General features: G+C 40.9%; 43 protein-coding genes, 3 tRNA genes and 1 riboswitch (2 of these 47 only partly in view). Of the genes, 15 read left to right on the forward strand and 31 right to left on the reverse strand.

Annotation, left to right across the window (positions count from 1 at the left end; all coding sequences use genetic code 11):
- On the reverse strand, positions 1-433 hold the 5' portion of the coding sequence (gene rsmI, locus OQX62_RS02365) for a 16S rRNA (cytidine(1402)-2'-O)-methyltransferase (protein WP_265830151.1). 278 nt of this gene lie to the left of the window's left edge; only the first 433 of its 711 coding nucleotides appear in the window; it begins with the start codon at positions 431-433; the stop codon falls past the left edge of the window.
- Positions 434-475: 42 nt separating this feature from the next.
- On the opposite strand from rsmI, the gene serS reads away from it, so the two are divergent.
- The gene (serS, locus tag OQX62_RS02370; protein WP_265829792.1) at positions 476-1747 is read left to right on the forward strand and encodes a serine--tRNA ligase; all 1272 of its coding nucleotides are present in this window, start codon (positions 476-478) and stop codon (positions 1745-1747) included.
- Between the two features lie 97 nt (positions 1748-1844).
- On the opposite strand, the gene OQX62_RS02375 is transcribed toward serS, so the two are convergent.
- The 5 genes from OQX62_RS02375 to ileS form a co-directional block, all read right to left on the reverse strand.
- Entirely contained in the window at positions 1845-2153 is a 309-nt protein-coding gene (locus tag OQX62_RS02375) for a hypothetical protein (RefSeq protein WP_265829793.1), read from the reverse strand.
- A 179-nt stretch (positions 2154-2332) separates the two neighbouring features.
- Entirely contained in the window at positions 2333-3031 is a 699-nt protein-coding gene (locus OQX62_RS02380; protein ID WP_265829794.1) for an SIMPL domain-containing protein, read from the reverse strand.
- Between the two features lie 135 nt (positions 3032-3166).
- Positions 3167-3769, reverse strand: a complete 603-nt coding sequence (locus tag OQX62_RS02385; RefSeq protein WP_265829795.1) for a lipoprotein signal peptidase — start codon at positions 3767-3769, stop codon at positions 3167-3169.
- Complete coding sequence (locus OQX62_RS02390) at positions 3769-4152, reverse strand: TraR/DksA family transcriptional regulator (RefSeq protein WP_265829796.1); 384 nt, start codon at positions 4150-4152, stop codon at positions 3769-3771. The genes OQX62_RS02385 and OQX62_RS02390 overlap by 1 nt, the downstream gene beginning before the upstream one ends.
- A 6-nt stretch (positions 4153-4158) precedes the next feature.
- A complete protein-coding gene (ileS, locus tag OQX62_RS02395) occupies positions 4159-7554 on the reverse strand; it encodes an isoleucine--tRNA ligase (RefSeq protein ID WP_265829797.1) in 3396 nt (1131 codons plus the stop codon).
- A gap of 201 nt (positions 7555-7755) precedes the next feature.
- Here ileS and OQX62_RS02400 point away from each other — a divergent pair, with 201 nt between their 5' ends.
- Positions 7756-8019: an isoleucyl-tRNA synthetase gene (locus tag OQX62_RS02400; protein ID WP_265829798.1), complete on the forward strand. Its 264-nt coding sequence runs from the start codon at positions 7756-7758 to the stop codon at positions 8017-8019.
- A gap of 79 nt (positions 8020-8098) precedes the next feature.
- Here the strand turns inward: OQX62_RS02400 and OQX62_RS02405 are convergent, their stop codons facing one another.
- The 5 genes from OQX62_RS02405 to OQX62_RS02425 all read right to left on the reverse strand — a co-directional run bounded on the left by OQX62_RS02405 (position 8099) and on the right by OQX62_RS02425 (position 14575).
- Positions 8099-9784 carry a sodium:solute symporter family transporter gene (locus OQX62_RS02405; RefSeq protein ID WP_265829799.1) on the reverse strand — a complete coding sequence of 562 codons (1686 nt, stop codon included), beginning with the start codon at positions 9782-9784 and terminating at the stop codon, positions 8099-8101.
- Between the two features lie 34 nt (positions 9785-9818).
- The gene (gene araA / locus OQX62_RS02410) at positions 9819-11324 is read right to left on the reverse strand and encodes an L-arabinose isomerase (RefSeq protein ID WP_265829800.1); all 1506 of its coding nucleotides are present in this window, start codon (positions 11322-11324) and stop codon (positions 9819-9821) included.
- A gap of 9 nt (positions 11325-11333) precedes the next feature.
- Positions 11334-12032: an L-ribulose-5-phosphate 4-epimerase gene (locus OQX62_RS02415; RefSeq protein WP_265829801.1), complete on the reverse strand. Its 699-nt coding sequence runs from the start codon at positions 12030-12032 to the stop codon at positions 11334-11336.
- Between the two features lie 45 nt (positions 12033-12077).
- Positions 12078-13760, reverse strand: a complete 1683-nt coding sequence (locus tag OQX62_RS02420) for a ribulokinase (protein WP_265829803.1) — start codon at positions 13758-13760, stop codon at positions 12078-12080.
- 107 nt (positions 13761-13867) lie between these two features.
- On the reverse strand, positions 13868-14575 hold the full coding sequence (locus OQX62_RS02425; protein WP_265829804.1) for an NUDIX hydrolase: 708 nt from the start codon (positions 14573-14575) through the stop codon (positions 13868-13870).
- Between the two features lie 152 nt (positions 14576-14727).
- Between OQX62_RS02425 and OQX62_RS02430 the strand changes: the two genes are divergently transcribed.
- Positions 14728-15894: an aldose epimerase family protein gene (locus tag OQX62_RS02430; RefSeq protein ID WP_265829805.1), complete on the forward strand. Its 1167-nt coding sequence runs from the start codon at positions 14728-14730 to the stop codon at positions 15892-15894.
- 61 nt (positions 15895-15955) lie between these two features.
- A complete protein-coding gene (gene tkt, locus OQX62_RS02435; RefSeq protein WP_265829806.1) occupies positions 15956-17965 on the forward strand; it encodes a transketolase in 2010 nt (669 codons plus the stop codon).
- A 108-nt stretch (positions 17966-18073) separates the two neighbouring features.
- Here tkt and OQX62_RS02440 read toward each other — a convergent pair whose 3' ends face one another.
- From OQX62_RS02440 to OQX62_RS02490, 11 genes are all read right to left on the reverse strand, one after another.
- On the reverse strand, positions 18074-19507 hold the full coding sequence (locus tag OQX62_RS02440; protein WP_265829807.1) for a SusD/RagB family nutrient-binding outer membrane lipoprotein: 1434 nt from the start codon (positions 19505-19507) through the stop codon (positions 18074-18076).
- A gap of 4 nt (positions 19508-19511) precedes the next feature.
- A complete protein-coding gene (locus OQX62_RS02445) occupies positions 19512-22700 on the reverse strand; it encodes a SusC/RagA family TonB-linked outer membrane protein (protein ID WP_265829809.1) in 3189 nt (1062 codons plus the stop codon).
- A gap of 304 nt (positions 22701-23004) precedes the next feature.
- Positions 23005-23107, reverse strand: a riboswitch (SAM riboswitch).
- Between the two features lie 218 nt (positions 23108-23325).
- Positions 23326-24501 (reverse strand): efflux RND transporter periplasmic adaptor subunit, encoded by a 1176-nt coding sequence (locus tag OQX62_RS02450; protein WP_265829811.1) that lies wholly within the window; start codon positions 24499-24501, stop codon positions 23326-23328.
- Position 24502: 1 nt separating this feature from the next.
- Positions 24503-28885, reverse strand: coding sequence for a CusA/CzcA family heavy metal efflux RND transporter (locus OQX62_RS02455; protein WP_265829812.1), 4383 nt, complete (start codon positions 28883-28885; stop codon positions 24503-24505).
- 86 nt (positions 28886-28971) lie between these two features.
- Entirely contained in the window at positions 28972-29286 is a 315-nt protein-coding gene (locus tag OQX62_RS02460) for a DUF6660 family protein (protein WP_265829814.1), read from the reverse strand.
- A 69-nt stretch (positions 29287-29355) separates the two neighbouring features.
- Positions 29356-30702 (reverse strand): DUF58 domain-containing protein, encoded by a 1347-nt coding sequence (locus tag OQX62_RS02465; RefSeq protein WP_265829815.1) that lies wholly within the window; start codon positions 30700-30702, stop codon positions 29356-29358.
- Between the two features lie 12 nt (positions 30703-30714).
- The gene (locus OQX62_RS02470) at positions 30715-31692 is read right to left on the reverse strand and encodes an AAA family ATPase (RefSeq protein ID WP_265829816.1); all 978 of its coding nucleotides are present in this window, start codon (positions 31690-31692) and stop codon (positions 30715-30717) included.
- Positions 31693-31695: 3 nt separating this feature from the next.
- A complete protein-coding gene (locus tag OQX62_RS02475; protein WP_265829818.1) occupies positions 31696-32880 on the reverse strand; it encodes a DUF4350 domain-containing protein in 1185 nt (394 codons plus the stop codon).
- The gene (locus OQX62_RS02480) at positions 32877-33611 is read right to left on the reverse strand and encodes a DUF4129 domain-containing protein (RefSeq protein WP_265829820.1); all 735 of its coding nucleotides are present in this window, start codon (positions 33609-33611) and stop codon (positions 32877-32879) included. Before OQX62_RS02480 ends, OQX62_RS02475 begins: the two co-directional genes overlap by 4 nt.
- Positions 33612-34493, reverse strand: coding sequence for a hypothetical protein (locus OQX62_RS02485; RefSeq protein ID WP_265829822.1), 882 nt, complete (start codon positions 34491-34493; stop codon positions 33612-33614).
- Positions 34465-35442, reverse strand: a complete 978-nt coding sequence (locus OQX62_RS02490) for a stage II sporulation protein M (protein WP_322973672.1) — start codon at positions 35440-35442, stop codon at positions 34465-34467. The genes OQX62_RS02485 and OQX62_RS02490 overlap by 29 nt, the downstream gene beginning before the upstream one ends.
- 88 nt (positions 35443-35530) lie before the next feature.
- On the opposite strand from OQX62_RS02490, the gene OQX62_RS02495 reads away from it, so the two are divergent.
- Positions 35531-36262, forward strand: coding sequence for an RDD family protein (locus OQX62_RS02495; RefSeq protein WP_265829824.1), 732 nt, complete (start codon positions 35531-35533; stop codon positions 36260-36262).
- A gap of 51 nt (positions 36263-36313) precedes the next feature.
- Here OQX62_RS02495 and OQX62_RS02500 read toward each other — a convergent pair.
- The 4 genes from OQX62_RS02500 to OQX62_RS02515 all read right to left on the reverse strand — a co-directional run bounded on the left by OQX62_RS02500 (position 36314) and on the right by OQX62_RS02515 (position 37729).
- Positions 36314-36391, reverse strand: a tRNA-Val gene (locus OQX62_RS02500).
- 77 nt (positions 36392-36468) lie between these two features.
- Positions 36469-36546 (reverse strand) — tRNA-Val (locus OQX62_RS02505).
- Positions 36547-36653: 107 nt separating this feature from the next.
- Positions 36654-37379: a DNA repair protein RecO gene (gene recO / locus OQX62_RS02510; protein ID WP_265829826.1), complete on the reverse strand. Its 726-nt coding sequence runs from the start codon at positions 37377-37379 to the stop codon at positions 36654-36656.
- A gap of 2 nt (positions 37380-37381) precedes the next feature.
- On the reverse strand, positions 37382-37729 hold the full coding sequence (locus OQX62_RS02515; RefSeq protein ID WP_265829827.1) for a diacylglycerol kinase family protein: 348 nt from the start codon (positions 37727-37729) through the stop codon (positions 37382-37384).
- A 166-nt stretch (positions 37730-37895) separates the two neighbouring features.
- On the opposite strand from OQX62_RS02515, the gene OQX62_RS02520 reads away from it, so the two are divergent.
- From OQX62_RS02520 to OQX62_RS02545, 6 genes are all read left to right on the forward strand, one after another.
- Positions 37896-39305 carry a sugar MFS transporter gene (locus tag OQX62_RS02520; protein WP_265829829.1) on the forward strand — a complete coding sequence of 470 codons (1410 nt, stop codon included), beginning with the start codon at positions 37896-37898 and terminating at the stop codon, positions 39303-39305.
- Positions 39306-39467: 162 nt separating this feature from the next.
- Positions 39468-40220, forward strand: coding sequence for an SDR family NAD(P)-dependent oxidoreductase (locus OQX62_RS02525; protein ID WP_265829831.1), 753 nt, complete (start codon positions 39468-39470; stop codon positions 40218-40220).
- A 75-nt stretch (positions 40221-40295) separates the two neighbouring features.
- Entirely contained in the window at positions 40296-41246 is a 951-nt protein-coding gene (rlmF, locus tag OQX62_RS02530; protein ID WP_265829832.1) for a 23S rRNA (adenine(1618)-N(6))-methyltransferase RlmF, read from the forward strand.
- Positions 41247-41275: 29 nt separating this feature from the next.
- A complete protein-coding gene (locus OQX62_RS02535; RefSeq protein WP_265829834.1) occupies positions 41276-42418 on the forward strand; it encodes a putative sensor domain DACNV-containing protein in 1143 nt (380 codons plus the stop codon).
- A gap of 684 nt (positions 42419-43102) precedes the next feature.
- The gene (locus tag OQX62_RS02540; protein ID WP_265830153.1) at positions 43103-43438 is read left to right on the forward strand and encodes a PadR family transcriptional regulator; all 336 of its coding nucleotides are present in this window, start codon (positions 43103-43105) and stop codon (positions 43436-43438) included.
- Between the two features lie 77 nt (positions 43439-43515).
- A complete protein-coding gene (locus tag OQX62_RS02545; RefSeq protein WP_265829836.1) occupies positions 43516-45099 on the forward strand; it encodes a PspC domain-containing protein in 1584 nt (527 codons plus the stop codon).
- A 51-nt stretch (positions 45100-45150) separates the two neighbouring features.
- Here the strand turns inward: OQX62_RS02545 and OQX62_RS02550 are convergent, their stop codons facing one another.
- Together OQX62_RS02550 and OQX62_RS02555 are read right to left on the reverse strand one after the other, a co-directional pair.
- Positions 45151-47880, reverse strand: coding sequence for a carboxypeptidase regulatory-like domain-containing protein (locus OQX62_RS02550; protein ID WP_265829838.1), 2730 nt, complete (start codon positions 47878-47880; stop codon positions 45151-45153).
- 177 nt (positions 47881-48057) lie between these two features.
- Positions 48058-48690 (reverse strand): NAD(P)H-dependent oxidoreductase, encoded by a 633-nt coding sequence (locus tag OQX62_RS02555; protein WP_265829840.1) that lies wholly within the window; start codon positions 48688-48690, stop codon positions 48058-48060.
- A 323-nt stretch (positions 48691-49013) separates the two neighbouring features.
- Between OQX62_RS02555 and OQX62_RS02560 the strand changes: the two genes are divergently transcribed.
- Together OQX62_RS02560 and OQX62_RS02565 are read left to right on the forward strand one after the other, a co-directional pair.
- Positions 49014-50228, forward strand: a complete 1215-nt coding sequence (locus tag OQX62_RS02560) for an OmpP1/FadL family transporter (protein WP_265829842.1) — start codon at positions 49014-49016, stop codon at positions 50226-50228.
- Between the two features lie 40 nt (positions 50229-50268).
- Positions 50269-51564 (forward strand): SGNH/GDSL hydrolase family protein, encoded by a 1296-nt coding sequence (locus tag OQX62_RS02565; protein ID WP_265829844.1) that lies wholly within the window; start codon positions 50269-50271, stop codon positions 51562-51564.
- Positions 51565-51976: 412 nt separating this feature from the next.
- On the opposite strand, the gene msrA is transcribed toward OQX62_RS02565, so the two are convergent.
- The gene (gene msrA, locus OQX62_RS02570) at positions 51977-52576 is read right to left on the reverse strand and encodes a peptide-methionine (S)-S-oxide reductase MsrA (RefSeq protein ID WP_265829845.1); all 600 of its coding nucleotides are present in this window, start codon (positions 52574-52576) and stop codon (positions 51977-51979) included.
- 231 nt (positions 52577-52807) lie between these two features.
- Between msrA and OQX62_RS02575 the strand changes: the two genes are divergently transcribed.
- Entirely contained in the window at positions 52808-53770 is a 963-nt protein-coding gene (locus OQX62_RS02575) for an isopenicillin N synthase family dioxygenase (RefSeq protein WP_265829846.1), read from the forward strand.
- 62 nt (positions 53771-53832) lie between these two features.
- On the opposite strand, the gene OQX62_RS02580 is transcribed toward OQX62_RS02575, so the two are convergent.
- Positions 53833-53905 (reverse strand) — tRNA-Thr (locus OQX62_RS02580).
- Between the two features lie 302 nt (positions 53906-54207).
- Complete coding sequence (locus tag OQX62_RS02585; RefSeq protein WP_265829847.1) at positions 54208-56037, reverse strand: serine hydrolase domain-containing protein; 1830 nt, start codon at positions 56035-56037, stop codon at positions 54208-54210.
- A 138-nt stretch (positions 56038-56175) separates the two neighbouring features.
- Here OQX62_RS02585 and mutL point away from each other — a divergent pair, with 138 nt between their 5' ends.
- Positions 56176-57671 carry the 5' portion of a DNA mismatch repair endonuclease MutL gene (mutL, locus tag OQX62_RS02590; protein WP_265829848.1) on the forward strand. Its footprint extends 376 nt past the window's final position, so only the first 1496 of its 1872 coding nucleotides appear in the window; it begins with the start codon at positions 56176-56178; its stop codon lies off the right edge, out of view.

Below are 57671 nucleotides of genomic sequence, written 5' to 3' on the forward strand. Positions count from 1 at the left end.
GCGTCTGTCTCCCTTTTTTTACCGGTAAAAATCCTTCGAATACAAATGCATCCGTTGGTAATCCGGAATTTACCAATGCAGGAACAAATGCCGTGGCACCAGGTAAACATTCCACCGGGAAGTCATGTTTTAATACTTCTCTCACCAGGAAAAAGCCCGGATCAGAAATTGCTGGCGTGCCTGCGTCAGAGATGAGTGCTACATTTTTCCCCTCACTTAAAAACTTAATGATCTCACTCGTTGCCTTGTGCTCATTATGCTGATGGTGTGAGTATGCTTTTTTATCTATTCCAAAATGCTTAAGCAAAGGAGCACTTGTACGGGTATCTTCAGCGAGGATGATATCTGCCTCTTTCAGGATACGCACAGCCCTGAAGGTCATATCTTCAAGGTTACCGATAGGTGTAGGAACCAGAAATAGTTTACCGCCCATATTATTCTCCAAACTCTTGTTATATTTGTTAAAAATTTAATAATGCTGCAAGTTAACTATATCCGCGAAAATAGAGAGAAAGTTTTAGAACGCTTAAGCGTCCGTAATTTCAAACAGCCAGAACTGGTGGATGAAATTATCAAATTTGATGAAGAACGCCGGCAAACTCAAACTTCGCTTGATAACTTATCAGCCATCGCTAATGCGAGTGCTAAACAGGTAGGTGAGCTGATGCGTAATGGCAAAAAAGAAGAAGCTGAACTGGTAAAAGCGGAAACTGCTTCAAATAAAGAAAGTATTAAAAAGCTTTCAGATGAGTTGGCTGTGGTTGAACTTCATCTGTATAATGCGCTGGTACAGTTACCTAATCTTCCCGGTGAGCAGGTGCCAACAGGATCAACCCCTGAAGAAAATGAAGTTGTTTCCTTACATGGTGAGCCGGCTCAGTTACATGAGAAAGCATTGCCACATTGGGAACTTACGGCTAAGTATGATATTATTGATTTTGAATTAGGGACTAAAATTACTGGTGCTGGTTTTCCTGTCTATAAAGGGAAAGGTGCCCGCCTGCAGCGCGCATTGATTAATTTCTTCCTTGACCGTGCTACTGAAGCAGGATATAAGGAGATGCAGGTTCCTTTGATGGTAAATGAGGCGTCTGGCTTTGGAACCGGACAATTGCCTGATAAAGAAGGCCAGATGTACCATTCGACGGTAGATAATCTATACCTGATTCCTACGGCGGAAGTTCCGGTGACGAATCTTTATCGTGATGTGATCTTAAAAGAAGATGATCTGCCGATTAAAAATACAGCTTATACGCCATGTTTTCGTCGTGAGGCTGGTTCTTATGGTGCACATGTACGCGGACTCAATAGATTACACCAATTTGATAAAGTGGAATTGGTGCAGGTTGTACATCCTGATAAATCATACGAGACATTGGAGCAAATGAGCGCTTATGTGCAGTCATTGCTGCAGGAACTTGGCTTACATTACCGTGTGCTTCGCCTTTGTGGTGGAGATATGGGCTTTGTAGCGGCGATGACTTATGATATGGAGGTCTGGAGTGCAGCACAACAACGCTGGCTGGAAGTATCTTCAGTTTCAAATTTTGAAGCTTACCAGACGAACAGGTTAAAACTAAGATATAAAGGCGCTACAGGAAAAACACAACTGGCACATACTTTAAATGGAAGTGCATTGGCTTTACCACGTATTGTAGCCGCCATATTAGAAAATTACCAAACCGAAGATGGTATCAAAATTCCGGAGGTATTAGTTAAGTATACTGGTTTCGATAAAATAGATTAGTTATTGTTGACGTAGCAGGTACACTTAATAGCGTGTCAAATGTTTAAAAACAAAAAAGGCGGCCAGATGGCCGCCTTTCTCATAAATATTATTTTGATTACAATATCAGAATCAATAACAAGATAATGATAATAATTGCACCTACTGAAAGGTAAACACCACCACCCGCAGCACGAGCTTGTTGTTTCATTTCTTTTAATTCTTTACGCAATGCTTTTTTCTCAGATCTAGACATATGAGATTTATCCATCGCCTTGATTTCTTCAACACGGTTAGTGATTTTTTCAACTAGTGCTTTTTGTTCTGCCGTTAATTCAACTTTGTCCTTAGTCGGAGCCGCAGATACGGTGTTTGCACTAACAGCTAACATAAAAATTAATGCGAAAGAGTAAATTAGTTTTTTCATGATTCTTTGATTTTGAGATTAAAGATTTGTGTTATATATAAGTCCAGAATATCAAAAAACCTACCAAAAGTATTGGTAGGTCTTTAAAAGGCTGTTTTTAATGAATTATATGCCTTTTGAACAATGTTTTTCGACTTACGATCAAAAAAATCATTAAAAAGTGTCTATTCTTTTGGGCATTACTTGATTTCAAAGACGGTGTTCATGATATAACTGAGCTTTATTTTCTTGAAATCTATCTCCGGAGCAGATGCAGAACTGTCTGCTGCTTCAGATCTCATCATCATGGTGCGATATACAGGCTGAGGGAAAGATTCATTATTCACTTCCTGAATATCTATTACGCTACCTAAATGATCACCCATTGCTTCGACCAGGTAAGTGGCCTTCGCTTTGGCAGCCTGTAATGCTTTGATCTTTAATTCTTTTTTCAGGACTTCAATTTTTGAATAATCATAGCTATCAATGTTGGTATAAGCTACACCCTTAGGATCAATGGCACCTACGATGGCATTCCATTTATTCAAATCCGTCACTTTCAGCCTGTATTGTTTACTCACTAGAAAATCGGGGTTTTTCTTTTTTTCTCCAACCGTATTATAACTTGATAAGTTATTTATCGTCAGATTTTCCCTGGCTATTCCTGCGCTTTGAATGGCAGTATATAATTGATTTTCAAGTTCAGTAATCTCCACTTTCTTTTTGCTGTTGCCATCTTTCAGGTATTCTTTTAATGAAATACTGATATAAATGATATCAGGTGTAACCTCGGTTTCTGCCGTCCCGCTAACAGTTATTTTTTTACGTAAATCTACTTGCTGGGCCATAGCGTTAATACTGAAGAACGCAACAAAGGCAAGGGCTAATAACTTTTTCATAATGTCTTTTTTATTTGTGTGTACTATCAAGATGTAAAAACCGTACCGTTTCCATATTATATTTTAATATATTTTTTATTCATGTAAATGCAAAAAGCCAGGCATGCCTGGCTTTTAATTTTTTTGAACGCTAGATTAGTCTTCTACAACCTCATTGTTAGGCCCTATCTCTTCTTTTACTTCTTCTTTGAAGTATGTTTTCTGAAAAATAAGTATAACGATCACGCCTACAGAGATAGCTGCGTCAGCGACGTTAAATACGGGTCTGAAGAAGATATAATCTTCACCTCCCCATATCGGTACCCATTTAGGAAATATTCCTTCCAGTATCGGGAAGTAGAACATATCTACTACTCTACCATGAAACAAAGTAGAATAACCATATATTTTCCCATACAATACAGAATCGATGATGTTTCCCAACGCTCCTGCAAAAATTAATGCCACATTGATTATCAGCCCTCTATGGTATTTATTTTTAATCAGATAGTACAATCCATAACCGATTCCCGCAACAGCAGCGATTCTGAATAGTGATAGCGCAAGTTTTCCAAACTCACCACCAAATTCCATCCCGAAAGCCATGCCGTTATTTTCGGTAAAATGTATAATGAACCAGTTACCAATAATTTTAAATTCCTGTCCAATGTACATATTGGTCTTAATCCAGGTCTTTAATATCTGGTCTGCCAGCAGTACCAGGAAAATAACCAGTAAAGGTTTAGTATAGCCTTTCATTATGCTTGTTTCAATTTAGCTTCCATACTTAGCGTAGCATGAGGTACCGCGCGCAAACGTTCTTTTTGAATCAGTTTGCCTGTTTCACGGCAAATGCCATAAGTTTTATTTTCAATACGAACCAGTGCAGCTTCCAGGTTATCAATGAATTTTTTCTGACGGGCAGCTAATTGATTCAATTGTTCTTTCTCCATTGTAGCAGATCCGTCTTCCAGGGTTTTGTATGCACCTGAAGTATCTTCTGTTCCATGAGAATTTGGGCTGCTCAAAGAACTGGTTAGTGAAAGAAATTCTTCTCTTGCCATACGAAGTTTATCCTGGATCAGCTCCTTAAATTCTTGAAGCTCATTGTCTGAGTAACGTGTTTTTGTAGGTTTTTCCATAATTAGTTATTGTTTTGCAATCGAAATTTGTAGTTCAACATCATCGATTGCTATTTTGTTTCCGTTAATAATCTCTACTGCCAGATCAAACTGGTCAGCCAAAATTTCTGCGCAAATGTAGGCTTTATTCTGCGCTACAGCAGAGGCAATCAAATTATGATTTTGTAAACTCACCGTAATGCGGTCAGTCACTTCAAAATTTAATTCCTTTCTTAAATTCTGTATTCTATTGATCAGTTCTCTTGACAGGCCTTCTTGTTTCAACTCATCAGTAATTGTAACATCCAGCGCCACTGTCAGATTTCCTAAATTGGTCACCTGCCAGCCTGGAATATCCTCAGCTATGATTTCTACATCTTCCAGCAGAATTACATAATCTGTATCAGGAACAAGATACCGGCCTTCTGCTTCAAAAGCAGTCAGCTCTTCCTGACTCATGTTACTTACTTTTTCTGCTACAGACTTCATGTCTTTGCCTACCTTAGGTCCTAAAGCCTTAAAATTAGGTTTTATTTTTTTCTTGATAAAGCCGGCAGCATCAGTAATATACTCAATGTCCCTGATATTCGTTTCGGACAAAATAATGTCTTTAACCAGTTCTATCCTTTCCTGGAAAGTTTTATCTAATACAGGGATCAATATCTTTGCAAGGGGCTGACGTACATTGATACCGGATTTTTTTCTCAATGACAGCACCATTGATGAAATGTGCTGTGCCATCTCCATGCGTTCGTTCAGTTCTGTGTCAATCAGCGAAACATCTCCTTCTTTCCATAGACTCAGATGTACGGATTGTTCTGCACCTTCGGTTTTTGTGGCGGTCAGATTCTGGTATAACCAGTCAGCAAAGAAAGGGGCGATTGGCGACATCAGTTGTGAAATGCTCATCAGACAAGTATACAGGGTTTCATATGCTGCTTTTTTATCTTCAGTCATTTCACCCTTCCAGAAACGGCGGCGTGATAAACGGATGTACCAGTTGCTTAGATGTTCATCAACAAAAGTCTGTATCGCTCTCGCTGCTTTAGTAGGCTCATAAGTATTCAGACTTTCATCAACCTCATTGATTAAGTTCTGCAATAAAGATAAGATCCATCTGTCCAGCTCACTGCGCTGCGACACCGGGGTCTCATTTTGCTCATCAATCTCAAACTGATCAATATTCGCATATAAGGCGAAGAATGCATAAGTATTGTAAAGTGTACCAAAAAATTTACGGCGTACTTCGTCCAGTCCCTCTGTATTAAATTTCAGGTTATCCCATGGAGAAGCATTACTGATCATATACCATCTGGTCGCATCAGCACTATAGGTATCTATCGTATGGAACGGATCAACACCATTACCTAAACGCTTAGACATTTTATTGCCGTTTTTATCCAGTACTAAACCGTTCGAGACTACGTTTTTATACGCAATGCCCTTATTCCCGATACGCTCATTGATCGCTTTAATTTCATCACTGGTTTCACTCAGCATGACTGCTATAGCATGTAATGTAAAAAACCATCCGCGGGTCTGGTCAACACCTTCTGCAATAAAATCTGCAGGATAAGCATTCTCAAACTCTTCTTTATTTTCGAATGGGAAATGCCATTGTGCATAAGGCATAGCGCCACTATCAAACCATACATCGATCAGGTCCAGCTCACGTACCATTTTTTCACCAGTTGCAGAAACCAGGATAACGTCATCCACAAATGGACGGTGCATATCTTTCAATTCGAAAGACGCTTCCATAAAGCCGGCTTCGACAGATTTTTTGATCTCTGCATTCAGTTCTGCGATAGAGCCGATACATTTTTCTTCTGTACCGTCTGCCGTTCTCCAGATCGGAAGAGGGGTGCCCCAGTAGCGTGACCGCGATAAGTTCCAGTCCACCAGGTTTTCCAGCCAGTTGCCAAAACGACCTGTTCCTGTAGCCTCAGGTTTCCAGTTAATGGTTTTGTTCAAAGCTACCATTTTCTCTTTTACAGCAGTGGTTTTGATAAACCAGCTATCAAGCGGGTAGTATAAAATAGGTTTGTCAGTTCTCCAGCAATGTGGATAACTGTGTTCATATTTTTTTACGTCGAATGCCTTATTGTCTTCCTTTAATTTAATAGCGATTAATACGTCAGTCGACTTAAAATCTGCCGCCTTACGTTCTTCGTCACTATAATATTCTTCTTTCACATAGTAACCTGCAAAGTCGGTTACTTCGTCAACAAATTTACCTTGTTTATTTACCAGTGGCAATTCATTACCCTGATCATCAGTAACCATTACTGCCGGTACGCCACTTTCTTTGGCTACACGAAAATCGTCCGCACCAAAAACTGACGCGATATGCACAATACCGGTACCATCTTCAGTCGTTACGTAGTCCGCAGGAATAACACGGAAGGCTTTCTCTTCCAGTTCTGCATTAGTTACATAACTCAATAACTGATGATATTTTAATCCTACAAGTGCTTTACCCGGGAATTCAGCAGCAATTGTCCATGGAATCAGTTTATCTCCACCTTTGTAATCTTCAAAAGAAAGATCCTGAGCATCACTTTTAAAGTGTTTTCCAACTAGATCTTTTGCCAATATCACACTTACAGGTAAGAACGTATACTGATTAAACGTCTTTATTTTCACATAGCTGATCTTTTCACCGACTGCCAGTGCTCCGTTAGAAGGCAATGTCCATGGCGTAGTTGTCCAGGCGATAAAAGCTGTCTGTTCTTCATCACGCTCAAAAACTGAAGATATCAGTGCATGCTGCTGATCCCTTTTAAGGAAAAACTGTGCAGTAATTGATGTGTCCTTTAACATTTTGTAGGTGCCGGGCTGATTTAATTCGTGAGAACTTAAACCGGTTCCGGCAGCCGGAGAATAAGGCTGAACAGTATATCCTTTATATAAAAGTCCTTTATCGTAGAATGTTTTTAAGATCCACCACAGGGACTCTATATATTCGTTTTCGTAAGTGATATACGGTTTTTCAAGATCTACCCAGTAACCCATTTTTTCCGTCAGGTCATTCCAGATGTCTGTGTAACGCATTACTTCTTCACGACAGGCAGCATTATATTCCTCAACGGTAATTTTTACACCGATGTCAATTTTAGTAATGCCGAGTTTTTTCTCTACAGCAAGCTCAATAGGTAAGCCGTGTGTATCCCATCCTCCTTTGCGTTTCACCTGGAAACCTTTTAGGGTTTTATAGCGACAGAAAATATCCTTAATTGCACGTGCCATCACATGGTGAATTCCAGGCATGCCATTAGCTGAAGGCGGTCCTTCATAAAAAGTAAACGGGTTGGCTTTTGAACGCGTAGAAATACTCTTTTCAAATATGTTTTCCGCTTTCCAAAATTCCAGTATCTCTTTACCTATTTTCGGTAGTTCTAATTGTTTAAATTCCCTATACATCAATCCAGTATCTTAAAAAAAATAAGGATGCAAAGTTACGGATTAAGAATGGAAAAAGATAAAAAGTGGTGAATTCATTAGCCATCAAAAAATAAAAATTTCGTGAATAGTCAAATATGACAATTCTGCCTGCATAGACTATTGGTTTGATTTTTGTTGTTCTTTCTTAAATTAAAGTTAAGAGCTAACAATCTCAAGATCATGATAAAAGTATTAAAACTTCAAAAGGCAGTAATAGCTATAATTCTGGGCGTTTTAGGCATAATTGCTTACGTGATCATGAGTGCCAATGATATACAATGGGGGAAGTACGTTCTTGAAGCGTCTGGTTTACTGTTTATGTTGGGCGCTTTACTATTTTTGTATCCTATCCTGTTTGCCAGGAAGGATAAGGATGGTTGTGTAGAACTTGATCCGGAAGCCGTTGTTGATGCTCCTGCAGAGAAATCAGAAAGTCAGGCCTAATCCATTGAGGATTCCTGAGGATTTATAGTTAACAAAAAAAGAGCGCCTGGCGCTCTTTTTTTGTTAACGGAATTATCATCTACCAGAATTTCACGTATAAAGCTGTGATAATTAGTAGGGTTAATACAATGAGTGCAAGTGTGGACGGGTTAACTTTAAACATCGTTTTATCCAGTTCAAAAGCTTTAGGATTTATTTTTGGTCCGGCTAAACTCATGGCAATCATGATCACCATTGTGAACCCAAAGGATAGACCCATGCAAATGTGGAATGGAATTTCATATCCTCCGGCACCATTTGGATAGGCAGTATACAATATTGTATTGTGTCCTAATACCGAAGGTGCGAATTCATTAAAGAAAACAGAGAAGATAAATCCTGCCAGTACACCCACAATAGCCGCTGCTCCGGTAGTTCTTTTCCAGAACATTCCTAAAAAGAACATCGCAAATACACCGGGACTAATAAAGCCGGTGTACTTTTGGATATAGGTAAACCCACCTACACCGCCTATGCCGAGCGTATCGTTCCAGGTGAATAAAACTGCCAGGATCATCCCTGCGAATACCGTAGCCTTTCCTACAAAGAGCAGGTTGGTCTCATTACCTCCCTTATTAAAATACTTAGAGTAGATATCCAGCGTAAAAATTGTGGAGATACTGTTCACTTTACCAGCAAGGGATGCTACAATTGCTGCCGTTAAGGCAGCTACTGATAATCCTTTCAATCCTGTTGGCAGGAAGGTCAGCATGGCAGAATAAGCACCATCTTTTCCACCTGTCAGCTGTGGTAAATGCCCGCCCTTATACAATACATAAGCAGCGATACCAGGTAACATTACAATCAGCGGCATCATTAATTTTAACAAACCAGCAAATAAAATTCCTGTTCTTGCTGTATGCAGGTCTGCTCCCAATGCTCTTTGTGTGATGTACTGATTACAGCCCCAGTAGTTAAGGTTAATGATCCATATACCTGCAACATAAGATGCCAGTCCCGGGAAAGTCAGATATTTGCTGATCTCATTTTGTGAGGAATTAGCATTAGGCTTAGGGATGATCATTTTGAAATGTTCCGGAGCCTGTTCCATCAGTACATTAAAGCCAGCGATCGCATTACTGCCTACGCCGAATTTTTGTCCTACCACTGTAAGGGCAATATAGGTAGTCATTAACCCTCCAAAGATCAGTACTGCAACCTGTATTACATCTGTATACGCTACCACTTTCATCCCGCCCAAAGAGATCAGTAAAGCGAAAACTGCGAGGCAGATCATGATGATATGCAGATACTCGCCACCCATTAAACCGTTGATGGCTACTGCACCCAGGTACAAGATAGAAGTAAGGTTCACGAATACATACAAGAAGAGCCAGAAAACGGCCATGATCATTGCTACCGTGTCATTATACCTGTTCTGCAGGAACTGGGGCATCGTGTATATCTTATTTTTGAGATATACAGGAATGAACCATACTGCTACAATAATCAGGGCAATTGCAGCAATCCACTCATAAGCAGCAACGGCAATACCGAGGAAAAAACCTTCGCCGCTCATCCCTATAAATTGTTCTGCAGAGATATTGGATGCAATTAATGAAGCACCGATTGCCCACCACGTTAAGGTGCCTTCTGCCAGAAAGAATGCTTTAGCATCCTGTTCATCTTTTTTTCGCTTGTGGTAGATGGAGTATCCATATCCGGCAACAACAAGGAAATAGATGATAAAAACTACATAGTCTGTAGTCGCTAAACTATTATTCATAATTTAAATATTTGGTTAGATTTGGAATGGTGTTTTAGTGATTATTGATTTGATAATAAACTTCGTTCCATTTCAGCTCATTGCGGAACTGGTTAATGTTGGTGTTATTGTCGATTCCAACATATTCTATTCCTGCAATATCTGCAAAATCTGTCAAATGTTCAGCTGTTAAATTCTGACTGTAGCAGGTGTGGTGTGCTCCACCGGCATAGATCCACGCTGCACATCCTGTTTTCATATCCGGCTGCGGTTTCCATAATACCCGTGCAACAGGTAATTTCGGTAAATCCTCATTAGATTCCACGCCATCCACTACATTGACCAGCATTCGGAACCTGTTTCCCATATCTACGATGGATGCATTTAAAGCCGGGCCATTTGCTGCATTAAAGATCAGCCTTACAGGATCTGCTTTTCCTCCTATCCCAAGGGGATGTATTTCGCATTTGATTGGTCCTTTGGCCAATGCTGCATCAACTTCCAGCATATGAGAACCTAAAACAAAAGAATTGTCTGGCGTGAAATTATAGGTGTAATCTTCCATAAATGCATTAGCTCCTTCCAGACCGCTGCCCATTACTTTCATAGTGCGTACCAAAGCTGCTGTTTTCCAGTCGCCTTCTCCTGCGAAACCGTATCCATCGCTCATTAAACGTTGCACGGCAATACCCGGTAGTTGTGCCATCCCATGCAGATCTTCAAATGTATCTGAGAAGCCTTTGAAGTTCCCGTTTTCCAGAAAATTACGGAGTCCGATTTCGATTTTTGCTGCTTCCCTTAATGAAGCATGTTGTGCACCACCCTTAATTAAAGTTTCTGCTAAAATATAGCTGTCGGCATATTCTTTAACCAGTTTGTCGATATCAGCATCTGCAGTCTGATTAATCACTGCTACCAGGTCGCCGATTCCGTAAGTATTGCAGGAGAATCCAAATTTAATTTCAGCCTCTACTTTATCACCTTCGGTTACCGCCACGTTACGCATATTGTCTCCAAAACGGGCAAATTTAGCACCTTGCATATCAAACCATCCAGCTGCTGCTCTTAACCAGGTATTTACGCCTTCGCGTACCTGCGGATCTTCCCAGTGGCCGGCAATTACCTTTCTGTTGATACGCATTCTTGACATAATGAAACCAAATTCACGGTCTCCATGAGCACTCTGGTTCAGGTTCATAAAATCCATATCCATTGTACTCCATGGGATATCACGATTAAACTGCGTATGTAAATGCAATAGTGGTTTTTGCAGAGTTTTTAAACCACCGATCCACATTTTTGCAGGTGAGAACGTATGCATCCAGGCAATAATACCAATACAGTTTTCTGCATTGTTTGCCTGCTGACAGATCGCATATATTTCCTCGTGAGTTTTCACAGTAGGCTTGAAGACGATCTTAACCGGAATCTGCGGTGAGTCGTCCAATGCTTTTGCGATCTGCTGGGAATGTTCGGCAACTTGTCTTAAAGTTTCTTCTCCGTATAAATGCTGGCTTCCGGTAATAAACCAGGCTTCGAATTGTTTGAGGTTGGTTGTCATAGTTTCTATTTATTGGCCGTAATAGGAATCAACACCGTGTTTCCTGTCATAATGTTTTTTAATTAATGCATCTTTCATTGGTCGTACTTCCCTGTTAATCTGTTCGGTCAGAAAAGCCATTTTAGCCAGTTCTTCTACAACAGCGCTGTTATAAACTGCTTTGTCTGCCGTTTTGCCCCAGGTAAAAGGCGCATGGTTTCCTACCAGTATCATTTCTACTTCAGTATAACTTAAACCTGATTCTTTTAAATGATCTATGATCTGAAAACCAGTTTCGTACTCATAATTCCCTTTTATCTTCTCATCGCTCATCGGTGGCGCACAAGGAATACTGGCAGTGGTATGGTCAGCATGTGTTGTCCCGTAAACAGGAATAGACTTTAGAGATTGCGCCCAGGCAGTTCCGTAAGTGGAATGTGTATGCACAATGCCCCCTATTTCTTCCCAATGTTTGTAAAGCACTGCATGCGTTTTTGTATCAGATGACGGTCTGAGGTCGCCCTCTACTGTATTGCCATCAAAATCTACAATCACCATATTTGCGGGCGACAGTTCTTCGTAAGGAACGCCGCTGGGTTTTATAGCAAATACTTTTTTCTCCCGGTCTGCTGCACTGGCATTGCCGAAAGTAAAAAGTACCAATCCGAGTTGAGGCAGCTTCATATTGGCGGCGTAAGCTTTCTCCCTGATATCCTGATAAGTATTCATGGTTTCTTATTGTTTTTAATTGAATTCATGAGCTTGCAGGCCCGGTTATTCATGACTTGTATTTTGTTCTATATAATTTCCCAAAGATTTGTAGCGCGGATACCGGTTTGCATAATAAGCAGCATCCTCTTCGTTAGGATAGTATTCTGCATCAAAGCCACTTCCCATACCTTTCATGGCTTTTTCTACTGTCGGATAAATTCCTGCTACTACCGCAGCGAACATTGCTGCACCTAATGCGCAGGTATGTTCAAATTGATGAATCCTGATAGGCATATTCAATACGTCAGCCATCATTTGCATGATATAAGGTGATTTTTTGGCAACTCCGCCTATGCCAATGATTCCTTTAACAGGGATTCCTTCTGCTATAAAACGGTCAACTATATTTTTTGCGCCAAAACAGGTGGCTTCTGCAAGTGCCCTGAACATTCCTGGCGCGTCAGTACCCAGGTCCATATTGATTAAGGCACCTTTTAATTCCTGATTTGCATCAGGAGTTCTGCGGCCATTAAACCAGTCAATCCCAAGCTCATCGTCTTCACTTTTTGGTAAAAGTGCAGCCTGCCTGCTTAACTCGGGGATGATCTTTGCCATTAATTCTTCTTCCAGTGCTTTTGCAGTGGTGCTGTCAATTAAAGAAGATTCCTGCAGTAAATTTTTTAAGGGCCAGCTGACTATGTTTTTAAACCAGGCATAGGTATCGCCAAAAGCTGATTGTCCGGCCTCGAGTCCAAGCATACCTGGAATGACTGAACCATTTACCTGACCACAGATACCTCTGATTAATTTGCCTGAAATATCAACAGTAGGTGCTACCAGTATATCGCAGGTAGAAGTACCCATCACCTTACTCAGGTGATAAGGTTCGATTTGGCCCCCTACAGCACCCATATGTGCATCGAAAGCACCCACACCCACAACTACTGAGGTATTAAGGCCAAGTATATCAGCCCATTCCTGGCTTAAATTGCCTGCAGCCTCATCAGATGTATAGGTATCTTTATATAAACGATCAGTAAAGCCGTCAAGCAAGGGATCCAGAGAAGTGAAAAATTCGTTAGGCGGTAAGCCATCAAATTCTTCTGCCCATAAAGCTTTATGGCCCGCGGCACAGCGACTCCTTTTCATTTCTTTTACATCATTACCACCGGTTAATAAGAAAGGGATCCAGTCGCAATGTTCCACCCATGAATAACAGGCAGCTCTTACCTGTTCATCCTTACGTAAGGTTCTCAGTAGTTTTGCCCAGAACCATTCAGAAGAATAAATTCCGCCGCAATAATCAAGATAGTTGATGTCAGATGTTAAGGCATGTGCATTGATCTGTGCCGCTTCTTTTACCGCGGTATGGTCTTTCCACAATACGAACATCGCATGCGGGTTTTCCTGAAATTCAGGAAGCAGGGCCAGAGGAGTTCCGGCTGCATTTACAGCAACGGGAGTAGAACCTGTAGTGTCAACAGCTATGGCCTTAACTGCTGCTGCAATACTTTCTCCACCTGCTTTGCGAATACATTCTTTGATTGTATGTGTCAGCCCCTCTGTATAATCCAGCGGATGTTGTCTGAACTGATTAACGGCAGGATCGCAATACAATCCTTTTTGCCATCTCGGATAATTGAATACTGAAGATGCAATCTCTTCGCCATTTGTCGCGTTTACCAGGACAGAGCGAACAGAATCTGACCCATAATCCACACCTATTACGTACATATTTGGTTCCATTAAATAATTAAATGTCTAATTAACGTTTAATTATTTAGTAAATGAAATATTAGCCAAAAATATTTGTAAAATTAATGGTGTGAAGCAATTGAGGTATAATCCGGATCTTAGCTGATCAGATTCTCCGGATTGGGAATGAAATTTAAAAACGCCTGGAATTTTGCTTTGTACTTTTTCTTATCCAGCTTAAAATAAAATGCCCCTTTTTTAGAATTCGATTTGTCTTTTTCTTCCAGTTTGATCAGCAGACCGGTTGAGGTGAGTTTCCTGATGAAATTCCTGTTGTCAATCTTTGTATTGTAAACCCCTTCATATAAACTTTGCAGTTGCGGGATAGTAAATTGTTTTGGCAGTAATTCGAATAGAAGGGGATGCAGCGCTGCTTTATATCTTATTTTCTTTTTCGCAATTTCTACCATCTCCTCATGATCAAAAATCAGCTTAGGCATTTCATTAACAGGAAACCATTCTGCGTGATAGCGGTCGTTCAACTGGGTTTCGTATTTATGAATATCAATTAAGGCGAAATAAGCTACAGATACCACGCGTTCTTTAGGATCCCTTCCCGGAGTGCCGAAAGCTTGCAGCTGTTCCAGGTATACACCATCAAGACCGGTTAATTGCAGCAGAATTTTATTGGCGGCTTCATCCAGACTTTCATTTTCTTCAATAAAGCCTCCCATCAGACTCCATTTGTCTTTTTCCGGTTCAAATCCTCTTTTGATGAGCAGGATCTTTAAGTTTTCTCCATCAAATCCAAAAATGATGCAATCTACTGCAAGCAGCATCCTGGTTTCTGTCGTATAGTCGATCATTAAACTTTAATTAGGTATAGCAGATTATGCAATATATTAGATAAAAGATTTATAAGTACAAAATAATCATAAATATATTAATCGTTGTTTTGACGGTTAATGTAAAATTATCTAATTTGCCGCTGACTATTTATAAACTGTAAAGAATAATTATGAAAACGAACCACAAGATTTTTATTGCGGCACTACTAGTGTCAGGCGCACTGGCCGGTTGCAATCCTTCGGAAAAAAAAGCTGCATCTGCAGATAGCTCAACAGTTAAAACGCTGCCGGATTCGGGTGCATTTGCAGGTACAACGGATCAGAAGAAAACACATTTATTTGTATTAAAGAATAAGGATGGGGCAGAGGCTGCGATTACAAATTTTGGCGGACGCTTGGTTTCATTGCTGGTAAAAGATAATAAAGGAGCACTGGTGGATGTGGTTTTAGGGCATGACAGTCTGAAATCTTATCAGCGAAAGGAAGAGTTTTTCTTTGGTGCCCTGATCGGACGATATGGAAACAGAATTGCGAAAGGTAAATTTACACTGGATGGTAAGTCTTATCAACTGGAAGTGAATGATGGTAAAAATACATTACATGGGGGTTTCAATGGCTTTTATAAAAAAGTGTGGGAAGGTAAACAGCTCGATGACCATACGCTTGAACTGAGTTATGTGTCTAAAGATGGAGAAGGCGGCTACCCGGGCACTTTAAACGTAAAGGTGACCTATTCCCTGGAAGATGATAATTCCCTGAAAATTGCCTATAGTGCTACTACCGATAAAGCTACAGTAGTTAATTTGACTAATCATGCCTACTTTAACCTTAACGGAGCCGGAAATGCAACGATCACTGATCATTTGCTTACGCTGGAAGCGGATGAATATACACCTGTAGATACCACTTTGATTCCAACGGGAAAATTGCAGAAAGTAGCTGGTACAGCATTCGATTTTACCAAACCAAAACTGATAGGTGCCGAAATTGATGCAAATGATCCCCAGTTAAAAAATGGAAAAGGTTATGATCATAACTGGGTGTTGAGAAAAGGTACAGGATTACGTAAAGCAGCTACGCTAGAAAGTACTAAAACAGGTATTGTTATGGAGGTACTGACAGAAGAGCCGGCTATCCAGTTTTACAGTGGCAATTTCCTGACTGATCAAATGAATTATGGTAAGGGAGGTGCAACTTATGGTTACCGCTCAGCCTTATGTCTGGAAACCCAGCATTTCCCTGATTCACCCAACCAGCCATCTTTTCCTTCAACAGTATTGAAGCCTGGTCAGGAATACAAGACGGTGTCTGTTTATAAATTTTCTGTAAAAAAATAAACTCTTTGAAACAGGATGACAGTTTATTCTATTAATAGAGTGTTACCAATAAAATCTAAACATGGATTCAAATCTTAAAATCGAAGAATTAGCAATAAATACCGTTCGTACTTTATCAATTGATGGCGTACAGAAAGCAAATTCGGGTCACCCTGGTATGCCTATGGGCGCTGCTCCTATGGGGCACGTATTGTATTCACATTATATGAACTTTAATCCTAAAAACCCTGACTGGGCAAATAGAGACAGGTTTATTTTGTCTGCAGGTCATGGTTGTATGTTACAGTACAGTCTGTTGCACCTTACCGGGTTTAATGTAACTATAGACGATCTGAAAAACTTTCGCCAGCTTAACAGTAAAACTGCTGGTCACCCTGAATACGGTTTGATTGATGGGGTTGACGTAACTACTGGTCCATTGGGACAGGGCTTTGCAAATGGAGTTGGCTTTGCTATCGGACAAAAGAATTTAGCGGCAAGATACAATAAACCGGGATTTGAGCTGTTCGACTATAATATTTATGCAATTTGCAGTGATGGTGATATGATGGAAGGGGTTACTTCCGAAGCAGCTTCGCTTGCTGGTCACCTTGAACTGGGCAATATGATTTATCTTTACGATGATAACCATATTTCTATTGAAGGCAGTACCGATATCGCATTCAATGAAGATGTAGCGAAACGTTTCGAAGCTTATAACTGGCATGTGCAGACAGTAGAGGATGGCAATGATATCACGGCTATCATTAATGCCGTTCGCAATGCGAAGGCAGAGAAACAAAAGCCGTCACTCATTAAAGTACGTACACAAATTGCTTACGGTAGTCCGAATAAAGTAAATACAGCTGGTTCACATGGATCGCCATTGGGTGCAGATGAGATCAGGCTCGTTAAAGAATTTTTCGGCTTTAACCCTGATGAGTCATTTGCAGTTCCCGCGGAAGCAGCGGCCTATTATGCAGCAGCCGGTGAAAAAGGAACAAAAGCTAACCAGAAATGGGACGAACTTTTCGAACAATACAGAGCGGAGTTTCCTGAACTTGCAGCAGAATATGAATTGGCTGCATCGGGCGAGCTTCCGGCAAACTGGAAAGAATCTCTTCCTGTATTCGCCCCTTCTAAAGATAAAATGGCTACGCGTCAGGCTTCAGGAAAGGTTTTGAATGCTATAGTTGACAGTCTGCCCGGATTAATCGGTGGAGCTGCGGATTTAGCGCCTTCAACTGAGACAAACCTGAAGAAACATAATTCCTTCACTTCAGAAGACAGAAGCGGACGTAATTTTCACTTTGGTATCCGCGAGCATGCCATGGGATCAGCGTTAGTTGGTCTGGCGCTGACTAAAGGTGTAATTCCTTTTGGTGCTACCTTTCTGATGTTCTCTGAATATATGCGTCCGCCGATCCGTCTGGCCGCAATTATGAAGATCCGTCCGATTTTCGTTTACACGCATGATAGTATTGGTTTAGGAGAGGATGGAACTACACATCAGCCAGTAGAGCAATTGATTTCACTGCGTTCTATTCCAAATATCACGGTGATCCGACCCGCAGATGCAAATGAAACTGCACATGCATGGCGTGTTGCATTAGAGCATAAAGACGGTCCGGTAGTACTGGTATTTACGCGACAAGGTTTGCCTGTGCTTGATCAGGATAAATATGGTAAAGCTGAAGGTTTGGAAAAAGGTGCTTATATCCTGTCAGAGCCAGAAGGTCGGCCAGAACTGATTCTTATAGCTACAGGATCTGAAGTTGCACTCATTATGGATGCCCAGGCGAAACTGAAAGAAGAAGGAATTGCAGCGCGTGTAGTGAGCATGCCATCATGGGAATTATTCGAAAAACAGGATGCTGCTTATAAAGAAGAAGTGTTTCCAAAAGCAATCAGAAAACGCCTTGCTGTGGAAACAGGTTCACCATTGGGCTGGCATAAATATGTTACCGATGAGGGTGATATTATTGCAATGAATACTTTCGGAGAATCTGCACCTGCAGAAGAGCTGTATAAAGTATTTGGCTTTACGATTGACAATGTAGTGGGCAAAGCCAAAGCATTATTAGGTAAATAGTCATCTGTTCTGAAATAAAAGAAGGGGTATCTGTTCATTTCAAATGACAGATACCCCTTTTATTTAGAGATCAATTTATACTGTATGTGCGATGATACGCAGCATATTTTAGTTTACATCAAACCACAATCTGGTAGTGAGCAAATCTGCTCCCTGATGTGCAACAGCAGCTTTGTATCCTTCGGGATTTAAAGATTGCTCCGTTCCGGGATAGATAAAACGAACCGGAATCTTTCCTCCAAGCGAACCTGCAACCGCAGGAGTAAGTACTGGATAGTCAAGCCTCCTCCATTCTGAGAAGGCTTCTAAACCCTGCCCGAATAGTGCAATCCATTTCTGCTCGCCAATTGATTTTTTATAATTTGCGGCATCATACTTTACAGCAGGCAAATCCTGGTATGCAGCAATCTGCGTGGTATTCGAAATTCCATACTGCAGAAAAGAAGCTTCAATAGCGAGGTTATATAAGGTAGCCGGGTTCTCGCTGGTAAATCCTCTTGCCGCAGCTTCTGCACGGTCAAATAATACTTCAGCATAACTGATAATTACAGCCGGAGCTTTTGGCGCTGTAAAATAAGCACCAGGCTTGGATGTACTTGTCAGCAGTTTAGAAGCATCACCTGCTAGTAAACCATTCTGTAAACCTGTATATAATTGGGTAGCTGATGCTTTGGCTGCATAGACAGGTAAGCGGGGATCATTCAGTGTAACCAGCTTATCCACAATCGTATTACTGATTCTGTAATCATCTCTTGTATCAAAAAGGTTGCTGATCGGATTCTGATTTGGAGAATCTGAATAAACCAATTGTGCATTTTCTGCAGTTGCATTGATGTAGCCGGTTCCTTCCGCTTGTATTTCTGCAATCGTCTGCCTGGCTGTTTCTGGTTCACGGTCTGCAATGCGTAAGGCAATCCTTAAGCGAAGTGAGTTAGCCAGTTTTTTCCATGATACAATTGTATTGTTATAAATAATATCTCCGGCAATTGCCTTTCCTGCAGGATCAAGTAAGGACTGTGCTGCTTTTAGATCTGCAAGCACACCCAGATAAACATCCTTTTGCGCATCATATTTTGGCGTAAGGTATTGATCAATATTTCCCGCTTGTGAATAGGGAATGTCACCATAGGCGTCGGTCAGTAGGCTGAAGACCCAGGAGCGAAGAACCAGTGCTACCCCTTTGTAGTTTGGATTTGATTGTGCGTCAGCAAGTTTAATCAGCTGATTCAGATTCACCACACCCTTACTGAAACCTTCCGTCCATAAGTCCTGAAAATCTGAATTCGCATAGATATACCGGTCCGGATCCGTGTACTGTACTTTTGCCCAATGCTGTACAAACAACAGGCTTGAATTCATATTATTGGTTGTTCCCCAATAGGTATCTGAAGAACTTTTAATCGCACCTGTTAACAGATAATCAGGTTGCGCTTTTTCAGCTGCATTTGGGTTGATATTCGTTTCGTCTAATGTTTTCTTGCATGAACTCAATGCCAGCAGAAAAATACCTGATAAGAAAAGGGATATATGTTTTGTCTTCATGATTTTAGAATTTGAAATTAAGGTTGAAACCAAGGGAGCGTACAGAAGGTAGACCCAGATCTTCCAGACCTTGTCCGTTACCAGTGTTAAACGCAGTTTCCGGATCAATATTAGGGACATCTTTATGTATAATAAAGAGGTTCCTGCCTACTAAGGATATGGCTGCACTTTGTATACCAAGCGATTTGATCCACTGTGCCGGCAGGGTATAACCCAGTTTTACTTCTCTTAGTTTCACATAAGTTGCACTGTATACAAAAGCCTCGTCTGCATTGGTAAAGCCTTTGTAATATTGTTGTGCAGGTAAAATAGTGGTGTTTGCTGTACCATCTGCCAGAACTCCCTGGAATACCATTCCGTCATCGTATACGGTAGCTCCTGCTGGTGCAGCAGTACCAGGAGAAAGTCCTATTGCTTTACCAGCTGTGTTATTTCCTGCATAGTAGTAATTCAATCCTCCATTTTCTGCACCGCGTCCCGGCAGGGTGGAGGCAAGTACACCGGTGTAAGTACCTGTCCGGTTCGTATTGGAATAAATTTTACCACCTACATGGGCATCTACCAGCACACTCAGATTAATTCCTTTATAAGCGAAGCTGTTTGTAATTCCACCAATCCAGTCAGGCGTATATTTTCCAAGAATCTGTTTACTTGCACTGATAGTTGGTGTTCCGTCTGCTTTTACAATAATCTCACCAGCAGCATCTCTCACAAATGCAGTTCCAAATAGGGTACCGTAAGGCTGGCCGACTGTTGCCAAAACTTGTACTGTTCTGTTAGTACCCAAAACAAAGCTTTGGACATTCTCATAGAGTGATTTTACTTCTGAACGGTTTCTTGAATAGTTAAGACTGATATCCCAGGTAAAATCCTTTGTTTTGATTGGTGATACGCCCAGTTGTGCTTCAAGACCTTTGTTATTAATTGTTCCGCCATTAACTAATTTTTGGCTATATCCTGTTGAGGGACTGACATCCAGGTTTAGAATCTGGTCCACACTGTTTGTATTGTACACACCAATATCCGCATGAACCCTATTGTTAAATAGGCCAACTTCTATACCTGCTTCTGCAGACTTGGTTGTTTCAGGTTTCAGGTTTGGATTGAGGTTTACCTTATTGAGTAACTGTTGCGGATTGCCATTAAATGGCGCTTTGAAATCATATGTATTGATCAATTGATAAGGGGTAGCATCTTTTCCTACTTTAGACCAGCCACCGCGGATTTTAGCGAAACTAAGGGTATTACTTTTGATGTCAAATGCTTCAGTAAGAATAAAACTTCCGTTTACCGAAGGATAAAAATAAGAGCGGTTTTTTGCCGGCAGGGTAGTGGACCAGTCATTTCTGGCAGTTAAATTCAGGTAAGCATAATTTCTGAAACCCAATTGTGCAGAACTGAATGCACTATATACTTTTTGTTTGGTATAAACATTAGAAGAGATCAGTGCATCGCGGGAATTACTTAAAGTATATAACCCGTTAACGGCAAGCTTGGAGGCCAGCTGATCATTATTTTCTAAAGTTGTGGTCCTGATATTTCCACCCGCAAGGATATCCAGATTGAAATCATCATTCAGTTTCCTGCTGAAATCCAGGCGGCCTTCTGTATTGTTTTCATTAAATGTATAGGCATCTTCTTCATAGGAGCCAAAAGGTGTACCATTGGTACCATAGGCTACCTTGATTTTTCTGCGGTCTGTATAGTAGTCATTCCCGGTTCTGAAATTAGCTGATAAACCATCAATGATCTTATAGTTTAATTCAGCACTTCCTATAAACCTGTTACGAACCTGCCCTACAGTGTTTTCATAAGCAATAAAATAAGGGTTGCTGTAATAACTGTTGTTCCAGTTGATGTTATTTCCATTCTCATCCTGATAGTTTTTCAACTGATCAATATCTACCTGACGACCAAACCAGGTAAACTGAAGCATGGTGCTACTTGCTCTTTTTCCTCCGGCACCAGGAAGATTGGCTGCATTGCTGCTGATATAGTTAGCTAATGCGTTGAAAGTAAGTTTAGGCGTAATCTTGTAAGAAGTATTCAGCATAAAAGAGTTTTTCGACTGCGAAGAGTTCGGAATTACACCTTTCTGATCTGTATTGTTATAAGAAAAACGCAGGTCGTACTTATCGCCGGAACCTGATATGGCAATGCCATTATTCAAAGTACGTCCCGTATCGAAAAAATCGCGCACATTATCCGGATGCGCTACAAACGGTACTGCTACACCATTCGAAAAGAATTGTGTAATCAGTCTTCCATCCAATCTTGGTCCCCAGCTTTCATCCACGCCATCGTTGATACTGCCAACTCCATCTTTACCATTAACGTATTTAAACTGACCATTCAGTCCCTGTCCGTATGAGTTCTGGTAATCTGGTAAAGTCAGTAAAGTAGAAAATGTAGCATTGGAATTTACGCTGATGCCTAAGCCTTTGGTATTTTTACCTTTCTTGGTAGTGATCAGAATTACCCCGGCAGCGGCTCTTGAACCATATAAGGCTGCTGCATTCGGCCCCTTTAAGACCGTCATGCTTTCTATATCTTCAGCGTTGACATCAGAAATTGTATTGGCAAAATCCCTTGATCCGGCGTTGCCCAGGTTCTGTGTATTGTCTACCGGAATACCATCAATCACAAACAAAGGCTGGTTATTTCCTGAAATGGAAGTTTCCCCACGAATGATAATTCTGGAAGAACCCATGTCACCCTGACTATTGGTGGTTTGCACTCCGGCGATCTTTCCTGATAAAGCATTCACCAGATTGGCTTCTTTAGCTTCAGAAATATCTTTTGATTTCAGTTCCTGAATGGTATATCCTAAAGATTTTTTCTCTTTAGAAATGTTTAATGCCGTAACGACTACTTCACTAAGTGCATTAGCTGCTTCAGCCAGCTGAACGTTAAGTGCAGTTTTTTCTGCAGTTACCCTGATCTCCTGAGTACCAAATCCAATTGAGATAATTCTCAGAATATCATTCGGATTTGCAGTAATACTGAATTTACCATTCACATCGGTTTGCGTACCCGTGGTGCTACCTTTAATATTGATACTTACCCCGGGCAGGGGAAGTCCGTTTGATTTCTCGGTTACCGTACCGGAAATTTTAACAGACTGCGCTACCGCCGTCTGAAAAATTAAAAAGGATAAGACAATCCCTAATAAGTATTTGTAAGTTTTGGACATAATTTTAATGAATTAAATTTTGGGTACATCAATTCCATGACTAACATCGCTATGTTTCCCTAGCGGCTAATCTTAAGATATAATGAAAGAATATTTGGGGTGTTTGTGTTTACTGGATTAACAGCAATATAGACGGCACATATGCATGAGATGGAGACTATTCGTATGTCTGCCAAAAGAGGGAGAGCTGTTGCTCAGTTTTAATTTCTTACTGTCTGTTTTCATTGCTTGTTTAATTGATACGTTATTGAATTGTATTTCATGTAATCAGTCATCAATGATTAATCTGCTTACTCAGAACTACTGCTTATCTTCTCTGCATTTTGCGGATAAGGTTAGCACCTTTTACTAATGTATAGGTTGCTAAGACTTCAAAGGGCCTTTCCCTCGGTCTTTCTGGATAAGTAAAAAATCAATGAACGTCTAATTCTTTGGCAAAGATATCAATTATCTACTAAATCTATAGTATTTATGTCTTTATTTGTTTTTCTGAGATTGGGGAGACAATTGATCACATAGCTCTAATTGAAAGGGGGGGTAATTTTAAGGGAATATGAACGCAAACGCAAAAAAACTCCAGTAGGACTGCTCGTATGATGATGAGGCCTACCGGAGTGATCAGGTTTTATTCTTCAGCGGAGCCGGCCGACATAGATTGCAGGTAAAAAGCGCCTTTTGTGACTATTTTCACATTTTCAGCGAGTTGATGAAGTGGATTGATCTGTATAAACCCTAATTCAGTTACACCTGTTCTTACCTCTGTTTTTACAAAATTTACAGCCGGCTTACTTTCTGCTGTTACTACAAAAATGTATTCTTTACCTTCCGAACGGATCACTGCATCAACTGGTACGGCCGGTTTTAGTTCTGTTCCCACGCTGATTAATGCGGTCACATACATCCCTGGTATCAAATTCTGATGTGCTGTATTCTTAATTACGGCATGTACAATTACACCCTTGCTTTCATTTTCAAATGACTTATTGATTCCATTTATGGTTCCGCGGATTTGCTGATTCTCCTGGTTGGTCAACATGAAATCTACTGACTGACCAATTTTTACCTTCATCAGGTCTTTCTCAAAAACGATCAGGTCACAATGGATCTTTGAATTATCTACTACTTCCATAATAGACGTTCCTGGTTGGACAAATGCACCAGTATTAGCCGTTATTTGTCCGACAGTACCACTAATTGGAGATAACAGTGGAAATTGTGAGATAATATTTCCTCCTGATATTTTTCCGATAGCAATGCCCATCTGACGCAACTGACTTTCAAATGCTGAAATACGTGCCCGCTCGGAATTGTAGTTTGCTGCGGCCGACTGATAAAATTTTCCTGTTCCGGCGCCTGCAGCTTTTAACTGCTTCTGCCGCTCGTATTCTGCCGCTACATAGCTGAAGTTATTTTTTGCAGTCAGATACTCCTGCTGAATTCTGATCAGATCCTGATTCTCAATTGTTGCGAGTACCTGTCCCTTTCTGACCTGCTGGCCTTCCAGCACGGTAATCTTCCGGATTATTCCACCAGATAGCACACTTACGTCTGCTTTATTCTGCGGGGGTACAGCAAGCTGTCCATTTGCTTTAACAATGGTATTCAGATTCTTTTGTTCTATCTCACCGATACTAATGCCCACGGATTGCATCTGCTCGTTTGTAAGTGATAAAGCGGTTGTTTTATCTTCTTCCGCTGGTTGCTGTTTTTCCTTACCTTCATCAGAAGTCCCGCCCGAACAAGAAAGGAAAAATAGGACAGAGAAGATAAAGAAGACGGATTTATATTTTATGAATTTCATGTTATTCTCCTTTTAAAAATTGTAGCTGGATAGCCGATTGGTTTAAGTGATCTACGGCTGTGATGTACGATAGTTTATTTTGTATGGCTGAAGAAATATTCTGGATATACTCTACATAACCTATTTCGCCCAGATCGAATGAGACCTGTGTAATCCGCAATTGTTCATCTGCCTGTTTGAGTCCGGCAGCCTGATAATAAGTTATTGCCTGCCTGAAGTTTTGATATTGCTGTAACTCCTGCTCATATTTCAGACGTACCAGCGACTGACTTTGCTCAAAATTTGTCTGCGCAATTTTCCCTGCCAGTTGTTCCCCTTTTATGCGTGACTTATTTGCCTGGGTAAACACTGGTATAGCTAATCCGACTTGTATACCTGCGATTCTTGTTCCGGGAAAATAGCCGCGGTTTGTGCCTGCAGGATTGAAGGAGTTGATGACGAGCTGCTGGCTATAACCTACAACGAAATCAGGCATGCCTTTTGATTTTTCTACTTTTACACGAGCATTGGCAACGGTAACATGTTGAAGTTCATATTTCAGCTGGCTGTTTTCTGCGAGGGCGATTGTATCATCTGCCGCAGTAATCAGGAGTGGTAAGTGGTTTTCAGCAAAGACCACCCGTTCCTTTGTGTTTAACAGCTGTTGCAGGACAAGTTCGTGGCTTCTTAATTCTGCCTGTGCCGCCAACCTGGCTAACTGAATCTCCTGATATTTATTCCTTGCGCTCATCAATTCCAGATTGGAAGTTTCTCCGGATTTAAAACGGACTTCAGACTTTTTGATAAAGCTCGTATAAAGGCTATCCTGGTAATTCAGCAGGCGCAAAATTTCCCTTTGAGCTAAGCAACCGAAATAAGCCTGTCTGACACTCCTGGTGATTTCTGTTCTTAACTGATTACCTGCAAGTTTGCTCAGGTTTGTCTGCTGAATGAGCAGTTTCTTTTGATTTTTATATAAACCGGGCCATGCAAAACTCTGTGTTACGCCCACTGCGTTATCCATATTTCCGCCACTTGTAGGGTCTTGTGTTAACATGAGCTCTGTTTTAGGAATATCCAAAGCCGACTTTTGAAGTAGGCGTGATTGTGAGATGGTCAATTCGGAAGACCGCAGCTGTAAATTATTTTTCAGGCTCAAGGCAATTATACTGTCCAGCGTAAGTCCTTTATCCTGCGCACTGACTGGAGTTGCCAGTCCTAAGCCTATTATCATCAATAGGATCAGGACAGCTTTAGGTGTTTGCTTATCCGAATTTTTCTGACCATTCACTCTTTCCCTGCCATTAAATAAGATGTATAAACAAGGCAGAACAAATAATGTGAGAATGGTTGCCGTAAGTAATCCGCCAATCACTACCGTAGCTAATGGGCGCTGTACCTCCGCACCTGCGCTGGATGATAAAGCCATTGGCAGAAAACCAAAAGAAGCCACCGCTGCGGTCATCAATACCGGCCTTAAGCGTAATCTGGTTCCATGCAGCACGCGCTGATAAACATCATCCATCCCTTCTTCTTTCAGCTGGTTGAACTGGCCGATGAGCACAATGCCATTTAATACGGCCACACCAAACAGCGCGATAAAACCGACACCGGCAGAAATGCTAAAAGGCATGTCTCTCAACAGCAAGGCCGCTATCCCACCCATGGCAGCCAATGGTACAGCTGTAAATATCAGCATACTCTGCTTGAAGGATCTGAAAGTCACAAAAAGCAAAGTAAGGATAAACAGTAATGCAGCCGGCACTGCAATCATCAGCTTTTGTTTTGCTGCCTGCAGGTTCTGGAACTGACCGCCGTAAGTAAGATAATACCCTGACGGTAACTTAATGTGCGCATCAACCAGCTGCTGAATCTCTTCCACTGTTCTTTCCACATCCCGGCCCTTGATATTGAAACCTACAAAAATTCTTCTTTTACCATCTTCGCGAGACACCTGGGCGGGTGCATCTTTAAAGGAGATATCCGCTACCTGGCTTAAAGGGACTTTATTGCCGGATGATAAAGGAATGAGCAGGTTTTGCACATCGGAGATGTTTTGTCTCAATGCTGATTGTAACCGCACTACCATATCAAAGCGTTTTTCTCCTTCAAATACTACCCCGGCCACATTTCCTGCAAATGCGGTGCGTAAAATCATATTGATGGCACTAATATTTAGTCCGTATTGCGCCATCTTGTCGCGGTTATAATTTACGGTGATCTGGGGTAAACCACTTACCTTCTCTACATAAGGCTCCGTAAGGCCTGCCACAGGGGTGATTAATCTGGCGATTTTATCAGCTTCCAGCGCAAGCACATCGAGGTCATCGCCGTAGATCTTAATGGCAACATCCTGCCTGATTCCTGTCATCAGTTCATTAAAGCGCATTTGCATCGGCTGCGTAACCTCTACGTTAATTCCGGGAATGACCGATAGTGTTTCTTCCATCTTCTCCATCATTTCTTCACGTGTAGCTGCAGAAGTCCATTCCTCTTTAGGTTTCATGGCCAGCATCATATCCCCGCGTTCCATAGGCATGGGATCTGTGGGGATTTCGGAACTGCCAATACGTGTTACCGCCTGTTTCAATTCCGGAAATTTTGCTTTCAGCAATTGCTCTGCTTTGCCGAAAGTTTTCACTACTTCAGATAAAGAAGTCCCCTGCATCATCGCAATTTCTACTGTCAGATCTCCCTCTTCCAGGGTGGGGATAAACTCACCACCCATGCGGTTAAAGGCCCATAACGACAGACCAAAGAGTAGAAACGTAACGATCACTATGCTTTTTTTACTGCGCAGTACCTTCACCAGCACACGCTGATAATGTTGTTGAAGAAAACTGATCAGGCGGTCTGAGATCGTTGTCTGATGTACCGTGTTTTTGCTTAATATCAAAGCACTCATCATCGGTACGTAAGTAAGTGATAAAATAAAGGCACCCAGAATGGCAAAAACTACGGTCTCTGCCATTGGCCTGAACATCTTTCCTTCAATGCCTACCAGCGCGAAAAGCGGCAGGTAAACCACCAGGATAATGATCTCGCCAAAAGCTGCACTGCTTCTGATTTTAGATGCTGCAGTATATACTTCTGTATCCATCTCTGCCTGCGATAACCTGGGTTTATCCGGAAACAGTTTGCTCTCCGTCAGCCGGAAAACGATAGCTTCAACGATAATTACTGCACCGTCTACTATCAATCCGAAATCTATTGCACCCAAACTCATCAGATTGCCCGATACGCCAAATAAGCGCATCATCGCAAAAGCAAAAAGCATCGCTAAAGGAATCACGGAAGCAACCACTAAACCTGCGCGCAGATTACCGAGTAAAAGAACCAATACCAGTACGACAATCAAGGCCCCTTCCAGCAGGTTAGTTTTTACAGTGCCAATTGCGCGACCCACCAGTTCCGTCCTGTCAATAAAAGGTTCAATCACCACTCCCTCGGGCAATGATTTCCGGATTTGTACAATCCGCTCCTTTACATTTCTGATCACCTGGTTAAAGTTCTCTCCTTTTAACATCAGGGTAACTCCGGCAACTACTTCGCCTTCGCCATTTCTGGTGACTGCCCCATAGCGGGTTGCGCTGCCAAACTGTACTTTCGCAATATCACGGATGAGTACCGGGGATTCCCCATTTGTTTTGACTACAATTTTACCGATATCTTCCAGTGATTGTACCTGTCCGAGTCCCCTGATAAAATATACATTACTCTGTTGTTCTATATAAGAGCCCCCGGTATTTTCGTTATTCCGTTCGAGCGCCTCATAAACATCAGGAATTGTTAATCCTAACGAATTCAGCTGGTCATTGTCCAGCGCAATCTCATACTGTTTCACATATCCGCCCCATCCGCTTACTTCTGCTACTCCGGGTGTACCTGCAAGTTGGGTTCGGACGAGCCAGTCCTGCAACGTACGCAGATCAGTAGCGGTGTATTTTTTCTCAAACCCTTTTTTTGTATGCAGTACATACTGGTAAATTTCTCCGAGGCCGGTGGTAATTGGTGCCAGCAGCGGTTCTGTTAATCCTTTAGGAATATTGTTTTCCGCTTCTTTCAATTGTTCGTTTACCTGCTGTCTTGCCCAGTAGATATCAGTGTCATCTTTAAAAACAAGTGTAATCACAGAAATACCTGAACGGGATATTGATCTTTTTTCCAGAATGTCGGGAATATTCGCCATTGAAAGTTCTATGGGAGCTGTGATAAACTGCTCCACTTCCTGCGCGCCTAAACTTGGTGCCTGCGATATAATCTGCACCTGGTTATTTGTAATATCAGGTTGTGCATCCACCGGCAGGTGATATGCAGCGTAGATGCCCCAGAGAATCAATCCCATAGTCATCAACCCGATAGTTATTTTGTTCCTGATAGAGAACGCTATAATCTTATCAAACATAAATGTATGTGTATTCAGTAATCAGCGTTACTGATGCGGTAAATAAAATGGTTTACAACTTTTAGCAAAAAGCTGTTAAGAACAAATTAAGACCACTGTGGGGGCTGCCATATAGGAAGGCTGAGATCCAGATAACTCCGCTGAATATAGGGAATAGCGGTTCTGCTATATTCGGTAAAGGGTACTGAATTGAGATACATCATCTTTACAATCGATGAATTTGCGCAGCAGGAGCAATGGCAAAATGGAGAGCAGGTATCTGTAAAAGGGTGATCATGACTGGTGTCTGAATGCTGCTGTAAGGTAGTAATGTTTTGATCTGCTGTTTCCGGCATATCAGCACAGGGCACCAAATTAAGTACCAGCACTACAATTACACAAATCAATGAAAGAAGTCTCATGTTTCCTTTTATCCCTGCAAATATATTTTTTTTAACTTATTGATCTGTATGTTTTTCGCAATATTGATTTTAAATTTTATGCTGTGCCTTTATAGACAGGTAACTGTTTACAACGTTTACAGTCAATTTATCAGGAGAGGTGAGTATAGCTAGTATTCCATTTTTTGCCAGCTCCCTGACCATTATCTTTTTCTCGTAAGCGAATTTCTCTGCAATAGTTTTAATATAGATACCCTCTACATCTTTCGCAGGATCCTCAGATAAAGCTTTTAATGCTGTATTCTCAAAAAAGACAATCAGTAAGAGGTGAAACCTGTTCATCCTCTTTAAGTAGGGGAGCTGACGCTGGAGAGCCGACATGGTTTCAAAGTTGGTGAAAAAGATAACGAGACTACGTTGTTTTAACACTTTGCGTATGGTGAGGTGAAGTGCTTCCATATTGACTTCCAGGTATCGGGTCTTTTCTTTGTACAGCACTTCCATAATCTTCCCAAGGTGTGCCGGCCTTCTTTCTGCCATCACAACGCTGCCAGTTTTTTCGGCAATGGTGATCAGCCCGGCTTTATCCTCTTTTACAAGAGCAATATTGGAGAGTACCAGGCTGGCATTTATGGCATAATCCAATAAACTTAAGCCGTCAAAAGGCATTTTCATGACTCTCGATTTATCAATTACACAGTAAACATGCTGCGCCTTTTCATCTGTATAAGAATTGACCATCAGATTTCCTTTACGTGCTGTGGCCTTCCAGTTGACTAACCTGTAATCATCACCCTGTACATAATCTTTCAGCTGATCAAATTCCATACTCTGTCCGATACGCCTGATTTTCTTGATCCCCATATCACTTAGCCTGTTCGATATAGCCATCAATTCGTATTTGCGCAGTTGCAGGAATGATGGGTAGACGGGTACGGTAGACCCCGCACCGAAATTAAACCTTCTTACAATCAGTCCAAGTGGTGAGGATACATAAAGTCTGACTAATCCAAAGCTATATTCACCCCTTTTTACCGGCCGTAATTGATAAGTGATAGTCTTTTGCTCACCAGGTTTCAGATTGCTTTTAAACCAGATATCCCTTTTTTGAAACTGAAAGGGTATTTCATCTATAATCCCAAGGCTGACCCCAAATCCATAAAAATTCTCTACATAAATATTTACTGCGTTGTCATCTCCATTGCTTAGCCGTTCGGGTAATACCCTCCTTAGAAAAACGCCTTTGCTGGTATTGAAAAGTAACACCAGGTCAACCACAATCAACAATATCAATACCCAGAAACAGATATAAGACAGGTCACTCAGCCAATTCAGAAAAAAGGAGCATAAAAATAAACTTACACAGGTTCCTATCCCTGCAAAAAGCCTTTTGCCAAGAAAAAGGTCTGTATAATATTTTTTAATCAGCTGTTTCAATCGTATGTTATTTTATCTGGGTATCTCTATTTTCTGTATGATCTGTTTGATCATATCTGAGGTAGTCAAACCTTCCATCTCCTTGTCGGGCGTCAGCATAATCCTATGAGCAAGTACAGGTGTTGCTACCTTGATGATATCTTCCGGTGTAACAAAATCACGTCCCTCCATTGCTGCAATTGCTTTCGAACTGTTAATGATGGCAAGGGAAGCACGGGGTGAGGCACCAAGGTAGACAGATTTGTTGTTCCTGGTCTCATGTACAATTTTTGCGGCATATGCTATGAGTTTAGGTTCCACATGCAAGGCTTTAATAATGGTTCTGCAGGTTTTGATCTGTTCAATGCTCAGCACAGCTTTAACTTCTTTCAGCTCATTGTCCAGTTTTTGCTGGTGCTGGTTAGTCAAAATCATAATCTCTTCTTCCAGGGAAGGATATTTAATCTCAATCTTAAACAGGAAACGGTCTAACTGTGCTTCAGGTAAACGGTAAGTACCCTCATGTTCAATTGGATTTTGGGTAGCTAAAACCATAAAAGGTTCTTCCATGAGATAAGTATGGCCGTCCACAGTTACCTGACGCTCTTCCATCACCTCAAAGAGCGCTGACTGCGTTTTTGCGGGCGCCCTGTTGATCTCATCAATCAGAATGATATGTCCGAATACAGGTCCCTTTCTATATTCAAATGCAGCAGTTCTGGGATCGAAAACGGAAGTCCCGAGCACATCCGAAGGCATCAAATCTGGTGTAAACTGGATCCTTGAAAATGACGCAGCTATACTTTTTGCGAGAAGTTTGGCACTTAATGTTTTTGCTACTCCCGGTACGCCTTCCAGCAGCATATGACCGTCAGCCAGTAAACCAGCAATAAGGAAATTAATCGTTTCCTGCTGTCCAACAATGATGTTACCTAATGTCTGCCTGATTTCTGCTACTGCAGCATTCAGTGCTGTAAGATCTGTTCTTTGGTTAAATATTTCAGCTTCCATAATTTATCGGGCTTGTCTGTAAAATTTCTCAATTAGTTTATTTAGTTCAATCAGTTGCTGGTCATTCACCTTTGTCAGAGGAGTGATTTCAGCAATTACCTGGAATAGCTTCCTGACCACTTCTTCTTCAGCGCCAGACTTAATGATTAGGTTATCCGTTAGTTCCGTATTAAGAACTGCGGTCTTTATCCGGTAAATGCTACGGATATGTTCCAGCAGGTAGCTGATTTTTTTCTGCACAATATCCCGGTTGTCGCGTTGCTGGTAATATACCTTCCCAATAACTTTTACAAAATCTACCGATGAATTTTTTAAGGGACTTACTACAGGGATAATTCTTTGTCTGCGCTTCATCTGAAATAAGACAAAAATCAGTAGTCCCATAACTGTCAGGGTATAGGCCCAGGTCAGCTGTGTATTTTCGAAAATAAAGCGGAGGACATTATCGCTCTTTGTTACAGTTCCTTTAGTACCATATTCATCCCAGATCAGTGTGCTGCCGGATGGTAAATAGGATAGTGCTCTGGCTGCATACTCAGCACCTCCCGGACTCAGCAGGGAGAAATTTGTGAGCAGCTGCGGATTAGGCAGAATGTAGATAGCGCCTTTGCCAGAGGCATATTTTATGAAATTGGGATTTCCATCGGCATTAGTACCCAGCACAGTCACCTTAGTGGTATCCAGTTTGCTGAAATATTGCTGCGCTATACCTTTATTAAAACGGTAAGCTGTGGGCGACTTCAATAGAGAATTGACAAAGTTTACTGGTGTATTGATCTCATCCATCATATTACCGGCTGTTTTGACATCCATATGAAGTGAATCTCTCAGTAAATCGGAAAAATCATAAGCGGCAAGAAAAGCAGAATTACCATCATTAACAAAGCGGATCAGCTCTTTATAATCTACCTCATCCAGTTTAATACTATTGCCCGCAATCAGGTAACTGGTATTGTGCAGACTTTTATTTTTTAATGTATTGTAGACCGGTAATCTTGATAGTTTTATGTCCGCGTCAGGGAAGATATCTGCCCTTTGCTGGTATAACAGGTACAAGCCAAAAGGAATCTTGTCTTCTTTTGCATAAGTGGGCGACCAGTCCGTAGGTTGTGGTTTATAGTATTGAGCTGTTACATACAGGATCAGTGCTACAGCACTGCAGATAATATAAATTTTAAATCCTTTCATAGCTCTCTCCCGTTAAAGACGTCAAAATTCTTTTTTACCAGGTTAAAACGCTCCTGATCGATGATAAATTCACCATACCAGATATATTCAAACTGCTGCGTAAGCGTCTGAAAGGATTTTCTCTTTTCAACATCAGTTATTTCCATTAAATAGGCCTGGTTCGTTTTTTCTGGCTGCCAGCTGATCATGTTTTTGTCAGATAACCTTTTTAAGGTGCTTAAGTAACATAGTCTTACGGCGAGCCTGTAATTGCCAGCCAGGATGGCCGTAGACAACTCATCGTTAAAATTAATCTCATGGATATTTTCTGCCGCCTCACTATAGGGCACCGCAACAGGCGCTGATTTTCCGGAAAAAAGTTTAAAATCAAGTCCGATGATCTTGAAGATTGCAAAAATGACTATTCCCACAAACAGGCCAATCACGATATACTGCAGAATAGTTCCTGAGTATTTTTGTTTAAATGCCGATTGTAAACCCTCCCGGAACCAACGCCAGAATCTGCTCCAGGATCTGCTCCACCAGGATTCACTCTCCGGTAGATTATCCTGGTAAATAAAGGCCCTTTCTGTGCTGTAGTTCTTTAATTGCTCCGCATCGAATTTACGTACAGATACTTTTCCTGTATCATATTTCAGCACCTTTTCCGGCACGGATGCAGAAAAAACAGTGCCGCTCATACAGGTCATGGTCAGCATTGCAAAAATGATGAAAGCAAAGATTCTGTTCATTTAATATTCTTCTTTACCTGTCTGGAATTCCTGCTTTTCGCCCAATTGATCTATTCTGCTCATTAGTCCGGTATTATCGAGTCTTTCTGCAAGGTTAAAATAGCACAGTGAAACTCCGATAACGGGAATAATCAATAACACCTGGCAGAGGTACTGAATAGTGGTAGAAATAATGATGACCAATGTTGATATTTCTTTAGATTTGGAAGTCAGGCCACTCACCACCGTTAGAATAATTCCCGGCAGTGAAGCGAAAGAAGTTGTAGCATAAGTGATTACCCAGATAATAATTATAGTTCCTGCAGTGATCCACCACTGATCTTTCAGTAACCTGAAGGAGCGTCCAAAAGAATAACCAAATGAGCCATTCTCTATCATCATTACAGGGAAAAACAGGGACATTGCTGGGAAAATATAGAAGAAAGGAATCATACAAAATACAAAACCAATTAACAGGAGCAGACTGATGATGATACTGCTGATCAGTGCCCTGAAATAATAATATTTAAAATATCCCCAGACCTGTTCCACGGTGGGCGCCACATTACCTTTTTCCACATAGAGTGCTACAAAGCTGAATATGGAAACATTGATAGCAGTAAAGTTGGCCATAGAGAAAATGACAACCAGCAGGTACTGGTAAGAAAACATTGACCTGAATATTTCCATTCCCTGTATCGAACCAGAGGTCTTCAGTATTTTCTGAATCCCAATCTGCTGCATGATTGCAGTGATCAGTGTAGCAAGGACAAAAAATCCGCAGAGATAAAAATATACTTTTAAAAGAGGTTTGAAATTCTGTTTAATGAACGTAAATGTATCATTGATAACTTCTCCGAATTCCCTGATTTTTTTAAATTCGAGTCTGGTCTGTGTCTTCATGTATTTGATTGCGTTTTGAGAGTTTAGCGGGATATAATACAACGTACCATATCACAAAAGTAAATGATGAGGCTAAAATTGACGCACTAAGCCAAACGGGCATTTCTGTATGCCGGGTGATAAAACTTTCCAGAAAAGCTGCGGCTAGTATGATGGGGATGATTCCCAAAGCGATTTTGGTGCCATCTTTAGCGCTTGTTTTGAAAGCCTCCAGGCGTGTATAAGTTCTGGGGAATAACAGTCCATTGCCCATCACCAGGCCGGCAGCACCAGCAATGATAATAGCCGATATTTCCAATGTACCATGGATCCATATGACCAGTACAGATTCTACTCCTAAGTCCTTACTGAAAAAGAAATATTCAAACGAGCCTATCATTATAGCATTTTTTACCAGAATGATTATAGATCCGAGTGATACGAATATACCGCATAAAAATGTAACCAGGGCTACATAGGTATTGTTGGCAGCTATCTGGAAGAACATGGATACCTCTCCCTGCTTTTTGTAGACACCAAAAGGGTCACCCTTGGCTATATTTTCTAAGGTCATGTTTACATACCTGTCGCCCAGAATCAGTCTCAAAAAGGTGTCGTCATATTTCGCAGATAGTGCACCGACCAGAGCGGCTGTGATGAAAAACAGAAGTGCATACAGCAGCTGCCTCCGGTAGGTGTAAAACAGCAATGGCAACTCTGCTTTCCAAAAGTTGAAGAAGCGATTTGACTCTTCCTTTTTATTCTTGTAAATGGATTGATGCAGTACTGAGGCCAGACCGTTCAGGTAAGCCGTGGTTTTGGATTCAGGGTAGAAGGTTTTTGCATGAGAAAGGTCATTCGTAATATCAATAAACCGCTCTGCAAGCTCGTCAGGATTGTTCGTCTGCAGTTGTTCATAGGCTTTCCATTTCCCGGAATTCTGCTTCACAAACAATGCTTCTCTCATCATAATCTATCAGTTCTGATTTTTCTGTAAAATACAGACAAAAATCAATTTTACAACAATAAATTAAATATCAGTATTATATTTGAGCTGAATGGAAACAATAAAAGTAAATACCAGTCAGCATGTGGATATAGATTATCCCGTTGCCGGTCTGGGAGAAAGAATTGCCGCCAGGCTGATAGATCTCGCGTTTTTTACCGGAGGCTTAATTTTACTTGTGATGCTGATGATGATTCCGGGTTTGCGCGGAAATGACCTGATCACAGGTACTCTGTTTGTTATTTACGGGGCTATTTATGTTTTTTACAACCTGCTATGTGAAATTTTGATGAACGGACAGAGTGCCGGGAAAAGGATCATGAAAATTAAGGTGATCAGTATTGACGGGGGACAGGCAAGTTTAGGTCAGTATTGTATTCGCTGGTTATTCCGACTGGTAGACTTTGTGCTTACCGGACAGGTAGGAGGGCTGATATGCGTTGCCGTTTCTGAAAATAAGCAGCGGATTGGAGATATTGTTGCTGGCACAACAGTGATTAAAACGATTCCCCGTACGGGTTTGGAGCATATTGCCTTTCAACCTGTAGAGGAAGATTACGAACCTGTTTACCCTAACGCAGGTCAGCTTGCTGACAGGGATATAGAACTGATCAATGAAGTGTTACACACTTATTATAAAACCGGAAATGCAGATATTATTTTCAGAACAGCAGCTAAAATTGCGCCGATTCTGGCTGTTAAATTGCCCGAGCAATATGATCAGCTTGACTTCTTAAATATAATTATCAAGGATTACAACCATATTACTTCTGTAGCAGAATAAGATGCAGGGGGTTTAAATGAAAAAGCCTCTCAGTAAATACTGAAAGGCTTTTGGTGGGAAATGAGGGGTTCGAACCCCCGACCCCCTCGGTGTAAACGAGGTGCTCTGAACCAGCTGAGCTAATTTCCCTAAGGTTCCTGCCATTTTTATTTAGCATGGCTGCTATTTCAAATAAAAACCCCTCAATGGTAGCTGAAGGGCTTATTTGGTGGGAAATGAGGGGTTCGAACCCCCGACCCCCTCGGTGTAAACGAGGTGCTCTGAACCAGCTGAGCTAATTTCCCTTTGGTTTTTTCCCTTCAACAATTTTGCTTTTTAACAAGCGCTGGTCGTTGTTGGGAGTGCAAATATACACCTCTAAATTAAAACTCCAAAAAAAATGCAATCTTTTTTAAGATAACACATCTTCAAGAACCTGGTGGGATTTAATTTCTCCAAAAGAAGCTGTGTGTAAAGTGTAGTAAACGAGTATCTTATCTAAGATGAGTCTACGGGTAACATTGTCAATTTTTATTTCAGATAATTTTTCAAATGGCGTAGTGAATAATGAAATAAAGAGTATTGCCGCAGTTTTTTCTATAAAAAAGGGATGTAGAGGAGGTAAAGATTTGAATTCACCCTCCTGCAAATCGAAATAACTCGAGTCACTTTTAGTCTCCATACTTGGTGCAAATCCCAGAAAACGGGAAAGTTTTAATAAAAAAGCCAGGTGGAAGTTGGAGTTCGACTCATCCGATTCGTCAAACCACGAGATTGCATTGAAAATATAATCGAATATATTCTCATCCGCATTTTGCTGACGAATACTTTTGTACAATACTTCATTTAAAAAGATGATCATCGTACTCTTTAATATATCGTAGGGAATAGTCCGGAATACCGGCGACGGCCTTAATTCTGAAATACGCTGAATACTGGAATTCGGTTTATGGTATACCACCATATCAACCAGATGCAAAGACTGCAGCATATTCATCCTGATTTTTGCTTTAGGCTTTTTAACACCATTGATCATATAGGATTGAATTCCGAATTTATCAGTAAAAATCTGTACAACCACACTGCTCTCGCTGTATAGCGTAGTTTTTAAAACGATACCACGGGTTTTGTGCAACATGGTCAGATCAATTTTGGGATAAAAATGATGGCACCTGTTACCACAGCAATTGCAGCAGCAATTAACACTGCGCCCGCTGCAATGTCTTTTACTTTACCTGCCTGCGGATTAAAAGCGGGAGAAACCAGATCTACCAATAATTCTATTGCAGTATTTACCAATTCGGTTACCAGGACCAATCCAATTGCCAATACAATCCATAACCATTCACTGATAGTCAGCTTTAAAAACCATCCTGAAAGGCTTACCACTGCAATGGCAAGCAGGTGAATCTTAAAATTCAACTGTGTTTTTGTTGTATAAGCGATCCCGGATAATGCATATCCGAAACTTTTTATTAATCTTCGCATATTATTTATGGATGCTTCAAATAGGAATACCGAAGCTAATATCCGGTTTTAATACCTGATCCCATCAATTATTTTACCTTATCAACACAATTAATCGTTGAGTAAACAGTTTATTTGCTTAATCGATTTACAGATACGAACATAAATTCAGCTACTTAATTAGAACATGGAAATTCCTACTCCCGCTAAAAAAAGCAACTCCGTTATCCCTCTTGTTACAATGACACTCCTCTTCTTCATGTGGGGTTTTATCACCTGCATGAATGACATCCTGATTCCGCATTTAAAAGAAATGTTCAGTCTGTCGAATCTGCAGTCTATGCTTGTTCAGTTTGCCTTTTTCGGGGCTTATTTTATAGGTTCTCTCATCTATTTTCTGATCTCTTATTATAAAGGAGATCCTATTAACAAAGTGGGATATAAAAAAGGAATTATAGCAGGCGTACTGCTTTCCGCAGTTGGTTGCTGTTTGTTTTATCCGGCAGCGAGTTTATCCGTTTACGGAGTTTTCCTTGGTGCATTATTTGTTTTAGGACTCGGTTTTACGATCCTGCAAATTACAGCTAATGCTTATGTAACCCTGCTGGGTTCAGAAGAAAGTGCTTCAAGCCGTTTGAACTTAACCCAGGCTTTTAATTCGTTTGGTACGACCATCGCCCCTGTACTGGGCGGACATTTGATTTTTACCCTATTCTCTGATCATGGAAAGGTAACAGCAGATTCAACGCGTATTCCTTACCTTATTTTCGCAGGTATACTTGTGCTGCTGGCTATCATTATCAGCAGGGTAAAACTACCTTCTTTCAGTTCTGAAGAGTCTGAGGAAAGAGGTCTTGGCGCATTAAAGTTCCCGCAATTAAGGATGGGGATTTTGGGTATCTTCTGTTATGTTGGTGCTGAAGTTGGCATCGGAAGTTTGCTGATTGGTTTTATGGCACAAAAAGATATTATGAACCTGCCGGAGGTGATCAGCAAAAATTACCTGGCATTATACTGGGGAGGTGCAATGATCGGCAGATTCCTTGGGGCTATTTCATTGAGCAACCTGGCACAGGCAAAAAAACTCATCTATATGGTGCTTGCAGCTGCTGCAGTTTATCTGCTGGTATTTAGTATTGTTGACCTTACCTTTGCCCAGACCAGCTTCTTCATCATCTTCATTGTCTTAAATATTATTGCTTTTGTAATTGGTAAATCTGCCCCGGCACGTACGCTGGTTCTTTTTGCTGGTGTAAATATTGCGCTTTTGCTGGTATCTGTATACAGTAAGGGAAGCATGGCACTGTACCCGATTTTAGGCATAGGTTTATTCAATTCAATTATGTTCTCCAATATTTATACACTGGCTATTTCCGGTTTAGGAAAGTACGTGAGTCAGGGTTCTTCATTGCTGGTTATGGCAATTCTGGGTGGTGCCTTGTTGCCATTAATACAAGGAGGTATCGCAGATTCGTTTGGTATCCAGAACTCTTTCTTCTTACCGGTAGTGTGTTATCTTTACATACTAATTTTTGGACTATATTGTATGAAACGTATTCAGGTAGATGTAGACAAGCCAGTCAGGGCTAATCATTAACAGCCGACTCCTAAAACAGCAACACCCCGGACAATTACTTGCCCGGGGTGTTGCTGTTTTAAGACCATGTCTTTTCTGTCATTTACCAGAAATGACAATTTCAAAAAACTTTACAAACGGACATGCTGTTGTATATATGTTTTAACATTTAATTACGACATCATGAAAAGTTTAGAAAATAAAGTAGCAATTGTAACCGGTGCAAGTTCAGGAATCGGGGAAGCAATAGCAATTACATTTGCAGCAGCAGGGGCTAAAGTTGTTGTATCTGATATCAATGAAGAAGGTGGAAATAAAGTTGTCGAGGCAATAAAAAGCAAAGGTGGTGACGCTTTTTTTATCAGGGCAGATACCTCCGGTGCGGAAGAAAATGAAAAACTGGTTGCAGAGACAATAAAACATTATGGCAGTTTATCCATTGCAGTAAATAATGCGGGTGTAGGTGGCCCGGCAGCACTGACCGGAGAGTATCCTATAGATGCATGGGATAAAGTAATCGCTGTTAATCTGTCAGGCGTATTCTATGGCTTACGTTATCAGGTTCCTGCTATCCTGGCTAACGGGGGAGGTAGTATTATCAATATGGCTTCCGTATTAGGACAGGTTGGTACTAAGTTTTCACCCGCCTATGTCGCTGCTAAACATGGTGTAGTGGGTTTAACTAAAGCTGCGGCACTGGAATATGCAGATCAAAAAGTAAGAATCAATTCGGTAGGTCCCGGTTATATTAAAACACCGCTGTTAACCCAGCACCTGAGTCAGGAACAAATGGATGACCTCGTATCCAAACACCCGGCAGGTCGTTTAGGCGAATCACAGGAAATAGCAGAACTGGTACTTTGGCTGGCATCAGACAAAGCTTCTTTTGTAACCGGAACCTATTACGCTGCTGATGGCGGCTTCCTCGCACAATAGTAGCTTAATTGTATCTTAATGCAATTATCTCCATAAATATAGGATTAACGCTTACCTTTGGGCAAGCGTTAATTTATGTCTGTTGAAAAACAAATCCTCCATCCAAGAAATCTACACCGTTCAAGGTATGATTTTCCGCAATTAATTCAAGATTGCCCGCAGCTCAAATCTTTTGTGTCTGTTAATCCTTATGGTGATGAATCAATAGATTTTTCCAATCCTGAGGCTGTCAAAACACTGAACAAGGCACTGCTGATCCATTTTTATAAAATTGAACACTGGGATATCCCCGAAAACTACCTTTGTCCGCCTATTCCTGGCAGGGCAGATTACATTCACTATCTGGCAGATTTGCTGGCGTCAGTAAATGGAGATGTGATTCCTAAGGGAAATGCTGTAAAAGTACTCGATATCGGTGTTGGTGCAAATTGTGTCTATCCAATCATTGGGCATCAGGAATATGGCTGGACCTTCGTGGGTGCTGATATCGACAAACGGGCAGTCAGCAGCGCAACCAACATTGCAGCAGTGAACCCTGCTCTGGCACCTCATTTAACTTTCCGTTTGCAAAATTCTACCTTCCATATCTTCAAGGGTATTGTTAAGCCAGGGGAGTTATTTGACCTGACTATTTGTAATCCGCCATTTCATTCCTCTGCCGAAGAAGCACAGGCAGGAAGCCAGCGTAAAGTTAAGAACCTTGGCAAACAAAAAGGCAAGGCGTTTGTACTCAATTTCGGGGGACAACATGCTGAATTATGGTGTAAAGGCGGAGAGGTCGCATTTATCCGTAATATGATAGAAGAAAGTGCGCTTATCAGTGCTCAATGCTGCTGGTTTACAACTTTAGTTGCTAAGAGTGCACATCTTTCTGAGGTATATTACACTCTGGAAAGAGCCGGTGCTACAGATATAAGAACGGTAGAAATGGCACAGGGACAAAAACAAAGTCGTTTTGTGGCATGGACATTCTTGTCTGCAGATGAACAATCAGAATGGGGTAAAAAGCGCTGGAAGAATCTTTAATTTTAAAGGAATATATTAACTTTAAACCCATGATCTACAAACCCACATATCAGGCAGCGCGAATTATTGCTCCACAAGTTGAAGCAATTTTTGCCAGTCATCTTGATGCTGCCAAAGAAAGTGGAGAGGAAGATCTGGCACCATTGCCTTCTGCCTTTGTGGTGGAAGCAATTATAGATGCTACTTTCTGGGCGAGTTTAAGGAAAGAAGAAGGACACTCGCCTAAAATCTCACTTGCTTTTCTGCCTCCGCAGCAAGCTGGTAACCCGTTGATTTTTAAACAGCGCCTGCCGCTCACGCCGACCGTGTTAACAAAGATTGCCCCGGGAGTTGAGCGGGCCGGGATCCATATTGGTGTGTGGGAAGAAGAAGGTGAATTGTATTTATGGGGCACTACCACCAGTATTCCAAATTTCTGTTTTGTGCTGGACGTTTCTGAGCCTGCATTACTGGTGATTAAACACAGAAGGATTTATGGTTTTGGTAAGTTCACTAATATTGCTGTATTGAAAGGTGATCAGATCAAGATTGTAGATGTAAATAGTGCAAGACTTCCTGATAGTCCGCCTATGTTACTGTCACTACTGGATTTAACGGCCCCATCTTATTGGAACGATACAGTGAATGTTTTGATTCAGCTCGCTGTATCCATGCGTTCACATCAGCGCGGCGGTACTTTGCTGGTCGTGCCAACTGGTACCAACAGCTGGTTACAGTCGATTATCAAACCAATTCAATACGGTATCCAGCCTGCATTCTGTGGTCTTTCTAACCTGTTGAGGCAGGATAGAAAAGAAGCTAGTCAGATATTCTGGCAAACCGCATTAAAACGTGAAGTTGAACATCTGGCCGGACTCACTGCTGTTGATGGTGCAACTATTATTAGTGACGAGTATGAACTGCTTGCTTTTGGTGCAAAGATAGGCCGCGCGAAAGGTAAGGATCTGATCGAAGAATTATCTTTTGTGGAACCAATAGCTGGTGGCGGTGCCGTAGTTATGCATCCTGCTAAAGTGGGTGGAACGCGACATCTTTCTGCTGCGCAGTTTGTACATGATCAGAATGGCGCAATTGCATTGGTGGCTTCTCAGGATGGTCATTTTACCATCTATACCTGGTCGCCGACCCAAGGCAGGGTTCAGGCACACCGCATAGATACATTATTATTATAAAACTAAAGGCATAAAAAAAAGCGCCTGTTTATCAAACGCTTCAAAAATTAATATATTATTTAAGCTCTTATGTGCTTCGGGTTTAGGAGAAAATAATGGCTCCTGCTATTACACCTATGAAAAGTACTATCATAACTATACGATCGATATTAATCCACTGTTTTTTAGTAAGTGGTTGATCTTGTTTCACACGCTCTTGCCTTGCAAAAGTTGAAATAGTGGGATTCAGTTTAATTACCATAGGGGAATGTTTTTAAAGGTATATTTATCTCAATACAAACTATGCGCCAAAATAGAGCTGCAGCTTTAAAATTTTAATAATTGTTTCTTTAGTCCGACAAATCTATGGTTGAATTACCATTGGTGCTCATTGTTAATGTTTTAACATCCAATTCCTGTTCAGGATTGTACTATTTTGTCAACGTTTTGGAAACAGTTTGAGGACAATTAGCAATCTGATATTTTGCAAATAACATGCGCAGTAACGGGTAATAAGCATATGAACCCGCTATTGTTATTCGGATCCTTACATCCCGATTTTCCATTTTTTTATATCCTTCAGTCTGCTATTTTATTTTTTAATATAAATTATATATACTGATAATCAGCTGTTTGTGTAGTATATACAGTTTTATATAGTACTATGTATTGCATAATACTATATAAAACACATATCTTTGAATGATGATAGCAGAAAATACACAAACGCAAATGCGAAAGGGCATACTGGAATATTGTGTGCTCCTGATTATATCAAGAGGAGAAATTTACGCTTCTGATATAATTGCTGAGTTAAAAGCAGCAAAATTACTTGTAGTTGAGGGTACGCTTTATCCCTTGCTGACCAGGTTAAAAAATAATGGTCTGTTGAGTTACAACTGGGTAGAATCTACATCAGGACCGCCCCGTAAATACTACACCTTAACACCAGAGGGAACGGCGATGCTGGGACAACTGGATGTAACCTGGCTGGAGTTATCTTTTGCGATAGCACAGTCAAAAAACCAAACCAATCCATAAACACATCATGATCTCACAGCCACAAAGCGTAATTAAAAGATCGTGGCAACTTCCTAACCGATAAAAAATACTTACTGATGAAAAGAACTTTAAACATAAATATAGGCAACTCTATCATTCATATTGAAGAAGATGCCTGCGAACTGCTCACCAATTATCTGGTTGAGGTTAAACAGCATTTTGGCAAGAGTGCAGATGATTTCGAAATTGTAGCTGATATTGAAAACCGCATTGCTGAGATGTTTACCGAGATATTGAATACACAGCAAAAGCAGGTAATCGAATTAGAGGATGTTCAGGTGGTTACCGGATTAATGGGTTCGGTGAAAGACTTCGAAGAACAGGATGAAGAACCTGAGACTGGAAGTGGCCATGCGCAGCACCAGCAATTTGCAGAACGCAGAATCTACCGGGATAGGGATGAGGCAATGGTAGCGGGAGTTTGTTCCGGATTAAGTCACTATCTGAAAATAGATGTGAGCATATTGAGAGTACTGGCCGTATTAAGTGTTTTTCTGGGAGGATCTGGCCTGATTGCTTATTTAATTCTCTGGGTATCTATCCCTAAAGCTAGTACCAGAGCTGAAAAGATGGCGATGAAAGGAGAGGCAATTAACCTGCAGGGCTTTAAAAGGAATTTTGAAGAGGAGCTATTGGTGTTAAAAGGCAATCTTAAAAATGCCGGCGATCACCTGGAGCCATTAGTGACCCGTTCTGGTAGTTTTATAGCTGAATTTTTTGAAGTGCTTGGCACTTTTTTACAAGGTACAGGAAAAGTAATATTTAAATTCATAGCAATTGTGATCGTTATTGTAGGCTCTCTCTTGTTACTGTCGGCTTTTATTACCATTGCCGCTATATTGGGCATCTGGGATGCAAATGCAAATCAGCTATTCCCATTTAATATCATCGATGCCTCCTACTTTACCACCGTAGCCTTCGCCGTATTTATTGTTATTGTTATTCCGATACTTGCACTGGTGCTCTTTTCTGTACAGGTCGCCTTTAACACGCGTCCATTAAATAAGATGATTGCTTTTGGTATGCTGATCGTTTGGATTGGTGGTGTTTCTGTAGGAATATTTTACGCAGCCAAGATCAGTGCTGAATTTAAGGAGGAAGCAGAATTTACACAGGCTGTACCTTTAAAACCTTATCCTGTATATACGCTGACAATGGATAAGTCGAAATTTTTCACGAAAGAAGACAGTCTGAAATATCAGCTCAATTCTAAGGATTACAATGGCAGGGTCATCATCAATGACCATGACAGACCATTTAAACTGCCAAGAAACGTCTATATCAAAATCGAGAGGAGTGAGAACAATGCAGTTTCACTAACAGAAAGTTACCGTTCAGAAGGTAAAACCTTTGAAATTGCGCTCAACAATGCAAAAAATATGCACTACGACTTCACTCAACAGGATTCAGTCCTAAAGTTCAGTCCTGAGATCTATCTGAAGAAAAATGCGAACTGGAGAAATCAACGGATAGAATTGCTGCTGAAAATACCCGTGGGAATGAAAATCAATATTGATAAGGAGCTTGACCGTTTAATGAGAGATAACTCACTTTGGGATTGTGATGAAGATGGGGAGTACAATGAAATGTATAAAGGTATAATGACCAGTGATGGTCTGCAATGCCAGAATAAACTGTAATAAAAAAACCGGCAATCAAATTGCCGGTTTTTTTATTTAATAGTATATTGTTTATTTAACAGTATATCGATAGATATAACGGCCAACGTTACCGTTAATGTCAACGCCCTCAATTACCGCCCTGTAAGTTCCTTTCCCATCTGCATTGAAGAATTCCAGTGTAGTATCAGCTGTAGGGCTGGTTACGATTTTAGGATTCCAGTAAACGGTTGTTCTTAAATCGTTACCGGTATATGAACTGGTTTGCGTCAGGTATTTAGGCGCATAAAATTCTTTGACTTTAGTATACCCTTTCGGCGTAAATTTAAGCATGTTGCTTTGCGGCATCATTTTCTTTAATTCGGCCAGGCTGATGTTCGATTTCTCTACCTTTTTGGTATTGATCACAATCACCCCTTTACAGTTATAAGTTCTGAACACCAGGCCAAGCTGATCCTGAAGAAATATCTCTACAGATTCAACATCTTTTGGATTCACACTATTCACTGATATCGGGTCTACAGCATTTCCATTAATAAATATCTGGGCAGGTGTGGATTTATCGCCCTGCATATAATCTCTTGTAATGTAAAATGCCGCATTGGTTTCATCATAGGTCATACCTGTGGCCATTGTTTTAAGGCACATCAGCAGATCGTTACATGAACTGAAACGGTCGCCGTTAAGCTGATGCTCCGGGATCATACTTAAACCCGAGAGCGCACTATGGTCTGCATGACTTGGTTTTTTAACTGGTGCACCGGTAATTTTTACCTCTTTCAGCGTACGCAGATTACTGTATTGTTTTTTACTGTTATCCAGATAAGCAGATAAAGTGCTGTCGATATTTACCACCTCGCTCGCAATATTCGGGTTATTGCCGATTTCAGGAAAAGGAGAACTGTCCAGCATGATCATCATATTACTGCCGGCTGCATTATATTTAGCATTGATGAGTAATTCCGCACCATCTTCGAATACCAGGTTAGGAAAGGCGAAAAGGCCTGAATTTGTGGTTAATGTTTCAGCAGATAATGTTCTGCCCGGACTGGTTAATCTTAAGGCACCTTTTCTGACAGGCATTCCTGTTCTGTCTCTTAGTGTTCCTGTTACCGTAATCCCCTGCTCAGGAACATAACTAATCGCCGGCATTTTATTATTGAGAATCTCTTTATAGGAGAAGCGGCGGTATCCTTGCGTAAGCATCAAAATGTCCAGCTCAGCCAGTTTTTTATCGTCAGTTTTTACAAAGTAATAATTGGGACGTTCTACATAACCCTGAAGGTCGGAAGTTAGTAATAAGGCACTCTGTATAGTTATTTCTGTCGTTTCATCTACAGGAACTTTCTGTTGATCCGTTACACTTAAAGAGAAATTACCAACAAGACGTTGTGTAGAATCTTTAGCAGAAAAAGTCATCCGTACTTTCTGCCTTGGTTTATAAACAGGTAAATCTGATTTCAGCGCCAGTTTCATAGCCGAATTGTGCATTACAAATACAATACGCTCGCTGATTGGTTCACCCGTGGCAGAAAATAGCGTCAGCTGGATAATACCCGCAGGAAGTTTATCCGTAGAAATTTTTGCTGCCGTTACTTGTGTTGCCAGTTTGGATTGCGCAGCATAATAAACCCTTCCTCCGTTTTGTGCCACGATATAAAGTCCCTTTCCCTGATTTTGCTGGAAATAGGTATCATTAGCTACAATTTTAAAATTGACCATACCAGCTGTAGCTGTTGATGCCTGTATCGCCAAACCTGCATCGGTTGCTTTAGGCAGCTCGATGGTCTTTTTAGTACCGTCCTTAAAGGTGACGTTAGCTTTATAAGTTTTGGTACCTTCAGCATTCAGGTAAAACGACCCCATCCCAAGGTGGGCAGACTTAAAAGTAGTTACCTGGTTGCCGTCACTATCTGTAATTGTACCGCTTGACTCTATACCCAGTCCATCGGGTTTGATGGCTTTAAAAGCCATTTGTATCGGAATCCCTTTTACGAGCTCTCCACCTTCGGGGAAAAACTGGATGTCATTGCTGCCTGCTTTTACTTTGAGGACAAAAGATGACGCAAGTAGTTCCTGGTTACCGGTGTTCAGTTCTGTGATCAGATTCCCTTTGGTTATAAATTCATTCTTGCGTGGTGTGATGCTGATTTTAAGTATTCCGTTTGCGTCAGTAGTACCTTTACCTTTGCTCACCACATCATAGTTAGAGGTTACGCTCCAACTGACCTGTTTATTGGCCATCGCAATCTTATCCATGTTCTTAAACTGGATCTGTGCCTCTATGGTCTGACTTTTATCGGTCTGTATATTATTATAGCTGAGATGAGTGATCAGTTTTTTATCAATCGCTTCACCTATCGGAATTGTTTTGGTAAAGAAGTAATCAGGGTTGGAATTGAACATCCATACCGTGTAAGCTCTTACATAATAATTCCCCTGTTTAAAGTTAACCATGTCGAGATCCAGGCTGCCGTAAGCTACGCTATTGGTTACTGGTAGCTTCAATGATTTGACCAATGAATCCTGGTCATTCATTACGTCTACATAAACCACTTTACTCAATGGTGAAGGCACATTCTGCTCAAAAGTCAGGTAGGCTTTAAAAAACATCGTATCAGCCACACTATAATAAGGTTTGTCAAAATGCACATATACCTTTTCTGCCGGATATTGATCTGCGATGATTTTTGATTTTCCAAGAATATTACTCAGGATTGAGCTGTCTTGCTGGGCAGATGCACTTATATTTATAGAGAAAAAGAGTATAAACAGTGCAAATGATAATTTTAAATAGTTCATGAATGTCTAATAAAACGCAATTAATGTTGCTAATATATTCATTTATGAACTCAGCTTCTCTATCTTATTGAAGCTTTAACATATTTTGACATTTCTGTTCAATTATTATGTTATTAAAACAGATGATACAAAAAAGGTGGTCTTTTCAAACCACCCTTTTCCTTTTATCTTCTGAACTTAGTGAAATTCAATCGCGAATTCATCAGTAGCAGTACGCACTTTTTTAAGATTAACTAACCAATCATTGTTTGCATCTCTGTATCCTAATGGTAATATGGTCACGCTTCTTAGTCCTCTTTGTGACAAACCTAACAAAGCATCCAGTTCATCTGCATTAAAACCTTCCATCGGTGTAGCATCAACTTTCAGGAAGGCGGCTTCTGCGATGGCCATTCCAAAACCGATATAAGCCTGTCTTGCTGCATGGTTGAAGTTAACTTCACTTGTTTTGGCAGTATAGTTCGCCGTCAGCTGAACTTCATAATCAGACGGACCTTCATCCGGAAGACCGCGTTCTTCAGCTGCATGTGCAAATACTCCACGGATTCTTTCTTCTGTATAGTTATCCCATGCTGCAAAAATAAGCAGGTGAGAGGAATCAGTGATCTGAGTCTGACCGAAAGCAATAGGCTGGATTTTAGCCTTTAATTCTGGATTCGTAATCACAATAATTCTGAAAGGCTGAAGGCCAGAAGAAGTAGGTGCCAGACGCGCAGCTTCTATGATCTGGTTCACTTTATCTTGTGTTACCTTTTCTCCGTTCATTTTTTTTGTAGCATATCGCCACTTCAACACATCTATCAAGCTCATGATTTTATTTTTAAATTTTAAGGGGCTGATTTACTGTTATAACTTTTATTAATTAACAGTGTTAGCAAAGGTATGTATGTTACATATAGCTTGCTTCTAGTCGAGGTGCTTTTGACTTTTCAATGATAAGGCAATACATTAAGAATTAAAAAATAACATTTGGATTAGAGCTTTAAAATAGTTAAAATCGTTTATTATTATGCACGCATAGGAATTGAGCAATAAAACTTTATCTTACTGTTAATTGTTATTAAAATTAAGCGTTTGAGAGATCTTTATTTTTTCTACAGCATGCAGTATATTCAATTTAATTCTAACCAAATATGAAAAAGATTCTACTAGGTTTATTATTAGGCTTACCAGTTTTGGGTTATTCCCAATCTTTCCAGGTAAACCTTCAGGGGCAGAAACAAACGGCCATGGCTGGTGCAGGCACGGGAGTTGCTTTAGACGAAGCAGCGGTATTTTTTAATCCGGGAGCAGTATCATTCCTCAAAAAAAATGGTGTCCAGGCAGGTATTAGTCCACTTTATCTTAAAACGGCATTTCGGGAAAATGGCTCAAACATTACAGAGTATAATAAAGATAAGCTGGCAACGCCGGTGATGGGATATGCTGTATTTGGAAATCCTGAAGGACGTCTGCGTTTTGGTCTGGGTATATATACTCCTTTTGGCGGCGCCATGCATTGGAATGAAGACTGGACGGGTAAATATACGGTTACTTCGTTAGACCTGCAGGCAATTTATATTCAGCCTACAATCAGTTTAAAAATTACAGATAATATTGGTATTGGTGGTGGTTTGGTTTATTCAATGGGTAAGGTAGACCTGAGACGTGCGGTACCACTGACGCTAAACAACGGTCAGTCTGGCACGGCGAAGCTTGAAGGTGATACGCATGATTTCGGATGGAATGCTGGTATCTATGTGAAAACAGTTTCGGGAGTTTCTATAGGAGTAACACACCGTTCGCAGGTAACCGCAAGGGTAAAAGATGGAGATGCAAAATTCGATGTTCCTGAGGCTTTAATTGCAGGCTTCCCGACTAAGTTTACTGCTGAACTTCCTTTGCCTGCTACATCTTCCATTGGTTTTGGATTTTATCCTTCGGAAAAAACGACTATTGCTTTAGATGCAAACTGGGTACACTGGAATAAATACAAAGAGCTGGCCTTTGTTTACAATAACAATCAGCGTGTGGAAAATACCAGGTCTCCAAGGAATTACCATGATGCTGCGGCATTACGGTTAGGGATTCAAAATCAGACCACAGAAAGATTAGCTTTAAGAGCAGGGGTGGGTTATGCCTTTACGCCGGTATCTGAGGGATATGTAACGCCGGAAGTGCCTGATGCGAACAGAGTTTTACTGAGCGCTGGTATAGGATACAAAGCTTCTGAACACTTTAATGTTGACTTTTCTTTCTTGTATGAAAATGTTAAAGCAAGAAATGAAACAAATATTGAAACAGGTTTGAGTGGCGAATTTAAAACAGTGGCCTATATTCCTGGTATTTCTCTATCCTACAAATGGTAGTTAACTTATAATCCATTTTACACACGAAATTATTATTGAGATGAAATCACATTATATATTTAAAAGCATTCTTGCGGTTGCTGTTATTGCAATGGCTTCCTGCAAACCTGAACTAAAGTCGATCACCCCAAGTAAAGGAACGGCAGATTTCTCACGTTATATCGCTGTTGGTAATTCCCTGACATCGGGTTACGCGGATAACGGACTATACCTGGAAGGGCAGCAAAACTCATTCCCGCTGATGATTGCTACCCAGATGAAAACTGTTGGGGGTGGTGAGTTTTATACACCATTCTTTAGAGAGGATCAATCTGATGGATCAGGACATGTGCGGTTAGCAAGTTTCACCGCAACAGGACTGCCGGTAATAGTACCTGTAGCAGATAAACTGGCTGTACGCGGACCGGGTCCGCTTTATACCAAGTATACAGGAGAATTGAACAATTATGGCGTACCGGGTATTAAGTTAGGGTTGATCACTTTTGCACAGTACGGAAATCTCAACCCATTTTATGAGCGTTTACTACCGGGCGTGCCACCAAATAATACAACAACCTACCTTGATTTTGTAACGGCCAAACCTTTTACCTTTTTCAGCATGTGGTTAGGTAACAATGATATTTTAGGATATGCAACTACAGGTGGTGCTTCTCCTGCCGATCAGCCAACACCAAAAGCAACTTTTACCGCTTTGTATAATCTTGCTGCGTCTAAATTGATGATGGGCGGCGGTACTACGGCGGGCGCAGCGAAAGGTGTTGTATCAACCATTCCGGATGTGTTAACTACACCGTTTTTTACGACAGTAACGTTACCAACATTATTGAAAACAGTGCAGGCTGCTGCACCAACAATAACGGCATTGTGGATCACTACAGGTACTGGTACAGTAAGAGCTGCTACTACGCAGGATTATTTCCTGCTTACTTTAAGTTCTGCAAATGTTATAGGTACAGGTGCTATTCCTTACGGTTTGGCTCCTCAGAATCCGATTGAAAGTAAATGGGTGCTGGATAAAGATGAAGCTGCTGTTGTGGCAGATTATACCAATGCCTACAATGCTACAATTAAATCTGTAGCAGCCGCAAATAGTTTAGCACTGGTAGATGCAAATGCTTTATTAAAAGAATATACCGGTACAGGTAAAATGGTAAATGGTGCGACTGTAAGTTCGGCCTATGTTACAGGTAATCTGTTTTCATTGGATGGTATCCATCTTACGCCAATGGGATATTCATTGATTGCGAATGAATTCATCCGTTCTATCAATGGAAAATACGGGTCAAGCATTCCCACTGTTGATGTGACCAAATACAGGGGCGTAAAGTTCCCTTAGGTCATCTTAGGAAATTTTCATACAAATAATGGCTAAGCCCTGTATTGTCGAAAGATGATACAGGGCTTTTATTGTTTTGTGGTCAGCTTCGGTAGTGAGCAGGCTCGGGGAGGGTTATAGCTTTGCTCCTGCATTGCTCGTGGTTTAGACTTATTTTGGACGTAGCAGCCATACCCCAGCCTTACCCTAATGGTACCCTGGCTATACCCCGGCTATACCCATGGGGGTATAACCGGGGTATAGCCAGGGTGGGTCTGGAGTATGGCTGCTACGTCTAAAGCTGGTGCAAAGTAAGACTAATGGAAGTCCAATGGAATAACCGTCCCCCCGCAGTCTACGAACCAAATATTATCTGCTACATAAAAAAACGCTGCACCATACGAATGATGCAGCGTTTTTAATAAGTATTTAGCTAGTGTTTCAGCTTCGCTTTGAACACTTTTTCCAGTTTCTCCATTTTTGGCAGGATCACTAATCTGCAATAAGGCTGGTTAGCATTCTTCACAAAATAATTCTGGTGGTAGCTTTCTGCTACGTAAAATGGTTCAGCTTTAGTAATTTCCGTAACAACTGGTTTTCCGTAAGCATTTGTCTTATTCAGCTCTGCTTTATATTGCTGCGCCAGTAATTTCTGCTGTGCAGTATGGTAAAATACTACTGAACGGTATTGGGTGCCCTTGTCTGCACCTTGCTGGTTTAATGTTGTCGGATCGTGACTTTTCCAGAATACTTCCAGAAGTTCGTCATAAGTGATTTTTGAAGGATCGTAGTTTACTTCAATTACTTCTGCATGTCCTGTAGCGCCTGTACAAACATCCTCATAAGACGGGTTGGAGATCTGACCTCCTTCAAACCCTGATTTTACACTGGTTACCCCTGCAAGACGGTCGAATATAGCCTCCGAACACCAGAAACAACCCATTCCAAACGTTGCTTTCTCTGCTTTTTTCTGTTGGGCATTAACTGTACCCAGTGAAAAGAGAACTAAAACTATGATTAATAAATGTTTCATATGTATTTGTGTTTAGGTAAAATTACGCAAGCTGCAGGATTATAGTTTTCTATTCACAGTGAATCAGCTTAATATTACAATGGGTTGATATTAGTTGTGGAAATCATGAGATGTGTTGATAACTTAAACTGTTGAAATAAAGATTTTTAGTTGTAATTATTCTCGGTTTTGGAGGTTTATTAACAATTGTTTTATAATTTAGGATAACTATTACCAATTAATGTAAATATTATGTCTACACCTTATATTCCTACGTTAGACCTCGGTTCTTATATAGATGGAACAGAACAGCAACGTAAAAAGTTTTCTGATGAATTAGGCCGGGCGTTCAATGATTCGGGTTTTGTAACCATTACGAATCATGGCGTGAGTCAGGAATTGATTGATCAATTGTATAAAAACATCCAGGGCGTATTTTCCATGACAGCTGAACAGAAGGCAAAATATGAAAAGCCCGAACTTGCCGGTCAGCGTGGTTATACAAGTGCTGGTAAGGAAACTGCAAAAGGTGCTAAAACGGCCGACCTGAAAGAGTTCTGGCAAATTGGTCAGACGGTTACTGATGGCGATCCAATCAAATTCCAATATCCTGAGAATGAATACCTGGAGGAAATTCCGGAATTCAATGAAGTAACAAATGAAATTTATCAAAAGCTGGAAAGTAATGGTAAACATTTACTTAGAGCAATCGCTACCTATCTTGAATTGCCGATAGATTACTTTGATGCGCATGTACATAATGGTAATTCTATTTTAAGGGGAATCCATTATTTTCCTATTGAACATCCTGAAGAATTGTCTGATGATGCGGTACGTGCTGGTGCGCATGAGGATATCAATCTTATTACCTTGTTGATCGGTGCAAGTGCTGACGGGCTTGAAGTGTTGACACGTGGTAATGAATGGTTGCCCATCAAAGCACATCATTCGGATATTGTAGTAAATGTAGGGGATATGTTGCAACGCTTAACGAATAATAAATTGCGGTCTACGACGCATAGAGTGGTTAATCCACCGAAAGAATTAATGAAAACCTCGCGCTTTTCGGTTCCGTTTTTCCTGCACCCTCGTTCGGATATGGATTTAACGAGTCTTGATTCTTGTATTGATGAAGAACATCCTAAGTTGTATAGTGATATGACGGCTGGAGAATATCTCGACGAGAGATTAAGAGAGATAGGTCTGAAGAAGTAATAATAAATTAAGTGAAATAAAAAAAGGGTTCATTTTCATGAACCCTTTTTTTATTATACCGGAGCCTTCTATCGGGATCGAACCAATGACCTACTGATTACAAGTCAGTTGCTCTACCAGCTGAGCTAAGAAGGCTTTTAGACCCCGTTATTATCTAACAGGCTGCAATTATAAGGGAATTTATTTTTATTACAAAATATCTTTATTGAAAAGATGTGTTTTGATTTATATCATGCTGTTTTAGAGGGGTTAAAATTACATGGTATCTTGAAGGCATAGCTTTTTACTGAAATCCAATAACAAAATGGGCTATGCTGTTTTTCGCCTGCCTATCTTTTGCTGTGCAAAACATAGAAGGTCGAAAAACAGCATAGCCCGTTTTGTTCGCGACCGCTTATCTGGCGACCACCTGATTGGCGATTACCTATCTCATGCGACTAGTTGAAGGCTGAGTTTGTCTTTCCTTTGTCGATCGCCTTATTGATTACATCCTGAATTCTTGAGCGGATCCCCATTTTAACAAGCTTGTCTGTTACCGTTGGATTAACTCGGTTAGATAAAAAAACATATACGAGACCTCTTGAAGGATCTACCCATACTGCCGTTCCCGTATAGCCTGTATGACCGAATGTTTGTGGCGAAGCTGTTGATGACGGATATCTTTTTGTCAGATCCGGATCCCAGCGGTCGAAACCAAATCCTCTTCTGCTGACGGTAGACTGGCGTGCGGTGAATGTTTCTACGGTTTGTGGCTTGAGATACTGTTTTCCGCCATAAGTTCCTTTGTTCAGTAACATCTGGTACATAATAGCCAGGTCATTTGTACTGGCAAATAATCCGGCATGTCCGGAAACTCCGCCTACGAGTGCCGCTCCCTGATCATGCACATAGCCTACCAGTAATGTTTTTCTGAAATAAGTGTCGTTCTCTGTCGGGATAATCTGCTCTCTGCTGAACCTGTTTCTTGGCAGAAAACCGGCAGTCTGCATGCCCAGGGGTGCATAGAAATTTTCTGCTACATAGTCATTTAGCGGTTCTCCGCTGATATGCTCCACGATATCTTTCATGACATACATACTGATATCGCTGTAAACATATTTGCCCCTTGTTCTGATTGGCGCATTTAACATCTGCGGCCACATCACGTCCTTAAAGTAATCTTTCCTGATAAAGTAGCCGTCGGCCACTTTTGTGGGATATGCTGCAGAGGAATCAGGACTGTGGTCTGTCGCTTTAACGCCATCATGAAAACCTATATATGGAATAAAACCAGCCTGATGCAGCATCACTTCCTTTACCTGTATATTGTTCATTGCAGTAGTTCTGGCCATAGCAATGTAGGCACCAATATTGGTGTCTAGTTTAAGTTTGTTTTCTTCCACCAGGCGCATGACCATGGGGGTTGTCGCCGTGATTTTAGTGACGGATGCAATATCGAATATGTCAGTAATTTTGTCAGGCGCGCCGCCATAAGTGTGGTTTCCGTATGCTTTGTTAAAAATAACTTTACCATCTTTTGCTACCAGTACCACCATGCCCGGCGCTGCTTTTGCATTGATAGCCTCAGCAGTAATACGGTCAATTTCCAGCAGATCATCCGCATTTACACCTGCATCTTCAGGAATAGTATATTTCAAGCGGGTTGCAGACGTATGATAACCCGACCCAAGGGTGTATTTTCCTGAAAAGTTGCCGTTTAATTTATAGCTGGCGGCTATTCCGCCAAAAATAAGCTGCGGAACTATGGCAGCGGCATTGATAGTCTTTTGCTGTGACCAGATCAGGGGGGAATTAATCGCGTCTAACGCAGTAAGGACGGTGCCTTCGCCGAAGGCGGCAATAATGACCTCTTTATTTTTGGAGACAGAATTGATAAAATTAATGTACCTGGCGTTTTTTGCATCGAGATCACTGATGGAAATAATCACCGTATTATAATATTTAAGGTCATCTTCCAGTTTGTAAAGTTCCGGTGAGGCAGTATATGCTGAAGAGTTAAATGAGGTAATTTTTGCGTATTTATTCAGCAGGCTGTCAAATGTGCTCTGGTAAATGAAGCCGAGACTGACTGAGGCAATTTTTTTTTGATCCAGTGAGTCCAGCGGTATGGCAGACGACTGGTTGTTTAATAACACCGTGTGCTGCAGAGCGATGGCATTAATCTTTAAGAGATCTTCATTTTTTTTGTGTTCTTGTGCGCAGGCACTTAAGGTGAAAATTGCGGTAAAACAGATGGCAATGGTTTGAACAAGCTTACTCTTTGTCATAAAATTGTGTTGGTACAATCAAAACGTTAAAGATATAAAAAGGTTATAGCGGCTTCGTCATTTATCGGTATTTATAATCAAAAGATTTATGTATAAGGCTTATTTTCGTTAAATTAGCAACCTTTACCAAGGAAATAAATGTCAGATATAATACAACTTTTACCCGAGAGCGTCGCCAATCAAATTGCTGCCGGAGAGGTAGTTCAGCGACCAGCATCGGCAGTAAAAGAGTTGATGGAAAATGCGATAGACGCGGGGGCGAATAAGATCCAGCTGATTCTAAAAGATGCTGGAAAAGGATTAATTCAGGTAATCGATAACGGATGCGGCATGAGTGTTACTGATGCACGCATGAGTTTTGAACGTCATGCTACCTCCAAAGTCAGAAAAGCGGAAGATTTATTTGCTATCCGCTCAATGGGTTTCAGGGGAGAAGCAATGGCTTCTATTGCAGCGATTGCACAGGTGGAAATGAAAACCCGTCGTTATGAAGATGAACTGGGAACTTTAATTGAAATTGAAGGTTCTACAGTAACTAAGCAAGAGCCTGTAGCTACGCCTGAAGGTACGAGTATTTGTGTAAAGAACTTGTTTTACAATACACCTGCAAGACGGAATTTTCTGAAAAGCAATCCGGCAGAGATGCGCCATATCATAGATGAATTCCAAAGGATTTCGCTGGCCAATCCTTCGATAGCCTTTAGTTTACACCATGATGGAATGGAGATTTTCAGACTGCCTTCTTCTGCTTTGAAACAGCGGATTGTGCATCTGTTCGGGAATAACTATAACCAGCGACTGATCCCGGTTGAAGAAGATACTACGATCATCAATCTGAAAGGTTTTATTGGTAAACCTGAGTTTGCTAAAAAAACAAGGGGAGAACAGTTTTTCTTCGTGAATAACCGTTTTATTAAAGATGCTTATTTGAATCATGCGGTAAATAAAGCCTATGAAGAACTCCTGGCTGAAGAAAACTTCCCGCTATATGTACTGTTTATCGATATAGATCCGTCAAAGATTGATGTGAACGTGCATCCTACGAAAACGGAAATCAAGTACCTGGATGAAAAATCAATTTATGCGATTATTCATTCTGCAGTAAAACGTTCTTTGGGTAGATTTAACATTAGCCCGACTATAGATTTTGATCAGGAAACTGCTTTTAGTGGCATGATCAGTCATAAAGCACCGGAGGAGATTATTCCGCCAAGCATTTCCTTTAACCCTGATTTTAATCCTTTTGCCGGTGATAGCAGTTCTTCTGGGACTGCCAGTTCAGGTTCAGAGCGCACTTTCCCTGCTTACAGGAGTAACGGGAACAGTGAGCAAAGTACAAAAAACTGGGGATCATTGTATGAAATTGCGAGTAATGATCGGGCTGAACAGGTTTCCATGGAACTGCCAGGAAATGGTCCTGAGGCCAAATACGCACCTGTACAGAAGCAACTGATGCAGCTGCACAATAAGTACATCATTTCTCAGATTAAATCTGGCTTAATGCTGATTGATCAGCAGGCAGCACATGAACGGATTTTATATGAAAGGTTTAGTGTGCATCTTGAAGATCGTAAAGGGGCTTCACAGCAAAGTCTGTTTCCGCAGACGGTTACGTTAAGCCCGAATGATTACGA

The organism is Pedobacter sp. MR2016-24 (genome assembly GCF_026239655.1).
GTDB lineage: Bacteria > Bacteroidota > Bacteroidia > Sphingobacteriales > Sphingobacteriaceae > Pedobacter.

Coding starts and splice junctions, on each gene's coding strand:
- serS (WP_265829792.1), top strand. CDS start 476: ATGCTGCAAGTTAACTATATCCGCGAAAATAGAGAGAAAGTTTTAGAA.
- OQX62_RS02375 (WP_265829793.1), bottom strand. CDS start 2,153: ATGAAAAAACTAATTTACTCTTTCGCATTAATTTTTATGTTAGCTGTT.
- OQX62_RS02380 (WP_265829794.1), bottom strand. CDS start 3,031: ATGAAAAAGTTATTAGCCCTTGCCTTTGTTGCGTTCTTCAGTATTAAC.
- OQX62_RS02385 (WP_265829795.1), bottom strand. CDS start 3,769: ATGAAAGGCTATACTAAACCTTTACTGGTTATTTTCCTGGTACTGCTG.
- OQX62_RS02390 (WP_265829796.1), bottom strand. CDS start 4,152: ATGGAAAAACCTACAAAAACACGTTACTCAGACAATGAGCTTCAAGAA.
- ileS (WP_265829797.1), bottom strand. CDS start 7,554: ATGTATAGGGAATTTAAACAATTAGAACTACCGAAAATAGGTAAAGAG.
- OQX62_RS02400 (WP_265829798.1), top strand. CDS start 7,756: ATGATAAAAGTATTAAAACTTCAAAAGGCAGTAATAGCTATAATTCTG.
- OQX62_RS02405 (WP_265829799.1), bottom strand. CDS start 9,784: ATGAATAATAGTTTAGCGACTACAGACTATGTAGTTTTTATCATCTAT.
- araA (WP_265829800.1), bottom strand. CDS start 11,324: ATGACAACCAACCTCAAACAATTCGAAGCCTGGTTTATTACCGGAAGC.
- OQX62_RS02415 (WP_265829801.1), bottom strand. CDS start 12,032: ATGAATACTTATCAGGATATCAGGGAGAAAGCTTACGCCGCCAATATG.
- OQX62_RS02420 (WP_265829803.1), bottom strand. CDS start 13,760: ATGGAACCAAATATGTACGTAATAGGTGTGGATTATGGGTCAGATTCT.
- OQX62_RS02425 (WP_265829804.1), bottom strand. CDS start 14,575: ATGATCGACTATACGACAGAAACCAGGATGCTGCTTGCAGTAGATTGC.
- OQX62_RS02430 (WP_265829805.1), top strand. CDS start 14,728: ATGAAAACGAACCACAAGATTTTTATTGCGGCACTACTAGTGTCAGGC.
- tkt (WP_265829806.1), top strand. CDS start 15,956: ATGGATTCAAATCTTAAAATCGAAGAATTAGCAATAAATACCGTTCGT.
- OQX62_RS02440 (WP_265829807.1), bottom strand. CDS start 19,507: ATGAAGACAAAACATATATCCCTTTTCTTATCAGGTATTTTTCTGCTG.
- OQX62_RS02445 (WP_265829809.1), bottom strand. CDS start 22,700: ATGTCCAAAACTTACAAATACTTATTAGGGATTGTCTTATCCTTTTTA.
- OQX62_RS02450 (WP_265829811.1), bottom strand. CDS start 24,501: ATGAAATTCATAAAATATAAATCCGTCTTCTTTATCTTCTCTGTCCTA.
- OQX62_RS02455 (WP_265829812.1), bottom strand. CDS start 28,885: ATGTTTGATAAGATTATAGCGTTCTCTATCAGGAACAAAATAACTATC.
- OQX62_RS02460 (WP_265829814.1), bottom strand. CDS start 29,286: ATGAGACTTCTTTCATTGATTTGTGTAATTGTAGTGCTGGTACTTAAT.
- OQX62_RS02470 (WP_265829816.1), bottom strand. CDS start 31,692: ATGGAAGCTGAAATATTTAACCAAAGAACAGATCTTACAGCACTGAAT.
- OQX62_RS02475 (WP_265829818.1), bottom strand. CDS start 32,880: ATGAAAGGATTTAAAATTTATATTATCTGCAGTGCTGTAGCACTGATC.
- OQX62_RS02480 (WP_265829820.1), bottom strand. CDS start 33,611: ATGAACAGAATCTTTGCTTTCATCATTTTTGCAATGCTGACCATGACC.
- OQX62_RS02485 (WP_265829822.1), bottom strand. CDS start 34,493: ATGAAGACACAGACCAGACTCGAATTTAAAAAAATCAGGGAATTCGGA.
- OQX62_RS02490 (WP_322973672.1), bottom strand. CDS start 35,442: ATGATGAGAGAAGCATTGTTTGTGAAGCAGAATTCCGGGAAATGGAAA.
- OQX62_RS02495 (WP_265829824.1), top strand. CDS start 35,531: ATGGAAACAATAAAAGTAAATACCAGTCAGCATGTGGATATAGATTAT.
- recO (WP_265829826.1), bottom strand. CDS start 37,379: ATGTTGCACAAAACCCGTGGTATCGTTTTAAAAACTACGCTATACAGC.
- OQX62_RS02515 (WP_265829827.1), bottom strand. CDS start 37,729: ATGCGAAGATTAATAAAAAGTTTCGGATATGCATTATCCGGGATCGCT.
- OQX62_RS02520 (WP_265829829.1), top strand. CDS start 37,896: ATGGAAATTCCTACTCCCGCTAAAAAAAGCAACTCCGTTATCCCTCTT.
- OQX62_RS02525 (WP_265829831.1), top strand. CDS start 39,468: ATGAAAAGTTTAGAAAATAAAGTAGCAATTGTAACCGGTGCAAGTTCA.
- rlmF (WP_265829832.1), top strand. CDS start 40,296: ATGTCTGTTGAAAAACAAATCCTCCATCCAAGAAATCTACACCGTTCA.
- OQX62_RS02535 (WP_265829834.1), top strand. CDS start 41,276: ATGATCTACAAACCCACATATCAGGCAGCGCGAATTATTGCTCCACAA.
- OQX62_RS02540 (WP_265830153.1), top strand. CDS start 43,103: ATGATAGCAGAAAATACACAAACGCAAATGCGAAAGGGCATACTGGAA.
- OQX62_RS02545 (WP_265829836.1), top strand. CDS start 43,516: ATGAAAAGAACTTTAAACATAAATATAGGCAACTCTATCATTCATATT.
- OQX62_RS02550 (WP_265829838.1), bottom strand. CDS start 47,880: ATGAACTATTTAAAATTATCATTTGCACTGTTTATACTCTTTTTCTCT.
- OQX62_RS02555 (WP_265829840.1), bottom strand. CDS start 48,690: ATGAGCTTGATAGATGTGTTGAAGTGGCGATATGCTACAAAAAAAATG.
- OQX62_RS02560 (WP_265829842.1), top strand. CDS start 49,014: ATGAAAAAGATTCTACTAGGTTTATTATTAGGCTTACCAGTTTTGGGT.
- OQX62_RS02565 (WP_265829844.1), top strand. CDS start 50,269: ATGAAATCACATTATATATTTAAAAGCATTCTTGCGGTTGCTGTTATT.
- msrA (WP_265829845.1), bottom strand. CDS start 52,576: ATGAAACATTTATTAATCATAGTTTTAGTTCTCTTTTCACTGGGTACA.
- OQX62_RS02575 (WP_265829846.1), top strand. CDS start 52,808: ATGTCTACACCTTATATTCCTACGTTAGACCTCGGTTCTTATATAGAT.
- OQX62_RS02585 (WP_265829847.1), bottom strand. CDS start 56,037: ATGACAAAGAGTAAGCTTGTTCAAACCATTGCCATCTGTTTTACCGCA.